The sequence below is a fragment of the Bacillus sp. SD127 genome, assembly GCF_058566445.1.
Map to the genome: position 1 here is coordinate 1268062 of NZ_CP191226.1, position 57671 is coordinate 1325732.

The 57671-nt window shown below is 44.7% G+C and carries 55 protein-coding genes and 1 other annotated feature (2 of these 56 only partly in view); of the genes, 45 read left to right on the forward strand and 10 right to left on the reverse strand.

Annotated features, from left to right (window positions below):
- Positions 1 to 383, forward strand: partial view of a sulfite exporter TauE/SafE family protein gene (locus ACQVGS_RS06520; protein ID WP_024122469.1) — the end only. 520 nt of this gene lie to the left of the window's left edge; only the last 383 of its 903 coding nucleotides appear in the window; its start codon lies off the left edge, out of view; the stop codon is at positions 381 to 383.
- A 207-nt stretch (positions 384 to 590) separates the two neighbouring features.
- Positions 591 to 1910, forward strand: a complete 1320-nt coding sequence (locus ACQVGS_RS06525) for a CBS domain-containing protein (RefSeq protein ID WP_044153858.1) — start codon at positions 591 to 593, stop codon at positions 1908 to 1910.
- A 19-nt stretch (positions 1911 to 1929) separates the two neighbouring features.
- Here the strand turns inward: ACQVGS_RS06525 and ACQVGS_RS06530 are convergent, their stop codons facing one another.
- Positions 1930 to 2232: a YtpI family protein gene (locus tag ACQVGS_RS06530; RefSeq protein ID WP_316961085.1), complete on the reverse strand. Its 303-nt coding sequence runs from the start codon at positions 2230 to 2232 to the stop codon at positions 1930 to 1932.
- 130 nt (positions 2233 to 2362) lie between these two features.
- On the opposite strand from ACQVGS_RS06530, the gene nrnA reads away from it, so the two are divergent.
- Entirely contained in the window at positions 2363 to 3304 is a 942-nt protein-coding gene (gene nrnA / locus ACQVGS_RS06535) for a bifunctional oligoribonuclease/PAP phosphatase NrnA (protein ID WP_024122466.1), read from the forward strand.
- Positions 3305 to 3321: 17 nt separating this feature from the next.
- On the opposite strand, the gene ACQVGS_RS06540 is transcribed toward nrnA, so the two are convergent.
- From ACQVGS_RS06540 to ytrH, 3 genes are all read right to left on the reverse strand, one after another.
- Positions 3322 to 3513 carry a YtzJ family protein gene (locus ACQVGS_RS06540; protein ID WP_010335284.1) on the reverse strand — a complete coding sequence of 64 codons (192 nt, stop codon included), beginning with the start codon at positions 3511 to 3513 and terminating at the stop codon, positions 3322 to 3324.
- Positions 3514 to 3613: 100 nt separating this feature from the next.
- A complete protein-coding gene (gene ytrI, locus ACQVGS_RS06545) occupies positions 3614 to 4117 on the reverse strand; it encodes a sporulation membrane protein YtrI (protein WP_024122465.1) in 504 nt (167 codons plus the stop codon).
- Positions 4114 to 4455, reverse strand: coding sequence for a sporulation membrane protein YtrH (ytrH, locus tag ACQVGS_RS06550; RefSeq protein WP_024122464.1), 342 nt, complete (start codon positions 4453 to 4455; stop codon positions 4114 to 4116). Before ytrH ends, ytrI begins: the two co-directional genes overlap by 4 nt.
- 140 nt (positions 4456 to 4595) lie before the next feature.
- Here ytrH and dnaE point away from each other — a divergent pair, with 140 nt between their 5' ends.
- The 7 genes from dnaE to ACQVGS_RS06585 all read left to right on the forward strand — a co-directional run bounded on the left by dnaE (position 4596) and on the right by ACQVGS_RS06585 (position 14907).
- A complete protein-coding gene (gene dnaE, locus ACQVGS_RS06555; protein WP_440152334.1) occupies positions 4596 to 7943 on the forward strand; it encodes a DNA polymerase III subunit alpha in 3348 nt (1115 codons plus the stop codon).
- A 136-nt stretch (positions 7944 to 8079) separates the two neighbouring features.
- Positions 8080 to 9312, forward strand: coding sequence for an NADP-dependent malic enzyme (gene ystJ / locus ACQVGS_RS06560; protein WP_095714225.1), 1233 nt, complete (start codon positions 8080 to 8082; stop codon positions 9310 to 9312).
- Positions 9313 to 9646: 334 nt separating this feature from the next.
- Complete coding sequence (gene accD / locus ACQVGS_RS06565; RefSeq protein WP_044153863.1) at positions 9647 to 10519, forward strand: acetyl-CoA carboxylase, carboxyltransferase subunit beta; 873 nt, start codon at positions 9647 to 9649, stop codon at positions 10517 to 10519.
- Positions 10504 to 11481 (forward strand): acetyl-CoA carboxylase carboxyl transferase subunit alpha, encoded by a 978-nt coding sequence (gene accA / locus ACQVGS_RS06570; protein ID WP_024122460.1) that lies wholly within the window; start codon positions 10504 to 10506, stop codon positions 11479 to 11481. The genes accD and accA overlap by 16 nt, the downstream gene beginning before the upstream one ends.
- A gap of 185 nt (positions 11482 to 11666) precedes the next feature.
- Positions 11667 to 12626 carry a 6-phosphofructokinase gene (pfkA, locus tag ACQVGS_RS06575; protein ID WP_024122459.1) on the forward strand — a complete coding sequence of 320 codons (960 nt, stop codon included), beginning with the start codon at positions 11667 to 11669 and terminating at the stop codon, positions 12624 to 12626.
- Positions 12627 to 12669: 43 nt separating this feature from the next.
- Complete coding sequence (gene pyk / locus ACQVGS_RS06580; protein WP_024122458.1) at positions 12670 to 14427, forward strand: pyruvate kinase; 1758 nt, start codon at positions 12670 to 12672, stop codon at positions 14425 to 14427.
- A gap of 96 nt (positions 14428 to 14523) precedes the next feature.
- Positions 14524 to 14907: an FxsA family protein gene (locus ACQVGS_RS06585; RefSeq protein ID WP_106020252.1), complete on the forward strand. Its 384-nt coding sequence runs from the start codon at positions 14524 to 14526 to the stop codon at positions 14905 to 14907.
- Between the two features lie 30 nt (positions 14908 to 14937).
- On the opposite strand, the gene ytvI is transcribed toward ACQVGS_RS06585, so the two are convergent.
- Positions 14938 to 16053 (reverse strand): sporulation integral membrane protein YtvI, encoded by a 1116-nt coding sequence (ytvI, locus tag ACQVGS_RS06590; protein ID WP_127696653.1) that lies wholly within the window; start codon positions 16051 to 16053, stop codon positions 14938 to 14940.
- A gap of 95 nt (positions 16054 to 16148) precedes the next feature.
- Here ytvI and ACQVGS_RS06595 point away from each other — a divergent pair, with 95 nt between their 5' ends.
- From ACQVGS_RS06595 to coaE, 10 genes are all read left to right on the forward strand, one after another.
- Positions 16149 to 16613, forward strand: a complete 465-nt coding sequence (locus tag ACQVGS_RS06595; protein WP_010335274.1) for a DUF441 domain-containing protein — start codon at positions 16149 to 16151, stop codon at positions 16611 to 16613.
- A gap of 330 nt (positions 16614 to 16943) precedes the next feature.
- A complete protein-coding gene (gene citZ / locus ACQVGS_RS06600) occupies positions 16944 to 18062 on the forward strand; it encodes a citrate synthase (RefSeq protein ID WP_010335272.1) in 1119 nt (372 codons plus the stop codon).
- Positions 18063 to 18222: 160 nt separating this feature from the next.
- The gene (gene icd, locus ACQVGS_RS06605; protein WP_024122455.1) at positions 18223 to 19494 is read left to right on the forward strand and encodes an NADP-dependent isocitrate dehydrogenase; all 1272 of its coding nucleotides are present in this window, start codon (positions 18223 to 18225) and stop codon (positions 19492 to 19494) included.
- A 43-nt stretch (positions 19495 to 19537) separates the two neighbouring features.
- Positions 19538 to 20476: a malate dehydrogenase gene (gene mdh, locus ACQVGS_RS06610; protein WP_010335270.1), complete on the forward strand. Its 939-nt coding sequence runs from the start codon at positions 19538 to 19540 to the stop codon at positions 20474 to 20476.
- Between the two features lie 226 nt (positions 20477 to 20702).
- Positions 20703 to 21425: a two-component system response regulator PhoP gene (phoP, locus tag ACQVGS_RS06615; RefSeq protein WP_010335269.1), complete on the forward strand. Its 723-nt coding sequence runs from the start codon at positions 20703 to 20705 to the stop codon at positions 21423 to 21425.
- Entirely contained in the window at positions 21418 to 23157 is a 1740-nt protein-coding gene (pnpS, locus tag ACQVGS_RS06620) for a two-component system histidine kinase PnpS (RefSeq protein ID WP_106020250.1), read from the forward strand. The genes phoP and pnpS overlap by 8 nt, the downstream gene beginning before the upstream one ends.
- A 243-nt stretch (positions 23158 to 23400) precedes the next feature.
- Positions 23401 to 26043 (forward strand): DNA polymerase I, encoded by a 2643-nt coding sequence (polA, locus tag ACQVGS_RS06625; protein ID WP_106020249.1) that lies wholly within the window; start codon positions 23401 to 23403, stop codon positions 26041 to 26043.
- Positions 26044 to 26067: 24 nt separating this feature from the next.
- A complete protein-coding gene (gene mutM / locus ACQVGS_RS06630; RefSeq protein ID WP_024122451.1) occupies positions 26068 to 26895 on the forward strand; it encodes a DNA-formamidopyrimidine glycosylase in 828 nt (275 codons plus the stop codon).
- 171 nt (positions 26896 to 27066) lie between these two features.
- Entirely contained in the window at positions 27067 to 27699 is a 633-nt protein-coding gene (ytaF, locus tag ACQVGS_RS06635; RefSeq protein WP_024122449.1) for a sporulation membrane protein YtaF, read from the forward strand.
- Between the two features lie 15 nt (positions 27700 to 27714).
- Positions 27715 to 28308 (forward strand): dephospho-CoA kinase, encoded by a 594-nt coding sequence (coaE, locus tag ACQVGS_RS06640; protein WP_101860140.1) that lies wholly within the window; start codon positions 27715 to 27717, stop codon positions 28306 to 28308.
- A gap of 35 nt (positions 28309 to 28343) precedes the next feature.
- On the opposite strand, the gene ACQVGS_RS06645 is transcribed toward coaE, so the two are convergent.
- A complete protein-coding gene (locus ACQVGS_RS06645) occupies positions 28344 to 29186 on the reverse strand; it encodes an aldo/keto reductase (RefSeq protein WP_400153433.1) in 843 nt (280 codons plus the stop codon).
- Positions 29187 to 29210: 24 nt separating this feature from the next.
- Positions 29211 to 30401 carry an MFS transporter gene (locus tag ACQVGS_RS06650; RefSeq protein ID WP_151174428.1) on the reverse strand — a complete coding sequence of 397 codons (1191 nt, stop codon included), beginning with the start codon at positions 30399 to 30401 and terminating at the stop codon, positions 29211 to 29213.
- Positions 30402 to 30584: 183 nt separating this feature from the next.
- Between ACQVGS_RS06650 and ACQVGS_RS06655 the strand changes: the two genes are divergently transcribed.
- The 9 genes from ACQVGS_RS06655 (at position 30585) to thrS (ending at position 39969) form a co-directional block, all read left to right on the forward strand.
- The gene (locus ACQVGS_RS06655) at positions 30585 to 30965 is read left to right on the forward strand and encodes a winged helix-turn-helix transcriptional regulator (protein ID WP_024122445.1); all 381 of its coding nucleotides are present in this window, start codon (positions 30585 to 30587) and stop codon (positions 30963 to 30965) included.
- 206 nt (positions 30966 to 31171) lie between these two features.
- Complete coding sequence (locus ACQVGS_RS06660; RefSeq protein ID WP_059293437.1) at positions 31172 to 32194, forward strand: glyceraldehyde-3-phosphate dehydrogenase; 1023 nt, start codon at positions 31172 to 31174, stop codon at positions 32192 to 32194.
- A 237-nt stretch (positions 32195 to 32431) separates the two neighbouring features.
- Positions 32432 to 32812, forward strand: a complete 381-nt coding sequence (speD, locus tag ACQVGS_RS06665; RefSeq protein WP_003223584.1) for an adenosylmethionine decarboxylase — start codon at positions 32432 to 32434, stop codon at positions 32810 to 32812.
- Positions 32813 to 33084: 272 nt separating this feature from the next.
- Complete coding sequence (gene nrdR, locus ACQVGS_RS06670) at positions 33085 to 33543, forward strand: transcriptional regulator NrdR (RefSeq protein WP_010335260.1); 459 nt, start codon at positions 33085 to 33087, stop codon at positions 33541 to 33543.
- Positions 33544 to 33656: 113 nt separating this feature from the next.
- Positions 33657 to 35078, forward strand: a complete 1422-nt coding sequence (gene dnaB / locus ACQVGS_RS06675) for a replicative helicase loading/DNA remodeling protein DnaB (protein ID WP_095714233.1) — start codon at positions 33657 to 33659, stop codon at positions 35076 to 35078.
- 27 nt (positions 35079 to 35105) lie between these two features.
- The gene (gene dnaI, locus ACQVGS_RS06680) at positions 35106 to 36038 is read left to right on the forward strand and encodes a primosomal protein DnaI (RefSeq protein WP_024122442.1); all 933 of its coding nucleotides are present in this window, start codon (positions 35106 to 35108) and stop codon (positions 36036 to 36038) included.
- A gap of 36 nt (positions 36039 to 36074) precedes the next feature.
- Positions 36075 to 36716, forward strand: a complete 642-nt coding sequence (locus ACQVGS_RS06685; protein ID WP_106020244.1) for a TVP38/TMEM64 family protein — start codon at positions 36075 to 36077, stop codon at positions 36714 to 36716.
- 78 nt (positions 36717 to 36794) lie between these two features.
- Positions 36795 to 37640 carry a putative sporulation protein YtxC gene (gene ytxC, locus ACQVGS_RS06690; protein WP_400153434.1) on the forward strand — a complete coding sequence of 282 codons (846 nt, stop codon included), beginning with the start codon at positions 36795 to 36797 and terminating at the stop codon, positions 37638 to 37640.
- A gap of 397 nt (positions 37641 to 38037) precedes the next feature.
- Positions 38038 to 39969 (forward strand): threonine--tRNA ligase, encoded by a 1932-nt coding sequence (thrS, locus tag ACQVGS_RS06695; RefSeq protein ID WP_010335257.1) that lies wholly within the window; start codon positions 38038 to 38040, stop codon positions 39967 to 39969.
- 39 nt (positions 39970 to 40008) lie between these two features.
- Here the strand turns inward: thrS and ACQVGS_RS06700 are convergent, their stop codons facing one another.
- On the reverse strand, positions 40009 to 40794 hold the full coding sequence (locus ACQVGS_RS06700; RefSeq protein WP_044153932.1) for an HAD family hydrolase: 786 nt from the start codon (positions 40792 to 40794) through the stop codon (positions 40009 to 40011).
- 172 nt (positions 40795 to 40966) lie between these two features.
- On the opposite strand from ACQVGS_RS06700, the gene lytS reads away from it, so the two are divergent.
- The 4 genes from lytS (at position 40967) to lrgB (ending at position 44742) form a co-directional block, all read left to right on the forward strand.
- Positions 40967 to 42748: a two-component system sensor histidine kinase LytS gene (gene lytS / locus ACQVGS_RS06705; RefSeq protein ID WP_198098524.1), complete on the forward strand. Its 1782-nt coding sequence runs from the start codon at positions 40967 to 40969 to the stop codon at positions 42746 to 42748.
- Positions 42726 to 43451: a LytR/AlgR family response regulator transcription factor gene (locus ACQVGS_RS06710; protein WP_127696659.1), complete on the forward strand. Its 726-nt coding sequence runs from the start codon at positions 42726 to 42728 to the stop codon at positions 43449 to 43451. Before lytS ends, ACQVGS_RS06710 begins: the two co-directional genes overlap by 23 nt.
- Before the next feature lie 133 nt (positions 43452 to 43584).
- On the forward strand, positions 43585 to 44025 hold the full coding sequence (gene lrgA, locus ACQVGS_RS06715; RefSeq protein WP_105990236.1) for an antiholin-like murein hydrolase modulator LrgA: 441 nt from the start codon (positions 43585 to 43587) through the stop codon (positions 44023 to 44025).
- Between the two features lie 21 nt (positions 44026 to 44046).
- Positions 44047 to 44742, forward strand: coding sequence for an antiholin-like protein LrgB (lrgB, locus tag ACQVGS_RS06720; RefSeq protein WP_038954251.1), 696 nt, complete (start codon positions 44047 to 44049; stop codon positions 44740 to 44742).
- A gap of 30 nt (positions 44743 to 44772) precedes the next feature.
- Here lrgB and ACQVGS_RS06725 read toward each other — a convergent pair whose 3' ends face one another.
- Entirely contained in the window at positions 44773 to 45429 is a 657-nt protein-coding gene (locus ACQVGS_RS06725; protein ID WP_316961084.1) for a hypothetical protein, read from the reverse strand.
- A gap of 738 nt (positions 45430 to 46167) precedes the next feature.
- Positions 46168 to 46298 (forward strand) — a sequence feature (ribosomal protein L20 leader region).
- A gap of 57 nt (positions 46299 to 46355) precedes the next feature.
- On the opposite strand from ACQVGS_RS06725, the gene infC reads away from it, so the two are divergent.
- From infC to ACQVGS_RS06745, 4 genes are read left to right on the forward strand one after another with little or no spacing between them, the layout of a single operon-like run.
- Entirely contained in the window at positions 46356 to 46877 is a 522-nt protein-coding gene (gene infC, locus ACQVGS_RS06730; protein WP_071543361.1) for a translation initiation factor IF-3, read from the forward strand.
- Positions 46878 to 46889: 12 nt separating this feature from the next.
- Complete coding sequence (gene rpmI / locus ACQVGS_RS06735; protein ID WP_003222418.1) at positions 46890 to 47090, forward strand: 50S ribosomal protein L35; 201 nt, start codon at positions 46890 to 46892, stop codon at positions 47088 to 47090.
- A 31-nt stretch (positions 47091 to 47121) separates the two neighbouring features.
- Positions 47122 to 47481 carry a 50S ribosomal protein L20 gene (gene rplT, locus ACQVGS_RS06740; RefSeq protein WP_003222420.1) on the forward strand — a complete coding sequence of 120 codons (360 nt, stop codon included), beginning with the start codon at positions 47122 to 47124 and terminating at the stop codon, positions 47479 to 47481.
- 53 nt (positions 47482 to 47534) lie between these two features.
- On the forward strand, positions 47535 to 47804 hold the full coding sequence (locus tag ACQVGS_RS06745; RefSeq protein WP_024122433.1) for a DUF1294 domain-containing protein: 270 nt from the start codon (positions 47535 to 47537) through the stop codon (positions 47802 to 47804).
- Between the two features lie 16 nt (positions 47805 to 47820).
- On the opposite strand, the gene ysdB is transcribed toward ACQVGS_RS06745, so the two are convergent.
- Positions 47821 to 48213 (reverse strand): sigma W pathway protein YsdB, encoded by a 393-nt coding sequence (ysdB, locus tag ACQVGS_RS06750; RefSeq protein ID WP_024122432.1) that lies wholly within the window; start codon positions 48211 to 48213, stop codon positions 47821 to 47823.
- A gap of 187 nt (positions 48214 to 48400) precedes the next feature.
- Between ysdB and ACQVGS_RS06755 the strand changes: the two genes are divergently transcribed.
- The 8 genes from ACQVGS_RS06755 to araN form a co-directional block, all read left to right on the forward strand.
- Positions 48401 to 49486, forward strand: coding sequence for a M42 family metallopeptidase (locus ACQVGS_RS06755; RefSeq protein WP_024122431.1), 1086 nt, complete (start codon positions 48401 to 48403; stop codon positions 49484 to 49486).
- A 197-nt stretch (positions 49487 to 49683) separates the two neighbouring features.
- Positions 49684 to 50655: an arabinan endo-1,5-alpha-L-arabinosidase AbnA gene (gene abnA, locus ACQVGS_RS06760; RefSeq protein WP_101860147.1), complete on the forward strand. Its 972-nt coding sequence runs from the start codon at positions 49684 to 49686 to the stop codon at positions 50653 to 50655.
- A 182-nt stretch (positions 50656 to 50837) separates the two neighbouring features.
- Positions 50838 to 52328: an L-arabinose isomerase gene (araA, locus tag ACQVGS_RS06765; RefSeq protein ID WP_188323203.1), complete on the forward strand. Its 1491-nt coding sequence runs from the start codon at positions 50838 to 50840 to the stop codon at positions 52326 to 52328.
- Positions 52329 to 52343: 15 nt separating this feature from the next.
- Positions 52344 to 54029, forward strand: coding sequence for a ribulokinase (gene araB / locus ACQVGS_RS06770; RefSeq protein ID WP_491831251.1), 1686 nt, complete (start codon positions 52344 to 52346; stop codon positions 54027 to 54029).
- A 12-nt stretch (positions 54030 to 54041) separates the two neighbouring features.
- A complete protein-coding gene (gene araD, locus ACQVGS_RS06775; RefSeq protein ID WP_024122427.1) occupies positions 54042 to 54731 on the forward strand; it encodes an L-ribulose-5-phosphate 4-epimerase in 690 nt (229 codons plus the stop codon).
- Positions 54709 to 55527 carry a sugar-phosphatase AraL gene (gene araL / locus ACQVGS_RS06780; protein ID WP_101860150.1) on the forward strand — a complete coding sequence of 273 codons (819 nt, stop codon included), beginning with the start codon at positions 54709 to 54711 and terminating at the stop codon, positions 55525 to 55527. The genes araD and araL overlap by 23 nt, the downstream gene beginning before the upstream one ends.
- Complete coding sequence (gene egsA, locus ACQVGS_RS06785; protein ID WP_263463209.1) at positions 55524 to 56708, forward strand: sn-glycerol-1-phosphate dehydrogenase; 1185 nt, start codon at positions 55524 to 55526, stop codon at positions 56706 to 56708. The genes araL and egsA overlap by 4 nt, the downstream gene beginning before the upstream one ends.
- A gap of 30 nt (positions 56709 to 56738) precedes the next feature.
- A protein-coding gene (gene araN / locus ACQVGS_RS06790; protein ID WP_127696667.1) for an arabinooligosaccharides ABC transporter substrate-binding protein AraN crosses the window boundary here: on the forward strand, positions 56739 to 57671 show its 5' portion. 369 nt of this gene lie beyond the right edge of the window; only the first 933 of its 1302 coding nucleotides appear in the window; its start codon is at positions 56739 to 56741; its stop codon lies beyond the right edge, outside the window.

The following is a 57671-nucleotide window of genomic DNA, read 5'->3' on the forward strand; positions in this document are numbered from 1 at the left end:
AAGTAGTAGGAACTGTAGATACTAGTGAGTTTGCCATCGCAGTATCTGCAACTGTCGGTTTTCTTGTTTCATTGGGATGGGAGGATGTCAATTGGTTATGGGTGTGTTCGTTAATGGCTGGCGGAATTATCGCGGCCCCTATCGCAGCATGGCTCGTACAGAAATTTCACCCGCAATTGATGGGTGTGCTTGTAGGAGGATTTATTATATTAGTAAATGCGAGAACATTGATAAATGAATGGATTGAAAACACAGCTGTTTATCCATTTATCTATACGGCGATAGGAGCAATATGGCTGTTTGCTGTTTTATTTGTTTTATCTAAAATAGGGAATAAAAAGATTGTAAAAGCAGCAGTTGACATCAATATAAAAGAAAAATAAAGACATTGTTTTTATAGATGTGAAAGGAATCACGAAGGCCAGGAGCTTGCGGGAAGTCTGAATGATGGATTCGTTCTTCAGCACCCAACAGAACACTGCGCTGTAAGAAGCCGGGCAGGCTTCCTTTTTATTTTCCTGCCTCATTGCGAATCAATCATCCGAGCCCTTATAATAAAAGCAGAAGACTGTCCCTTAGAGGTGAAAGGTTTGGCAACTAAGCATGAACAAATTTTAACATATATTGATTCGCTGCCTGTCGGTGAAAAAATTTCTGTGCGGAGAATCGCAAAGGAAATGAAAGTAAGTGAAGGCACGGCGTACAGAGCGATCAAGGAAGCAGAGAATAAAGGCTTTGTCAGTACGATTGAACGTGTCGGAACAATCAGAATTGAACAAAAGAAAAAAGAAAATATCGAAAAGCTTACATATGCAGAGGTTGTAAACGTCATAGACGGACAAGTGCTCGGAGGCCGGGCCGGACTCCATAAGACATTAAATAAATTTGTCATAGGCGCAATGGAGCTGGATGCGATGATGCGGTACACGGCAGCCGGAAATCTTTTGATTGTCGGAAATCGAATCAATGCACACAGACAGGCGCTTGAGGCAGGCGCCGCTGTACTTGTAACGGGCGGATTTAACACAGATGACAGCATCGTGCAGCTGGCAGACGAGCTTGAGCTGCCGATTTTATCCACGAGCTATGACACCTTTACAGTCGCCGCTATGATTAACCGAGCTATTTATGACCAGCTGATCAAAAAAGAAATCGTTCTGGTGGAGGACATTTTAACGCCCGCTGACCGTACGATATATCTTTCACCTAAGGATAAACTTGAAAAATGGTACGAGAAAAATTTTGAAACGGGCCATGGGCGTTTCCCGGTTGTCGACGAACAAATGAAAATCCACGGGATCTTGACTTCGAAAGATATCGCAGGTCACGACCGGAATGCACCCATTGAAAAAGTCATGACAAAAAATCCGGTTACGGTTATTGGAAAAACGTCTGTCGCCTCAGCGGCGCAAATGATGGTATGGGAAGGGATCGAAGTGCTTCCCGTCACTGACGGACACCAAAAACTGATTGGCATGATCAGCCGCCAAGACGTGCTGAAAGCTCTTCAAATGATTCAAAAGCAGCCTCAAGTCGGGGAAAAGCTTGATGATATCGTCTCAAGAGGATTTAAAGATGAGGATGAGGATAAACAGGATCAGACGGTTTATCAGTATGAAGTAACGCCGCAAATGACAAATCAGCTGGGGACGATTTCTTATGGCGTGTTTACGACCATTTTGACGCAAGCAGCCAATCGGTTTTTGCGCTCGAAAAAACGCGGCGAACTAGTGATAGAAAGCATCACCATTTTCTTTTTGAAGCCTGTGCAGATGGAGTCGGTCATCGAAGTCAAGCCGCGCATTTTAGAGGCTGGAAGAAAGTTCGGAAAAATGGAAGTTGAAGTGCACAGCCAAGGCCATATCGTGTCTAAAGCAATGCTGATGGTTCAGCTGATGGAAAGAAGCTAAGGGACGTCTCAGGCGCCCCTTACGCGTGATCTCTTTCAGCTTCTTTGGCGTGAAGGGGATTGTAATGGCTGTAGGCTTTATAACCTGCCCATGCGCTTCCGGCTCCGATGACGATAAAGATGCCGCCGATTACTAACGTTAATACTGAATGGAATAATATCATTTGATTGAGTCCGTAAAACAGCACCAGCGATCCTAATGCCATGCTAGATTTTGCTGAAAAGATTTTTTTTTCCAAAGATTGCTTTGCCCGTACGCCTTTTACTTTATAGTACACATAAAAGCAGGCTGAAAGCCCAATCAAAAAAACAAGAACCAGCATAAATGAAATCCTCCATCGTAAAAGTTTACAAACCCATTCTATACAAAAACGGGCTTGGTTTTGACGTTATTTTTCTTTTCCGTCGGCAGAGAATGTGATTTAATGAAAAAAAACAATAAAGGAGTATCAAATGAAAACTGAATTGATCAGAACCATATCATTATATGACACGATTATCTTACATAGACATGTGCGCCCTGACCCGGATGCCTACGGATCTCAGTGCGGACTTACGGAAATCCTGCGTGAAACGTATCCTGAAAAAAATATTTTTGCGGTCGGCACGCCAGAACCGTCCCTCTCTTTCTTATATACCCTCGATGAGGTGGACGATGAAACATATAAAGGCGCCCTTGTGATCGTCTGCGATACGGCAAATCAGGAAAGAATCGACGATCAGCGTTATTTATCAGGCGCCAAACTAATGAAAATCGACCACCATCCGAACGAAGATCCTTACGGCGATCTTCTGTGGGTCGATACGAATGCAAGCTCAGTAAGTGAAATGATTTACGAGCTGTATTTAGAAGGAAAAGAGCACGGCTGGAAGCTGAATACAAAAGCCGCAAAGCTGATCTATGCCGGCATTGTCAGTGATACCGGACGCTTCTTATTTCCCAATACAACTGAAAAAACATTAAAATATGCAGGCGAGCTTATTAAGTATCCGTTCTCTTCTTCAGAGCTGTTTAATCAATTGTATGAAACAAAACTGAATGTGGTGAAGCTTAACGGCTATATCTTTCAAAATGTGTCTTTGTCTGAAAATGGCGCTGCTTCTGTTTTCATCAAAAAGGATACTCTTGAAAGGTTCGGCACAACGGCTTCTGAAGCGTCGCAGCTTGTCGGGACGCTTGGAAATATCTCAGGTATTCGCGCATGGGTGTTTTTCATAGAAGAAGACGATCAAATCAGAGTCAGATTCCGTTCAAAGGGGCCTGTTATTAACGGACTCGCCCGGAAATATAACGGCGGAGGGCATCCTCTGGCTTCAGGCGCCTCCATTTACAGCTGGGATAAAGCGGAACAGATTTTAGCTGATCTGGAGACGTTATGTAAAGAACACAAGTAGAGGGGAGACCCTCTCTCTTAGTGTTCATCTGTGACGGGGATGAACCAGCAGCCGAACTCAGTAAGGTCCTCGTAGACTTGGAGATTGTGAGATTGAAGTTCTTTTTTGATGAGGGAAGCGAGTGAGTTTGTTTCGGCATATGCAGAAAAACCTTGTCTGAGTCGGGCTGCTTGATCTTTTGCTAACTGACGGTCACTGTAAACCTCCATTTCCCTTCCTCCTCCTTTCGCTATTAAGCCTCATTTATAGTTTATAAAAAAGAATGGGAAAAAGCGACAGGAGTTTGAAAAATTTAAAAAAATTCCATATTTACGTCGCGAATGATATTTCGATTTCTACCGAAAGCCTTGTGTAAATAATTAATTCCTTGACGGCTGCCTCATATTTTTTTTCATTGATCGTATAGACTTTATTTTCAATTGTCCGTTTTAAAAGCTCCTTCGTTTTATAGACGCTTTCTATATCCTTTGTAATGACTTCTGAAATATCATCCTTTACATGCTCCTCGAATTTTGTTTTATCAGGCTGCGAAATTTTATATTTTTCTCCATTCAGCAATTTGACATCGACGCTTTGAATAAGCAGTTTTCTTTTATTGTCTTCATTTAGTTTGTGGAGGTCTTCCTGATAGATGGAAATTTGGTCGTTCAAGTCTTTGACGTGCTCTTTTTGTTTTTCGATGAGGGAAACCTGCTCCTCCTGGAATGTTCCGTATGTAAACAGGAAAAAAAACCAGCTGATCACGGCTCCGCACATCATACCTGCAAAAAAACGCTGCCATCCCGGTTTCTTGTAATGCTGCGGCACTCTCATGAAGAAATATGCTCCTGTGTCAGCCATGAAATAATAAGCCAGCCGCTTTGCGCACCGCCCATGGCCGAGATAATGAGAAGAATCTGCTTGAATAAATCTCTCGTATTGCCTTCAAGAATACCCCGTTCAAAGCTGTATACCGCATCGAATGTACCGCCGATAGCGGCGACCAGCGCCCATATTTTTAATCTGTTCGCAAGCTTTGTAATAACCGTAAGCGGGGCTTCGCCTGCCAAATATGCTCCAAGGCCTCCGATGAGTGCGCCTCCGATCAGCACCCCTAATGCTATAAAATAACTGTTGATAAAATTTACCATAAAACCAGCTTCCTGATCCATCTTGATCACCTCACCTTTTATATCATATTGAGCATTCGGGACAAGTATGATGACGACTCGAAAAAGAACATTTGTTTCTTTTGAAAACCCGACTTATAATGAAGAAAGAAATGGATCGTAATGGAGAAAGAGGTGATAGCATGTCTTTTGTTCACCTGCAAGTGCATAGCGGGTACAGCCTGCTAAACAGCGCCGCGGCTGTGGAAGAGCTCGTCAGTGAAGCTGACAGGCTCGGATATGCGTCTTTGGCGCTGACAGATGATCATGTCATGTACGGAGCTATACAATTTTATAAAGCATGCAAGGCGAGGGGGATCAACCCGATTATCGGCTTGACGGCTTCTGTTTTCACAGATGATGACGAGCTCGAAGCCTACCCTCTCGTCCTGCTGGCAAAATCAAATACAGGCTATCAAAACCTGCTGAAAATCAGCAGCGTCCTGCAATCGAAATCAAAAAACGGCCTGAAGCCAAAATGGCTTAACAGCTATCGCGAAGGCATTATTGCGATCACCCCCGGCGAGAAGGGCTATATTGAAATGCTGCTTGAAGGAGGGCTGTTTGACCAGGCCGCTCAAGCCGCACTTCATTTTCAGTCTATATTCGGAAAAGGCGCTTTTTATTTATCCTTTCAGCTGTTTAAAGAAAATAAATTCTTATCTGAGCAAATCCTCCGGCTGTCTGAAGAAACGGGAATTCCGGTCACGGCGACAGGCGATGTTCATTATATAAGGAAAGAAGATCAGGCTGCCTATCGCTGTTTGAAAGCGATAAAGTCAGGTGAAAAACTCACTGAGGCATCAAACGAAGAGATGCCGGATCTCGACTTGAAATCCATTGATGAAATGCGTGTTATATACCAAGAGCATCCTGAGGCATTGCAAGCATCTGTTGAGATTGCAGAACAATGCCGGGTTGACGTCAGTCTGGGACAGACCCGCCTGCCATCATTTCCGACTCCAGACGGTACATCCGCGGATGATTATTTGACGGATGTTTGTATGACAGGGCTCCGCAGCCGCTTCGATACACCAGATGAACAGTATATTCGACGTCTTCAATATGAACTTGATGTCATCAAGCGGATGAAGTTCAGCGATTATTTTCTGATCGTATGGGATTTTATGAAGCACGCCCATGAAAAAGGGATTGTGACAGGACCGGGAAGGGGTTCTGCGGCGGGATCGCTCGTAGCTTATGTCCTCTATATCACGGACGTTGATCCGATCAAGCATCACCTGCTGTTTGAAAGGTTTTTAAACCCGGAACGAATCAGTATGCCGGATATTGATATCGACTTTCCGGATACGAGAAGGGACGAGGTCATTCAATACGTTCAGCAGAAATACGGCGCAATGCACGTCGCCCAGATTATTACCTTCGGGACGCTGGCGGCAAAAGCGGCGCTTCGGGACGTCGGAAGGGTATTCGGTGTAAGCCCGAAGGAAGCGGATCAGCTTGCGAAGCTCATTCCTTCAAGGCCGGGCATGACCTTGGATGATGCGAGAAAGCAATCGCCGGAGCTGAATAAGCGACTCAGTGAGTCAAGTCTGCTTCAGCAAGTGTTTACGATTGCCAGAAAAATAGAAGGTCTTCCGAGACATACGTCAACCCACGCGGCCGGCGTTGTCTTAAGTGAGGAACCGTTAACTGATGTTGTCCCGCTTCAGGAAGGACATGAAGGGATCTATTTAACGCAATACGCGATGGATCACCTCGAAGATCTGGGCCTTTTGAAAATGGATTTCTTGGGCTTGCGCAACCTGACACTCATCGAGTCCATCACTTCAATGATTGAAAAAGAAAAAAATATTAAAATAGATCTTTCGAGTATTTCTTATCAAGACGAAAAAACATTCTCCCTGCTGTCAAAAGGGGATACGACAGGGATTTTCCAGCTTGAATCCTCAGGAATGAGAAGCGTTTTGAAAAGGCTTAAGCCTTCAGGATTAGAAGATATTGTCGCGGTAAACGCACTGTACCGGCCCGGCCCGATGGAAAATATTCCGTTATTTATCGACCGTAAACACGGGCGCGTGCCGGTTCATTATCCCCACGAAGATTTAAGAGGGATATTGGAAGATACGTATGGTGTCATCGTTTATCAGGAGCAAATTATGGTGATTGCTTCGCGTATGGCAGGATTTTCTTTAGGCGAGGCGGACCTGCTCAGACGTGCAGTCAGCAAAAAAAAGAAAGACATTCTTGACCGAGAGCGAAGCCATTTTGTTGAAGGGTGCTTAAAAAAGGAGTATTCTGTAGACACTGCAAATGAAGTCTACGATTTAATCGTCAAATTCGCAAACTATGGCTTCAACAGAAGCCATGCGGTGGCATACAGCATGATCGGCTGCCAGCTTGCGTATTTGAAGGCTCATTATCCTTTATATTTTATGTGCGGATTGCTTACAAGCGTCATTGGCAATGAGGATAAAATAGCTCAATATCTTTACGAAGCGAAGGGGAGCGGGATTCGTATCCTTCCTCCGTCAGTGAACAAAAGCAGCTATCCGTTTACAGTTGAAGACGGGGCTGTCAGGTACAGCCTCCGTGCGATAAAAAGTGTAGGCGTCTCAGCAGTCAAAGATATATATAAAGCAAGAAAAGAGAAACCATTTGAAGATCTTTTCGATTTCTGCTTTCGCGTGCCGTCAAAAAGCGTAAATCGCAAAACGCTTGAAGCACTCATATTTTCTGGTGCAATGGACGAATTCGATCAAAACCGGGCTACGCTGCTCGCATCGATTGATGTTGCGTTAGAGCATGCCGAGCTATTCGCCGCGGACGATGACCAAATGGGATTGTTTTTAGAAGAATCGTTCTCCATTAAACCGAAGTACGTGGAAACCGAGGAGCTTCCGCTTGTGGATATTCTTGCATTTGAAAAAGAAACGCTCGGTATTTATTTTTCAAATCATCCGCTCTCTGCCTTTCGAAACCAGCTGACAGCGCGAGGAGCGGTACCCATTCAGCAAGCTCAGCAGGCTGTTAAAAAGCAGGTTTCACTCGGTGTCCTGCTGTCGAAAATCAAAACGATTCGGACAAAAACAGGTCAAAACATGGCGTTTTTAACGTTAAGTGATGAGACCGGCGAAATGGAAGCCGTTGTGTTCCCTGAACAATTCAGACAGCTTTCTCCGGTTTTAAGAGAGGGCGCTCTATTGTTCACAGCAGGGAAATGTGAAATCAGGCAGGAAAAAGTCCAGTTTATTATGTCCAGAGCGGAATTGCTGGAAAATATGAATGCTGAAAAAGCGCCATCGGTTTATATGAAAATAGAAAGCAGTCAGCACAGTCAGGAGATCCTGACAAAGATCAAGCGCATTTTGCTGGAGCATAAGGGGGAAACCGGCGTTTATCTCTATTATGAAAGGCAAAAACAGACGATAAAGCTTCCTGAGGCGTTCCATATCGATGCGGATCACCAGGTGTTATACCGCTTAAAAGAGCTGTTAGGTCAAAAAAACGTCGTTTTAAAACAGTGGTAACCATTCGCTTTTTGTTATACAATTGGAGCAATTATGTTACTCTGTTTAAATATTCTGATAGATCTACTCCGCAGAATGCAGCAATCAATGCAGCAGCATACGAATCAAAAAATTCCATTAAGGAGTGTTTAGGAGAATGTCATTAAGAGAAGAAGCATTACATCTGCATAAAGTGAACCAGGGGAAGCTCGAATCCAAATCTAAAGTAGAGGTTAAAAATGCGAAAGATTTAAGCCTTGCTTATTCCCCGGGTGTAGCAGAACCATGTAAGGATATTCATGAAGACATTAACAAAGTATATGATTATACAATGAAGGGGAACATGGTAGCAGTTGTGACAGACGGTACAGCTGTGCTCGGCCTTGGAAATATCGGCCCTGAAGCCGCACTTCCTGTTATGGAAGGTAAAGCCGTTCTTTTCAAAAGCTTTGCCGGCGTAGACGCGTTCCCAATTGCTTTGGGCACAAATGATGTTGATAAAATCATTGAAACCGTTAAATTGCTTGAACCGACATTTGGCGGTGTCAACCTTGAAGATATCGCGGCGCCAAACTGCTTCATCATTGAAGAGCGTCTGAAAAAAGAAACGAACATCCCGGTTTTCCATGACGATCAGCACGGCACAGCGATTGTCACAGTAGCTGGTCTTGTAAACGCGCTGAAATTGTCTGGGAAATCCATGTCTTCCATTAAAGTTGTGGCTAACGGCGCCGGTGCTGCAGGTATTGCGATCATTAAGCTTCTTTACCATTTCGGCGTGCGCGACATCGTGATGTGCGATTCAAAAGGAGCCATTTATGAAGGGCGTCCGAACGGTATGAACGATGTTAAAAACGAAGTGGCGAAATTCACAAACCAAGACCGTAAAGACGGCTCTTTGGAAGATGTGATCGCTGGTGCTGACGTATTTATCGGTGTGTCTGTCGAAGGTGCGCTAACAAAAGAAATGGTACAAAGCATGGCGAAAGATCCAATCATTTTCGCAATGGCAAACCCGAATCCGGAAATTATGCCGGAAGATGCGCGTGAAGCTGGAGCAAGCGTTATCGGAACAGGCCGTTCAGATTTCCCGAACCAAGTAAACAATGTGCTTGCCTTCCCGGGAATTTTCCGTGGAGCGCTTGACGTGCGCGCTACTCACATTAACGAAGAAATGAAGATTGCAGCGGTTGAAGCCATTGCTTCACTAGTATCAGACGATGAGCTTAGCCCAGAGTACGTCATCCCTGCACCGTTTGATAAACGTGTTGCGCCTGCTGTGGCTAAGGCTGTGGCGAAAGCGGCGATGGAAACAGGTGTGGCAAGAATTACTGTAGATCCTGAAGAAGTTGCAGAAAAAACCAGAAAACTTACGATTATTGGCGAATAATTTTAATTCATTCCAAAAATGGCAGCGCGTTGGCGGAGACCGGCGCGCTGTTCTCAAGTTAAACTTGCGGCTGAAATTTTTTTGGGGTCAGGACTTAAAAAAATTTCAGCCGAGTTTAACATGATTTTTGAATACGTTACCAACCTTACTGGTTCAACGATTTATTAGGTTTATCATGAGTCTGTCCGCACGCGTCTGCGGATAAAAAGTTGTCGAATTGAGGATGACAGCGTTTGACAAAAAAAGTACAATAGTTTCGGTAAAGTTATTAGCAAGTCTATCTGTCTGGATGGCATGCGGTGAAGAGAACCCTTCACAAAAGGGAGGTAATCATTTGTTAAAGGATATATTCACTAAAAAGAAAAAGTATGCTTCCGTACCGTCAGATCAAGCGAAGCACGATGTTCCGGAAGGCATTATGACAAAATGTCCTAAGTGTAAAAAAATCATGCTCACTAAAGAGTTGGATAAAAATATGCGGGTATGCATGAACTGCGATTATCATTTCCCAATGAATGCAAAACAGCGTATCGAAAGCTTGATGGATGAACAGTCCTTTGAGGAATTCAATCAGGGGATGTTATCGGAAAACCCGCTCGGTTTCCCGGGATATCTGGAAAAGCTTGAAAAAGATCGCGAGAAAACATCCTTAAACGAGGCTGTTGTCACAGGCAAGGGCACCATCGGGGGATTTCCTGCTGTTGTCGCGGTAATGGATTCTTCATTCCGTATGGGCAGCATGGGCTCTGTCGTCGGCGAGAAAATCACGCTTGCGATTGAAAAAGCAAAAGCGGATAAAGTTCCGTTTATTATTTTTACTGCTTCCGGCGGTGCAAGGATGCAGGAAGGCATATTAAGCCTTATGCAAATGGCAAAGACAAGCTCTGCCTTAAAATTATTCAGTGAGGAACAGGGTCTCATTATCTCAGTCATGACGCATCCGACTACCGGCGGGGTATCGGCAAGCTTTGCTTCTCTTGGCGATTATAATTTTGCGGAGCCTGGCGCGCTGATCGGTTTTGCCGGAAGAAGGATTATCGAACAGACAATAGGCGAAAAACTGCCGGAGGATTTCCAAACGGCGGAATTCTTATTAAAACATGGACAGCTTGATGCGGTTATTCACCGCGACGACATGAAAAAAACGTTAGAGAATCTGCTGGATATGCATCAAACAGGAGGTGACATTGAGTGGCTGCAAGATTAGAATTTGAAAAACCGGTGATTGAACTGCAAACCAAAATCGCCGAATTGAAAAAATTCACCCAGGATTCGGAAATGGATCTGAGTGCAGAAATCGAACGGCTTGAAGACCGTCTAGCTAAGCTTCAGGATGATATTTATAAAAATCTGAAGCCTTGGGACCGTGTTCAAATCGCACGTCTGCCGGACCGTCCGACAACACTTGATTATATTCATTACCTGTTTACAGACTTTTTTGAATGTCACGGCGACAGAGCGTACGGAGACGATGAAGCCATTGTCGGCGGTATTGCCAAGTTCCACGGCCTGCCTGTGACAGTTATCGGTCATCAGCGCGGAAAAGACACGAAGGAAAACCTGGTCCGCAACTTTGGAATGCCTCATCCTGAGGGCTATCGTAAAGCGCTTCGTCTGATGAAACAGGCTGATAAATTTAACAGACCGATTATCTGTTTTATTGACACGAAGGGGGCATACCCTGGACGAGCAGCTGAAGAAAGAGGACAAAGCGAAGCAATCGCCAAAAACCTGTTTGAAATGGCCGGCCTTAGAGTGCCTGTTGTTTGTATCGTCATCGGCGAAGGCGGAAGCGGCGGAGCTCTAGGTTTAGGTGTGGGCAACCACTTGCATATGCTGGAAAACTCTACTTATTCTGTTATTTCTCCGGAAGGTGCTGCGGCACTCTTATGGAAGGACTCCAGTCTTGCCAAAAAAGCGGCGGAAACAATGAAAATCACTGCGCCTGACTTAAAAGAATTAGGTATTATAGATCATATGATAAAAGAAGTAAAAGGCGGAGCGCACCACGATATTAAGCTGCAGGCAAGCTACATGGATGAAACCCTTAAACAATCGTTAAAGACTTTGCTGAAGCTGAATGAAGAAGAATTAATTCAGCAGCGCTATGAAAAATACAAAGCAATTGGGAAAGTATCGATTGAAGATCAATATATCGGGGTAAACTAAATAAACGTGAAGCCTTTGGCTCACGTTTATTTTTTGTGACATTCCTTAAATTTTATTTAAAAACAATTTATTTAATTGTATAATAGGTAAGGTTTCATAGGGAGGATGGAGATCCCTTTTCATTGTTTTTAGGGCAATGATCATGTTATGTTTTAATCATATATGTTTGCTGAGGTGAATGGAGAATGAAACGTATAGGGGTATTGACGAGCGGCGGGGATTCCCCGGGAATGAATGCAGCAGTTCGCGCAGTTGTCAGAAAAGCGATTTATCATGACGTTGAAGTTTACGGCATTTATAACGGATACTCAGGATTGATCAGCGGAAAGATTGAAAAGCTAGAGCTCGGTTCTGTAGGTGATATTATTCATCGCGGAGGAACAAAGCTTTATACAGCAAGATGTCCTGAATTCAAAACGGTTGAAGGCCGTGAAAAAGGGATCGAAAACTTGAAGAAGCTGGGTATCGAAGGGCTTGTCGTTATCGGCGGAGACGGCTCATACATGGGTGCGAAGAAATTAACGGAGCACGGGTTTCCATGTGTAGGTGTACCGGGTACAATTGATAATGACATTCCGGGTACTGATTTTACAATCGGTTTCGACACAGCTTTAAATACAGTAATTGACGCAATTGATAAGATTCGTGATACAGCGACTTCTCATGAACGTACATATGTGATCGAAGTGATGGGCCGCCACGCCGGCGATATTGCATTATGGGCCGGACTTGCAGGCGGTGCGGAATCAATCTTAATCCCTGAGGCTGATTACGACATGCACGAAATCATTGCCCGGCTAAAACGCGGTCATGAGCGCGGGAAGAAACACAGTATTATTATCGTTGCCGAAGGGGTAGGCAGCGGTGTTGAATTCGGGAAACGCATTGAAGAAGAAACAAATCTTGAAACTAGGGTATCTGTATTAGGCCATATTCAGCGCGGCGGTTCCCCAAGTGCTGCTGACCGTGTTCTGGCAAGCCGACTTGGCGCGTATGCGGTTGAACTGCTGCTTGAAGGAAAAGGCGGACGCTGTGTAGGTATACAAAACAATAAGCTTGTAGACCATGATATTATAGAAATACTGGATCAAAAACACACAGTTGAGCAAAACATGTATCAGCTTTCAAAAGAACTGTCTATTTAAGAATGCAGCAGAAGGCTGAAGATTTCAGAAGGAAGTGAACGAATTGAGAAAAACAAAAATTGTTTGTACCATCGGTCCGGCAAGTGAAAGTATTGAAATGCTTACGAAATTAATGGAGTCAGGAATGAATGTGGCTCGTTTAAATTTTTCTCACGGAGATTTTGAGGAGCACGGAGCACGTATTAAAAATATCCGCGAAGCGAGCAAAAAGCTCGGCAAAAACGTCGGAATCCTGCTTGATACAAAAGGCCCTGAAATCCGTACACATACTATGGAAAATGGTGCTATTGAGCTTGAAACAGGCAAAGAGCTTATCGTTTCAATGGACGAGGTAGTTGGAACAACTGATAAGATTTCAGTAACATATGAAGGTTTAGTAGAGGACGTTGAAAAAGGCTCAACGATTCTTTTAGATGACGGGCTTATCGGTCTTGAAGTACTTGAAGTGAATGCCGCTAAACGCGAAATCAAAACAAAAGTACTAAACAACGGAACACTGAAAAACAAAAAAGGCGTTAACGTGCCGGGTGTCAGCGTCAACCTTCCTGGTATTACTGAGAAAGACGCGAGAGATATCGTTTTCGGTATTGAGCAAGGGGTAGATTTCATCGCTGCGTCTTTTGTACGCCGTTCTACTGACGTGCTTGAAATCCGTGAACTTCTTGAGGAGCATAATGCTCAGGATATTCAAATTATCCCTAAAATTGAAAACCAAGAAGGCGTAGACAACATCGATTCTATTCTCGAAGTGTCTGACGGCTTAATGGTTGCGCGCGGAGACTTAGGTGTGGAAATCCCGGCTGAAGAAGTGCCGCTCGTGCAAAAAGACCTGATTAAAAAATGCAACGCACTGGGCAAACCGGTTATTACAGCGACACAAATGCTTGACAGCATGCAGCGCAACCCGCGTCCGACTCGTGCGGAAGCGAGTGACGTCGCAAACGCAATTTTCGACGGCACAGATGCGATCATGCTTTCTGGTGAAACAGCTGCCGGAAACTACCCGGTTGAAGCGGTTCAAACGATGCACAACATCGCATCCCGTTCTGAAGAGGCGCTGAATTACAAAGAGATTCTTTCAAAGCGCAGAGACCAAGTAGGCATGACGATTACTGATGCAATCGGCCAATCTGTTGCACATACAGCCATTAACTTGAATGCTACTGCGATTGTAACGCCGACTGAAAGCGGCCATACAGCGCGTATGATTGCAAAATACCGCCCGCAGGCACCGATTGTCGCTGTGACTGTAAATGATTCTGTTTCCAGAAAACTCGCTCTTGTATCCGGCGTTTTCGCAGAAAGCGGTCAAAATGCAAGCTCAACTGATGAGATGCTGGAAGACGCTGTGCAAAAATCATTACACAGCGGAATTGTAAAAAATGGTGACCTGATCGTCATTACAGCAGGCACTGTCGGCGAGTCAGGAACAACGAATTTGATGAAAGTTCATACTGTTGGCAATATCATTGCTAAAGGCCAAGGTATCGGCCGCAAATCAGCTTACGGTCCGGTTGTCATTGCGCAAAACGCGAAAGAAGCCGAACAAAAAATGACTGACGGCGCGGTTTTGGTTACAACTAGCACTGACCGTGACATGATCGCGTCTCTTGAAAAAGCGTCTGCTCTTATTACAGAAGAGGGCGGCTTGACAAGCCATGCTGCAGTAGTCGGATTAAGCCTCGGCATTCCGGTTATTGTTGGTTTGGAAAATGCGACATCCATTTTGACAGAAGGCCAGGATATTACGGTTGACGCTTCTAGAGGGGCAGTCTACCAAGGCCGTGCAAGTGTACTTTAATCACATCTGAAAATGGGAAGGGAGCGTATTCCCTTCCTTTTCTCTATTTGTCACTATTTTTGAACGAAGGCGTTTTACACATGTGGGGGGCTGGAGATGAGGTTTTTATTTTTGCTTTTTATTGTGTTTCCGGCAATTGAAATCGGCATATTTCTATTTACGGGCAAGCTGATCGGTATTCTTCCGACGGTTCTTTTGATGATTCTGACCGGGATCATTGGGGCAGCAGCTGCCAAAAAACAAGGAACTGAAGTTTACTTCAAGGTTCAGCGTGACCTTCAATACGGAAAGATGCCTGGTGAAGCGATTGCTGACGGCCTGTGCATCTTTATTGGCGGCCTTTTGCTGATGCTGCCAGGCTTTTTATCAGACCTGGCCGGCGCATGCCTGCTTATCCCGTTCACCCGCAGCTGGTGTAAGCCGATCCTGTTCAAATGGCTGAGAGGCATGTCGAAGAACAAGCGGATCATTATAAAATAAAAACGGCAGCCTGCATTATGGGCTGCTGTTTTATTTTTGCTGGACAGTGATGTAGGACCATATTTCCTTTAAGGCACCTGTTGTAATAAAAGCCTGGATGACGACGAGAACGGCAGGACCGGCAATCAGTCCTAAAAATCCGAACAATTTAAAGCCGGCAAAGAGGGCAATGAGTGTTGCCAGCGGATCGATTCCGATTGATTTACTTAATATTTTCGGCTCTGTCAGCTGCCGCTGAACGAGTACGATAAGGTACAGCACACCAATTCCAATTGCTTGAGGAAGCTGGCCTGTAATCGATAAATACAAAATCCACGGCACGAAGACGGATCCTGCTCCTAAATAAGGGAGAAGGTCGACTAGCCCGATTAAAAAAGCAATCGTTGCTGCATGCTCAACCTTTAAGAGAGAAAGACCGATGAATACAATGACCATCGTAAGGAATACAAGAACAGCCTGCGCTTTAATGAAACCGGTCATTGCTTTTTTTAACTCGCTGCTGATCGCCTTTCCGTTTGCTGTTATTCGATCCGGCAGCACTGAAACGAGCATCGCTTTCAGCTTGTGCCAATCCTTTGTCATGAAAAATGTAGCAAGAAGTGAAAATATCAAAACAGCCGCGGTATTCGGAAGCAGCGCGAAAAACTTCGGGATCATTTCAAGAATGTGAGACAGCAGCAGTCCTGCGTTTTTGGCAGCGGAATCTCCAAGTGTCTGAATGTGAGTGACGATGGAAGCCTGCTGGTTGGTCTCCAATTCATGAAATAAAACGGTCAGTTCGTGATAGAGCGGCTGGATATGAGTGGTAAACAGTTTTTCACAATAAGAGATAAATGTGCTGATATGCGGGGGAAGGGTTTTTGCAAGATATGCAGTCCCTGTTACGATTTCTGCTATCACAATGGTCAGCACACCGAACGCCGCGAGCAGAAAAAAGGCAAGCACGCCGATGACATTTAAAGTTCGCGGGAATCCGGTCACCTTGTCCAAGTAGTCTACAACAGGGTGAATCGCTGTTGAAAGAATAAGGGCAATGAGGAACGGATATGTTAACGGAAACGAATAATAAACAGCGGCTGCTGATCCGGCTGTAAGCGACACGACAAAGAGGGTTCGTAAAAAAATAGTGATATAGGATTGATTCACAAAAACGCTCCTCCTCTCGTCAGCATGTCCTATTGTTATGTTTATTCACGGTACGGCTGTATATGAATACATTCATCTTAAAGGAGGGATGACGCGTGTTTACACAAGCGAATTTATTTTTAATATTACTCTTGGCTATTGCACTTATCGCAAAAAATCAATCGCTGCTTTTTGCTGTATCCGTCCTTTTGATCATTAAAATCGTGGGACTTGACCAAAAATTTTTCCCGACTATCCAGTCAAAAGGTATCAACTGGGGCGTGACCGTCATCACAATTGCTGTTCTTGTTCCAATCGCCACAGGAGAGATTGGATTTAAACAGCTTGGTGAGGCAATGCGTTCTTCTTACGCATGGATTGCATTGGGGGCGGGAATTGCCGTTGCGCTGATTGCCAAAAATGGCCTGACCCTGCTGGAAAACGATCCTCACATCACCACTGCTCTTGTCATCGGTACCATTCTCGCTGTCGCGCTTTTCGGCGGAGTCGCAGTGGGTCCGCTGATCGGAGCGGGGATTGCTTATATCGCGATGCAGCTCGTAAAACTGTTCACTTCATAAAAAAAGCGGCTTGCTGCCGCTTTTTTTTTAATGCCAAAACCCGCAAATAAAGGCGTTTTTTAGGGAAAATCATAGAATGAAAAAAAAAATTATAGGTAAACATTTAACAAATGTCTGATTATTGTTTATAATAGGAATAGGCACAAACTTAAAAAAGCTTATAAGAATTTGTTATGTTCTTTCATAAGCAAAGGGTTTCAGCACCAGCAGGCAGTAAAATGTAAGCATTTTCTTTTGGGGGGAGAAATACTTACAACGTGCTTTTTAAGTTAGCCTCATGTTTTTACAACACTCTTAAAGGGGAAATTTATTGAAAAGGAGATGTTATATATGACAGCGACACGCGGTCTTGAAGGGGTTGTAGCAACAACATCATCTGTTAGTTCGATTATTGATGATACCCTTACATATGTGGGGTATGATATCGATGATTTGACAGAGAATGCGAGCTTTGAAGAAATCATTTACTTGCTTTGGCACTTAAGGCTGCCAAACAAAAAAGAGCTTGATGAGTTAAAACAGCAGTTAGCAAAAGAAGCTGCCGTTCCGCAAGAAATTATTGAGCACTTCAAATCTTATTCCCTCGAAAATGTTCATCCCATGGCTGCTCTTCGGACAGCGATTTCTTTACTAGGCCTGCTTGACAGCGAGGCTGATACCATGAACCCGGAAGCCAACTACAGAAAGGCGATCCGCCTTCAGGCAAAGGTGCCTGGTCTGGTTGCAGCGTTTTCCAGAATCCGCAAGGGTCTTGAACCCGTTGAGCCAAGAGAAGACTACGGCATTGCCGAGAATTTTCTCTACACATTAAATGGAGAAGAGCCTTCGCCGATTGAGGTTGAAGCCTTCAACAAAGCACTGATTTTACATGCCGATCACGAGCTGAACGCGTCAACGTTTACAGCGAGGGTCTGTGTCGCAACACTTTCGGATATCTACTCAGGAATCACTGCAGCGATCGGCGCACTGAAGGGCCCGCTTCACGGCGGTGCAAACGAAGGCGTCATGAAAATGCTGACAGAGATCGGCGAAGTGGAGAATGTCGAGCCTTTCGTTCGCGCCAAGATGGAAAAGAAAGAAAAAATAATGGGATTCGGCCATCGCGTTTATAAGCATGGCGATCCGCGCGCCAAACATTTAAAAGAAATGAGCAAACGTCTGACCAACCTGACCGGCGAAAGCAAATGGTATGACATGTCGATTCGCATCGAAGAAATCGTGACATCAGAAAAAAAGCTTCCGCCTAACGTTGATTTCTATTCCGCTTCTGTTTATCACAGCCTCGGAATAGACCATGACCTGTTCACACCGATTTTTGCTGTAAGCAGAATGTCAGGCTGGCTCGCTCATATCCTTGAGCAGTATGACAATAACCGCCTGATCCGCCCGCGTGCAGATTACACAGGCCCTGACAAACAAACTTTTGTTCCGATTGAAGAAAGAGCCTAAAGAACCATGGGAGGCTGGCTTATGTTAATGAAGTTAGCCTCTTGTTCAGAACATCAAAGATGGTTTACACTTTAGAATGTTAAGAAAAATCATTTTGTTTTCTATATAAGAAAAATAAAATGTTTTCTAAATATGAATTACATACTGGGAGGTTTTTATTGTGGCACAAGGTGAAAAAATTACAGTCTCTAATGGAGTATTAAACGTACCAAACAACCCGATTATCCCGTTTATTGAAGGAGACGGAACCGGTCCTGATATTTGGAATGCGGCTTCAAAAGTTTTGGAAGCCGCAGTAGAAAAAGCATATAAAGGTGAAAAGAAAATTACGTGGAAAGAAGTTTATGCCGGTGAAAAGGCTTATAATAAAACAGGTGAGTGGCTTCCTGCTGAAACATTAGATGTCATCCGCGAATATTTCATCGCGATTAAAGGCCCGTTAACGACACCTGTCGGCGGAGGTATCCGTTCTTTGAACGTAGCGCTCAGACAAGAGCTTGACCTATTCGTTTGCTTGAGACCGGTAAGATATTTTACTGGAGTGCCGTCACCTGTAAAACGCCCTGAGGATACTGACATGGTCATCTTCCGTGAAAATACAGAAGATATTTACGCAGGCATCGAGTACGCAAAAGGCTCTGAAGAAGTGCAAAAGCTTATCAGCTTCCTGCAAAATGAATTGAATGTCAACAAAATCCGTTTCCCTGAAACATCAGGTATCGGCATTAAGCCTGTTTCTGAAGAAGGAACAAGCCGTCTGGTCAGAGCGGCAATTGAATATGCGATTGAGCACGGCCGCAAGTCTGTAACGCTTGTACACAAAGGAAACATCATGAAGTTCACGGAAGGCGCCTTCAAAAACTGGGGCTATGAGCTTGCAGAGAGAGAATACGGCGAAAAAGTCTTCACATGGGCTGAATATGACCGCATTGCTGAAAAAGACGGAAAAGACGCCGCTAATAAAGCGCAAAGCGAAGCAGAAGCAGCAGGCAAAATCATTATCAAAGACAGCATTGCTGATATTTTCCTTCAGCAGATTCTGACACGTCCAAGCGAATTTGATGTTGTTGCAACAATGAACCTTAACGGAGACTATATTTCTGACGCTCTTGCGGCGCAAGTAGGCGGAATCGGTATTGCTCCTGGGGCGAACATCAACTACGAAACAGGACATGCGATTTTCGAGGCGACACACGGAACGGCTCCTAAATACGCCGGACTTGATAAAGTAAACCCATCTTCAGTTATTCTTTCAGGTGTGCTGCTGCTTGAGCATTTAGGATGGAATGAAGCGGCTGATTTAATCATTAAATCTATGGAAAAAACAATCGCTTCTAAAGTCGTAACTTACGATTTTGCCAGATTAATGGACGGCGCGACTGAAGTTAAATGTTCAGAGTTCGGAGAAGAACTGATTAAAAACATGGACTAAGCAAGGAAACAGCCTAAAATTAGCCATAAAGGAGAAGAGAGACATGGGAAATACTCGTAAAAAAGTTTCTGTTATCGGAGCAGGTTTTACCGGAGCGACAACAGCTTTCTTAACCGCTCAAAAAGAGCTGGCGGACGTTGTTCTCGTTGATATCCCGCAATTGGAGAACCCTACGAAAGGAAAAGCCCTTGATATGCTGGAAGCCAGCCCGGTTCAAGGCTTTGACGCGAAAATTACGGGTACATCTAATTATGAGGATACGGCGGGCTCTGACATTGTTGTCATTACAGCCGGTATTGCAAGAAAACCTGGTATGAGCAGGGATGATCTAGTCTCTACAAACGAAAAAATTATGAGAAGCGTCACACGAGAAATCGTGAAATATTCTCCTGACTCTATCATTGTGGTTTTGACAAACCCTGTTGATGCAATGACATACGCAGTATACAAAGAGTCTGGCTTCCCGAAAGAGCGCGTGATCGGCCAATCAGGTGTGCTTGATACGGCAAGATTCAGAACGTTTGTGGCGGAGGAATTAAACTTGTCAGTGAAAGATGTGACTGGTTTTGTTCTCGGCGGACACGGTGACGATATGGTGCCGCTTGTACGTTATTCTTATGCTGGTGGTATCCCGCTTGAAACCCTCATTCCAAAAGACCGGATTGACGCGATTGTGGAGCGCACAAGAAAAGGCGGCGGCGAGATCGTGAATCTCTTAGGAAACGGAAGCGCGTATTATGCGCCTGCGGCTTCACTGACAGAAATGATCGAAGCAATCTTAAAAGATCAGCGCCGCGTCCTTCCTACAATTGCTTATCTTGAAGGAGAATACGGCTATGAAGGCATCTACCTTGGTGTTCCTACAATTGTCGGCGGAAACGGGCTTGAACAAATCATTGAGCTTGAATTGACAGAATACGAGAAAGAACAGCTGAATAAATCAGTTGAATCTGTCAAAAATGTGATGAAAGTATTATCCTAAAATAAAAAGAGAAAGGCTGGTTTAATCGAAGCCTTTCTCTTTTTATTACAAAATGAAAGCGTTTCCTCATATTCCTCAGCTGCCTCTTGTATTTTTCTTTTAAAATGATGTAAAAGGCGAATTGTCGGAATGTCCGGCTTTCGTTAAAATAAAATCATGAAACATGGTAAGATGACATAAAATAGAGAAATAGGATGTCGGGGAATTAAGATACTGGAGGCACAGCATGAACAAGAAAATTTTAGTTGTGGATGATGAAGAATCTATCGTTACACTTTTGCAGTACAATTTGGAGCGATCAGGCTATGAGGTTATTACTGCTTCGGATGGAGAAGAAGCACTCAAAAGGGCGGAAACAGAAAATCCTGATTTAATTGTGCTTGATGTGATGCTTCCAAAGCTGGATGGAATTGAAGTATGCAAGCAGCTGAGACAGCAAAAACTCATGTTTCCTATTTTGATGCTGACAGCGAAGGATGAAGAATTTGACAAAGTATTAGGGCTTGAGCTTGGTGCTGATGATTATATGACCAAGCCGTTCAGCCCTCGAGAAGTCAATGCAAGAGTAAAAGCTATTTTAAGGCGTTCTGAAATGGCTGCGCCCTCTAATGATATGAAAAACGAGGAAACAGAAGGACAAATTGTTATCGGCGATTTGAAGATTCTGCCCGATCATTATGAAGCTTATTTTAAAGAAAATCAGCTTGAGCTGACACCGAAAGAATTTGAGCTGCTTTTGTATTTAGGCAGACATAAAGGCAGAGTGCTGACGAGAGATTTGCTTTTAAGTGCTGTCTGGAACTACGATTTTGCCGGAGATACGAGAATTGTTGATGTGCATATCAGTCATCTTCGAGACAAAATTGAAACGAATACAAAAAAACCGATCTATATTAAAACCATTAGGGGATTGGGGTATAAATTGGAGGAGCCAAAAATGAATGATTAAATATCGTGTGCGCCTTTTTTCTGTGCTCGTTGTCTGTATGATTGTGGTGTTTAGTGTACTCGGGCTGTTTTTACAGCAGCTCTTTGAATCTTCTGATCAAAAAAAATCGGAGGAACACATTGAAAAGGAAGCCAAATACATGGCTTCGCTGCTTGATGCCGGCAATCTGAATGACCAGGCAAATGAGAAAGTCATTAAAGATGCAGGCAGTGCGCTTGATGTAGAAGCGTCCGTGATCGATACAGAAGGAAAGGTGCTGTACGGGTCTGACGGCAGCGCGGCGGATTCTTCACAGATTCAGGCGCTTGTCTCCGGTCATGAGGGAGTTCTCGCGAAAGAGGAGAACATGCTTTATTATGGGCTTTCGCTTAGGAGCAAAGGCGAAAAAACGGGGTATGTGCTGCTTACTTCCCGTGAAGAAAGCTCGGGTCTGAATGGCGAGATGTGGGGCATGCTGACGGCCAGTCTTTGTACCGCTTTTATTATTATTGTTTTCTTTTATTCTAATATGACCTCTCGCTACAAAAGATCTATTGAAGCAGCCACAAACATGGCAACAGAGCTGTCCAAGGGGAATTACGATGCCCGTACATACGGCGGTTATATCAGGCGTTCTGACAAGCTTGGCCGGGCCATGAACAGCCTTGCCGTTGATCTGATGGAAATGACGAGGACGCAGGAAATGCAGCGCGACCGCCTGCTGACTGTCATTGAAAACATCGGCTCCGGGCTGATTATGATTGATGGAAGAGGCTTTATCAATCTCGTCAACAGGTCTTACGCGAAGCAGTTTCATGTCAATCCGAATCAGATGCTGCGCCGTCTTTACCATGATGCATTTGAACATGAAGAAGTGATCCAGCTTGTCGAAGAGATTTTTATGACTGAGACGAAGAAATGCAAGCTATTAAGGCTTCCAATCAAAATTGAAAGGCGTTATTTTGAAGTGGACGGCGTTCCTATTATGGGGCCGGATGATGAATGGAAAGGGATTGTGCTCGTTTTTCATGACATGACAGAAACGAAAAAATTAGAGCAGATGAGAAAAGATTTTGTGGCCAATGTTTCCCACGAGCTGAAAACGCCGATTACATCGATCAAAGGGTTTACGGAAACGCTATTAGACGGGGCAATGGAGGATAAAGAGGCGCTTTCAGAATTTCTCTCGATTATTTTAAAGGAAAGCAAAAGGCTTCAGTCATTGGTGCAGGATTTGCTTGATCTTTCTAAGATTGAGCAGCAAAACTTTACGCTCAGCATCGAAACGTTCGATGCAGCAAAAATGCTGGCTGATATTGAAACGCTGCTTAAGCATAAAGCGACGGAGAGAGGTATCTCTTTACAGCTGAACGTTCCGAAAGACCCTCTCTATGTAGCGGGCGACCCGCACCGGCTGAAACAGGTGTTTTTGAATCTCGTAAACAATGCATTAACCTATACACCGGAGAAGGGTTCGGTAGCTATCAATGTCAAACCGGGAGAAACAGAGATTCAAATTGAAGTTTCCGATACCGGGATTGGCATCCAGAAAGAAGAAATTTCCCGCATCTTTGAACGGTTTTACCGCGTTGATAAAGACAGAAGCAGAAACTCAGGCGGGACCGGTCTCGGTCTTGCGATTGTAAAGCATTTAATAGAGGCTCATGAAGGCAAAATCGATGTGACAAGCGAGCCGGGCAGAGGCACTGTGTTTACAGTGACGCTGAAGCGGGCTGCTGAAAAGCCTGTTTAATGTTTACAAAGCTTTAACAATATCTTCATGCACTGTTAAACCTATGCTGGTAGGATGTAGTAGAACCCCTTCATCCAAGGAGCCAATTTTGACGGCGGGAACCTTTTTGTGTTCCCGTCCTTTTTTGTGTGTTCTCATCGGTTCGCGTATTTTCCTTTCAAATTGAACTTTGTTAAAATAAGAGAAGCTAAAGACTATTATTATGAGATGAATGGAAGCTGCTGCTTCTTAGGAGGATATTGAATGACGGAACGAAAAAAATTAGTGCTTGTAGACGGAAACAGTCTGGCTTACCGGGCGTTTTTCGCATTGCCGCTGTTAAGCAATGATAAAGGAATTCATACAAATGCGGTTTACGGTTTTGCGATGATTTTGATGAAAATGCTTGAGGATGAAAAGCCGACGCATATGCTGGTTGCGTTTGATGCCGGGAAAACGACGTTTCGTCACGGCACATTTAAAGAGTATAAAGGCGGAAGACAGAAAACCCCGCCTGAGCTTTCAGAACAAATGCCGTTTATCCGCGAGCTGCTTGATGCCTATCAAATCAGCCGTTACGAACTGGAACAATACGAAGCTGACGACATTATCGGCACACTCGCCAAATCGGCTGAAAAAGACGGCTTTGAGGTAAAGGTTTTCTCGGGCGATAAGGATTTAACACAGCTGGCAACAGATCAGACGACGGTTGCCATTACGAGAAAAGGAATTACCGATGTTGAGTTTTACACACCAGAGCATGTCCAGGAGAAATACGGGCTCACGCCTGACCAAATTATTGATATGAAGGGTTTAATGGGGGATTCTTCTGACAACATCCCGGGTGTGCCTGGTGTCGGGGAAAAAACCGCGATTAAGCTGTTAAAGCAATTCCATTCTGTTGAAAAGCTGCTCGAATCAATTGATGAGGTAAGCGGAAAAAAACTCAAGGAAAAGCTGGAAGAATTTAAGGATCAGGCTTTGATGAGCAAGGAATTGGCGACGATTATGACCGATGCGCCGATTGAGGTGTCCGTTTCGGGTCTGGAATATCAAGGCTTTAATCGTGAACAGGTCATTGCCATCTTTAAGGACCTTGGGTTCAATACGCTTCTTGAACGGCTCGGGGAAGACGGTGTAGAGGCGGAGCAGGATCAGTCGTTAGAAGAAATTGATGTCAAAACAGTCACCGACGTGACTAGCGATATATTGGTTTCTCCATCTGCATTTGTCGTTGAACAGATTGGTGATAATTATCATGAAGTGCCGATTCTCGGTTTTTCGATAGTGAACGAAACGGGAGCCTACTTTATTCCAAAAGACGTTGCTGTCGAGTCTGCTGTGTTTAAAGAATGGGTGGAAAATGACGATCAGAAAAAATGGGTCTTTGACAGCAAGCGGGCTGTCGTGGCTTTGCGCTGGCAGGGCATTGAGCTGAAAGGTGCGGAGTTTGATACGCTTCTTGCCGCTTATATCATTAATCCGGGCAATTCGTATGACGACGTTGCCAGTGTGGCTAAGGATTACGGCTTGCATATCGTTTCAAGCGATGAATCAGTTTACGGCAAGGGAGCAAAACGCGCAGTGCCGGCAGAAGTCGAACTGTCTGAGCATCTCGTCAGAAAGGCTTTAGCCATTCAAAGCCTCCGGGAAAAGCTCGTTCAGGAGCTGGAGAACAACGATCAGCTTGAATTGTTTGAGGAGCTGGAAATGCCGCTGGCGCTTATTCTCGGAGAAATGGAGTCAACCGGCGTAAAGGTTGATGTTGACCGCTTAAAACGAATGGGAGAAGAACTGGGCGCCAAGCTGAAGGAATATGAAGAAAAAATTCATGATATTGCGGGAGAGTCGTTTAATATCAATTCTCCTAAACAGCTCGGCGTCATCCTGTTTGAAAAGATCGGCCTGCCAGTTGTGAAGAAAACGAAAACAGGCTATTCAACGTCTGCTGATGTGCTTGAAAAGCTGGCTGACAAACATGATATTGTTGACTATATTTTGCAGTACAGACAAATCGGGAAGCTGCAATCGACATACATCGAAGGGCTTTTAAAGGTGACAAGAAAAGATACACACAAGGTGCATACGCGCTTTAACCAAGCCTTAACGCAAACAGGGCGCCTCAGCTCGACCGATCCGAACCTGCAAAACATACCGATCAGGCTTGAGGAAGGGCGCAAGATCCGCCAGGCCTTTGTTCCGTCTGAAAAAGACTGGCTCATTTTTGCGGCTGATTACTCGCAAATCGAGCTGCGGGTGCTTGCTCACATTTCAAAGGATGAAAATTTGATCGAAGCCTTTACAAACGACATGGATATTCATACAAAAACAGCAATGGATGTGTTCCATGTCGCTGAGGATGAAGTGACATCGGCGATGAGACGCCAGGCGAAAGCGGTCAACTTCGGAATCGTATACGGCATCAGTGATTACGGGCTTTCACAGAATCTCGGCATTACGCGGAAAGAAGCCGGGGCATTCATCGACCGATATTTGCAAAGCTTCCAGGGCGTCAAAGCGTATATGGAGGACTCGGTGCAGGACGCGAAGCAAAAAGGCTACGTAACCACGCTGCTGCATCGCCGCCGCTACATCCCTGAATTGACGAGCCGAAACTTTAATATCCGCAGCTTTGCGGAGCGGACGGCAATGAATACGCCAATTCAAGGAAGTGCCGCGGATATTATTAAAAAAGCCATGATTGATATGGCAGCCAAGCTGAAAGAAAAGCAGCTGAAGACTAGATTGCTGCTGCAAGTACACGATGAATTGATTTTTGAAGCACCGAAGGAAGAAATTGAAATACTTGAAAAGCTTGTTCCAGAAGTGATGGAGCATGCGCTAGCATTAGATGTGCCGTTAAAAGTGGACTTTGCTTCAGGCCCATCCTGGTACGATGCGAAATAAACAGAGAAAAAGGAAGTGATGGATGTGCCGGAATTACCAGAGGTTGAAACCGTCCGGCGCACTCTGACCGGGCTTGTAAGAGGAAAAACAATCAAATCGGTAGAGATCAGATGGCCGAATATCATCAAACGGCCTGCCGAACCGGAGGAATTTGCGCGAAACTTAGCAGGAGAAACCATCCAGTCCATCGGAAGACGGGGAAAGTTTTTACTGTTTAACTTGGATCATTATGTCATGGTCTCCCACCTTCGTATGGAAGGAAAGTACGGGCTTCACCAAGAGGAGGAGCCGGACGATAAACACGTGCATGTCATATTTACGATGACGGACGGAACCCAGCTGCGTTACAGGGACGTTCGGAAATTCGGAACCATGCATTTATTTAAACCGGGAGAGGAAGCAGGAGAGCTGCCGCTTTCTCAGCTCGGACCCGAACCGGATGCAGAAGAATTTACGAGTGCGTATTTGAAAGCACGGCTCGCGAAAACAAACCGAGCTGTCAAAACCGCTCTTCTGGATCAGAAAACGGTCGTCGGACTCGGGAACATTTATGTGGACGAGGCTCTGTTCAGAGCGGGCGTCCATCCCGAGACAAAGGCAAACCAGCTATCAGATAAAAAAATCAAAAAACTTCATGCTGAAATTAAAAATACCCTTCAGGAAGCGATTGATGCCGGTGGAAGCACTGTCCGGTCGTATATCAATTCCCAAGGAGAAATCGGAATGTTTCAGCTGCAGCATTTTGTGTACGGGAAAAAAGATGAGCCCTGCAAAAATTGCGGCACCATGATTACCAAAATTGTCGTCGGAGGCAGAGGCACACATTTTTGCGCCAAGTGCCAGAAAAAATAGAGGAATGCTTCATCGTCCAAGCTGTCGGTGCATATATCAGTAACTCTGTAATAGAGGAAGTGCCGTTTTTCGGAAACACGGATTTTTCACTTTTCCATATACATGATTGTGATGAATCTCCGGGCATTTAACATCTGATACAAGAGCACCAACAGAAAGGAAGAAACGGATATGCAAATGGTTTCTATACTGCTGCTGGCGTTAGCTGTCAGCTTGGACAGTTTTTCAGTCGGATTTACGTATGGATTGCGAAAAATGAAGATACCGCTAAAAGCCATAATTGTCATTGCCTTCTGTTCCGGCACTGTTATGTTTATATCCATGCTGATCGGAAGCTTTCTCACCAAGTTTTTTCCCGTGTATGTGACTGAGAAGCTCGGCGGGTTAATATTGGTTGGAATCGGCGTGTGGGTTTTATATCAATTTTTCAGGCCGGCAAAAGACAAAGACTACTTATTGCATGAAAAAACGCTGCTTAATTTAGAGGTTCGGTCATTGGGCATTGTGATCCACATTTTGAGAAAACCGATGAGTGCGGATATCGACAAATCTGGTGTGATTAATGGGATTGAAGCGGTGTTATTGGGATTCGCCCTGTCGATTGATGCCTTCGGAGCAGGTATGGGAGCTGCCATTCTCGGTTTTTCTCCCATTGCGATGAGCATAACCGTCGCGATTATGAGTTCGCTGTTTGTGTCAGTCGGCATCAATGCCGGCCATATTCTGTCTAAATGGAGATGGATCGATAAAATGGCGTTTTTGCCGGGGCTTCTGCTGATCACGATCGGGCTCTGGAAATTGTAAAAAGGAGTGGATCTCTTGACCTTAGTCATTGGTTTAACGGGAGGAATAGCAAGCGGCAAAAGTACGGTTGCCAATATGCTGATAGATAAAGGAATCACTGTCATAGATGCGGATATCATTGCAAAACAAGCGGTAGAAAAAGGGATGCCGGCCTACCGGCAGATCATTGACGAATTTGGTGAAGACATTCTGCTCGAAAATGGTGATATAGACAGAAGAAAGCTTGGGGCGCTGGTCTTTACAAATGAACAGAAGCGTCTTGCTTTGAATTCAATTGTTCATCCTGCGGTCAGAGAGGAAATGCTCAAGCGGCGTAATGAGTCCATTGCAAATCAGGAGACATTTGTAGTATTAGATATCCCGCTTTTGTTCGAAAGCAAATTGGAGTCTTTAGTGGATAAAATTATTGTGGTCAGTGTGACAAAAGAGCTTCAGCTTGAACGCCTGACCAAGCGCAACCAATTAACGGAGGAAGAAGCGCTTAGCCGGATCCGCTCCCAAATTCCATTAGAGGAAAAAGTGTCAAGAGCGGATAACGTAATAGACAATAGCGGCACACTCGAAGAGACAAAACAGCAGCTTGAGGAAATTCTCAGCTGCTGGGCATAACAAAACACCGTTCATTATGAACGGTGTTTTTGTGATTAAAAATCAAAATTGTCCGGATCAGGACCGACGCGCAGATTTTCATTTAACGCATCAATTCGGTTCATGTCATCCTGTGATAATTCAAAATCAAATATGTTCGCGTTCGCTTTAATTCGATGTTCCTTTGTTGATTTAGGAATGGTGATGACACCGTGCTGTAAATCCCAGCGTAAAATGATTTGCGCGACTGATTTGTTATATGATTTTGCAATGTCTGTCAGTTCGGGATGATCAAGCAATTGTCCCTGCATTAAAGGTGACCATGCTTCCATTTGAATGCCTTGCTTCTTGCAATAAGCCATCAGCTCTTTTTGCGTGAGGCGCGGGTGGAATTCCACTTGGTTGATCATAGGCTTCATTTCAGCATCCTTCAGCAGATCCTTCAGGTGGTGGATTTGGAAATTGCTCACTCCGATCGCTTTGACACGGCCTTCTTTATACAGTGTTTCAAGTGCTCTCCAAGCTTCTTTATATTTGCCTTCCACAGGCCAGTGAATGAGGTATAGATCTAAATAGTCCAAACCGAGTTTTGACAGGCTTGTTTCAAATGCCGCCAATGTTTCCTCATACCCTAAATCCGCATTCCACACTTTTGATGTGACAAATAGATCCTCTCTGGAGATGCCGGCTTCTTCAATTCCTTGCCGCAAGCCTTCCCCGACTCCCGCTTCATTTCCGTAGATTGCGGCCGTATCAATACTGCGGTAACCTTGAACAATGGCGGTTTTCACCGCATTGACGAGTTCTGATCCTTCTTCCACTTGGAATACACCGAGGCCGAACCGCGGCATTTTCACCCCGTTATGAAGTGTTGCAGCTGCTTGTAAATGTGTTGTCATGTTTGTTTCCTCCTTATTGAAATGTTAGGCTGCCTGCCGATCCTGTTTTTCCAGAAGGCGGCTCCAGCCTGTTAAGATGACGGCTCCTGCTACCATTAAAGCTCCAATCCACGCGGTATGAATCAGCCCGATGGAATCGGTAATCACGCCTCCCAAAAAAGATCCTAGGGCAATTCCTGCGTTAAATGCTGCAATATTAATCGCGGATGCTACGTCTACTGCGCTCGGTACAAAACGTTCAGCCAGCATGACGACATATACTTGCAGGCCGGGCACATTCATAAAGGCCAGCAAGCCCATAAAGAGAATCGTAATGAGGCCAGCAATTTTATAAGGAGCCGTAAATGTTAACGTAAACAGGACAAGCGCCTGTACGATAAACATATAAAACAGCGCGGCGATCGGATTTCGATTGGACAGTTTCCCGCCAATCATATTGCCGATGGCAATGGCAATTCCGTATACGAGCAGGATAATGGCTACAGTGCCGGCCTTAAAGCCCGTCACTTCCTGAAGCAGGGGAGACAGGTAAGTGAACACAACAAATGTTCCTCCGTATCCTAAAGCTGTTATGACAAATAAAAGCAGTAAACGGCCGTTTGTCACAAGCTTCAATTGATCCCGCATCGTTGTTTTCGTCCCTTTTCGTAAATTGGAAGGGACAAGAATGCCATTTGCAATGACAGCGATAATGCCGACGGCGATAATAACCATAAAGGCAAACCGCCAGCCGAGCTGTTGGCCGATAAACGTGCCGAAAGGAACTCCGGTTACTGTTGCGACGGTGAGTCCTGTAAACATAATGGAAATCGCACTCGCCCTTTTATTTTCAGGGACAAGATCAGCTGCGATCGTCGAGCCGATCGACATAAACACACCGTGTGAAAAAGCGGATATCACACGTGCTGCTAAAAGAATCCCGATGCTTGAGGCCGACGTGGCCATCGTATTCCCGGCGATAAAAATGATCATGATCCAAAGCAATAGCGTCTTTCGTGACATGCTTGAGGTTAATGACGTTAAAATAGGCGCGCCGAACGTAACACCCAGTGCGTATAGCGAAACGGTCAATCCCGCTGTTGTTACAGGAATGTGTAAATCATCAGATATTAACGGCAAAAGGCCGACGCTGATAAATTCGGTTGTCCCTATGGCGAATGCACTAATGGCGAGAGCCAGAAGTGCAGGAATGCTGCTTTTATTGGCTGAAGTCATTCAAGTTCCTCCTTTTCTGTTATGTGTTGTATGATTGAAATTCTGCCGAACAAGCTATATAAATAAAAGAGCAGATTCAATTCAGCCGGCAAATGTGATTATGAAAGATATCATCAAAAAAGAAAAGTACGTACTTTTAAGTGCTATAGTCACTTTTTGGTGCCTGTAAGGAGAGTGAACCGCATGGAGAAGAAAAAATATAACATTTCAGTTGAAGCGACTCTTGAAGTAATAGGCGGGAAATGGAAATGCGTGATTTTATGCCACCTGACACACGGAAAAAAACGAACAAGTGAGTTAAAGCGTTTAATGCCGAATATCACTCAAAAAATGCTGACCCAGCAGCTGCGTGAGCTGGAAGCTGACGGTGTCATTAACCGTATCGTGTACAATCAGGTTCCTCCTAAAGTGGAATACGAACTGAGTGAATACGGCCGCAGCTTAGAAGGCATTTTAGATATGCTCTGCGATTGGGGAGCGAATCATATAAACAAGGTATACGGCGATACTTTCTCTGTATTAGAAGAAAGTGTGCTCAATGATAAATTGAAACAGGAATCATAAGAAAATAAAGCAGGCAGTGCGCAGCGCTGGCTGCTTTTTTGATTCTTTATCCTCATATTGTGTGCAAGAAAACGTATGATACATCATAAATTAGCGTTATAATCGTTGATTTTTATCAATATGTACTGGCGAATTCTTTTTAATGTGTTATACTAATTTCAGATGACAACAATTTAGAATGACATAATTGATGAGGGGTGACCAACGTGAAGGTAAAAGTAGCGATAAACGGGTTTGGAAGAATCGGAAGAATGGTCTTTAGAAAAGCAATGTTGGACGATCAAATTCAAGTAGTGGCTATTAACGCCAGCTATTCGGCTGAAACGCTGGCTCATTTAATAAAGTATGACACAAATCACGGACGGTACGACAAAGAGGTTGAGGCTGGAGAAGACAGTCTGATTGTGAATGGAAAAAAAGTACTCTTGTTAAATAGCCGTGATCCGCAACAGCTGCCTTGGCGGGAATATGATATTGACATTGTCGTTGAAGCAACAGGGAAGTTTAATTCAAAAGAAAAAGCGATGGGACATATTGAAGCGGGCGCGAAAAAAGTCATTCTGACCGCTCCGGGGAAAAATGAAGACGTTACCATTGTGATGGGTGTTAATGAAGACCAATTTGATGCTGAACGCCACGTCATTATTTCAAACGCGTCATGCACGACAAATTGCCTTGCACCGGTTGTGAAAGTGCTTGATGATGAATTTGGCATTGAGAGCGGTCTAATGACGACAGTGCACGCTTATACGAACGATCAAAAAAATATTGATAATCCGCACAAAGATTTGCGCCGCGCCCGGGCATGCGGTGAATCCATCATTCCGACGACAACAGGAGCGGCAAAGGCGCTTTCGCTTGTTCTGCCTCACCTGAAAGGAAAACTTCACGGTCTCGCATTGCGTGTCCCTGTACCGAACGTCTCATTAGTTGATCTTGTTGTCGACTTGAAAACGGATGTAACGGCAGAAGAGGTAAACGAAGCATTCAAACAGGCTGCCAAAACGTCAATGTACGGAGTGCTTGATTATTCGGATGAACCGCTCGTGTCGACAGATTATAATACGAATCCGCATTCGGCGGTTATTGACGGGCTTACGACAATGGTGATGGAAGACAGAAAAGTAAAGGTTCTCGCATGGTATGACAATGAATGGGGCTACTCATGCAGAGTAGTTGATCTCATCCGCCATGTGGCGGCACGAATGAAACATCCATCTGCTGTATAGAATAAGGTCATGGACACAATTTAAGAAAAAACCCTTAACAGCATATTTCTGAAAAAACGCTTCTTGCAAATTAGACTTAAACACAGTATACTATTTTTCGTGAACTTCTTGCTTGAGACTGTTTCGGGATTACTTAAAGGGTTAGGACCTCTCCGGACTAACTTTCCCCCGTGGTAAATAGCCGACCCAGTTGTTGGAACTTCACTTTTTAATTCTTGTTAAGGGGGGTCCATGACTATGGAAACAATGGGGCGTCACGTTATCTCCGAGCTATGGGGATGCGATTTTGATAAGCTGAATGACATGGATTTTATTGAAAAAACGTTTGTAAATGCTGCTTTAAAATCAGGAGCTGAGGTGCGCGAGGTTGCATTTCACAAATTTGCACCGCAGGGCGTAAGCGGAGTCGTTATTATTTCTGAATCACATTTAACGATTCACAGTTTTCCTGAGCACGGATATGCAAGCATTGATGTTTATACTTGTGGAGACTTAGATCCTAATGTCGCTGCTGACTACATTGCAGAGGCATTACATGCTGATACAAGAGAAAACATTGAAATACCAAGAGGAATGGGGCCTGTGCAGATTAAACAGGCGCAAGCGAAAGTACTATAAAGTAAACACGAACACAAAGGGAGCTGGAGCTAGAAAGCCGTTACGCGCTTTTTAGCTTATGCTCCTTTTATTTTTATGAACAAACAGGGGCGGCTAGCTTTTTCTTTTACCGTTTTTTTTGTAAAATAAGAAAGAGATATGTCATAAACCGCCTGATGCTGTTAGACACAGCCTAAACAACGGCTCTCCCGACAGATGCCTGTCACATCACTTATAGCCGGAGGCTGCCGAATATACATTGCAGGGTACGAAATAGTTGGGAGCTGATTTTATTGAAATGTCCTTCATGCCAGCATAACGGAACGCGAGTCCTCGATTCACGGCCTGTGGATGACGGAAAATCCATTCGCAGAAGACGGGAATGCGAAGCCTGCCATTACCGCTTTACTACCTTTGAGAAAGTGGAGGAAACCCCGCTCATCGTTGTTAAAAAAGAAGGTGTGCGAGAGGAATTCAGCAGGGAAAAAATGCTGCGCGGCCTTATTAAAGCATGTGAAAAAAGGCCTGTTTCACTCAAAACGCTGGAAGATATGTGTTTTGACATTGAAAAAGAACTGCGCAATCAAGGCTGTTCCGAAGTGAAAAGCGAGTTCGTCGGAGAAATGGTCATGGATCGCCTGGCTAAGGTTGATGAAGTCGCATACGTGCGGTTCGCGTCCGTCTATAGGCAGTTTAAAGATATTAATGTCTTTATCGATGAATTAAAAGATTTAATAAAGAAAGAGCGTTAAAGAGCTAAAAGGATTCTTCTAGCTCTTTTCTCATGTGCAAAATTGGCATTTGATAGATATTCGAAACGGTGTAAAATGAGAGGTAGAAACATAATCGGAAGGTTTGAGAATGTATGGCTGACTATTGGAAAGATGTACTGCCTGTAGACCCTTATGTGGTGAAGAGCAAATCAATGCTGCAGGATATTGACAGACAAATTATTACACAACTGTACCAGCCCTTAATCGGCCCTGTTGCATTCTCTCTTTATATGACATTGTGGGGAGAACTTGAACAAAACCGTCTGTGGGGCGGAGAATCCACACATAGACAGCTGATGGGAATGACCCAGTCCAATTTGAAAACGATCCATCAGGAACAGGGGAAGCTCGAGGGCATCGGATTGCTAAAAGTATATATGAAAGAATCCGAGCGGCAGGAGCGCCTCTTTATATATGAACTGCTGCCGCCGCTGCGGCCGAATGAATTTTTCGAAGACGGCATGCTGAACGTTTTCCTGTATAACAGAGTCGGAAAAACAAAATATCAGCAGTTAAAACAATTTTTTACGCATCCGGCGATTTCAGAAGACGCCAAAGAAATTACAAGGCCGTTTAATCATGCGTTTGAATCACTGCAGCCGAGTGAATGGAAGCTCACATCCGATATGGAGGAAACGGTGAGACTTGCGACGGGAAGGGAGTATACAACTGTCGGACAGGCTCCGTCCTATACCGTTACAGAGGATGTGTTCGATTTTGATTTGTTTTTAGCGGGGCTTTCGGAGACGATGATTCCAAGAAAAGCAATGACACAGCAGGTGCGGGAAACGATTAAAAAGCTTTCTTATTTGTACGGCATTGATCCTTTGCAGATGCAAAATGTCGTCATGAGCGCGATCGATGAGCATGAAGTGATTACCACCGAAGCTTTAAGAAAAGCAGCAAGTGACTGGTACCAAATCGAGAGGAACGGACAGCTGCCGGACTTAGTGGAGAAAACACAGCCGGTACATCTGCGTGAAGGCGGAAAAGCGGCAGAAGAGGATTCGCTGGATAGTGAGCTGATCGCATTGCTGGAGGTCATCTCACCGAAAAAGCTTCTTCAGGATATCGCGGACGGAACCGAACCGTCAAAAGCAGATCTAAAAATTATAGAAGAAATTATGTTTGAACAGAAGCTGGAGCCAGGCGTCACAAATGTATTGATTTATTACGTCATGCTGAAAACCGACATGAAGCTGTCGAAAAATTATATACAAAAAATTGCCTCCCATTGGGCGCGCAAAAAAGTCAAAACGGTCAGAGAAGCGATGAAGCTTGCCATAGAAGAAAACCGCCAGTATCTCGAATGGGCTGAAGGGAAAACGAGCCAATCTTCTAAACGAAATCAAAAAGTGATTCGCGAAGAAAAACTTCCTGACTGGATGAAAGAAAAGAAAACGGCTTCCGATTCTGAAACCGGACAGCAAATGCTGCATGAACAGGACTTGGAAGAACAGAAGAAAAAGATGATGGAAGAAATGAAAAAACTGAAAAAATACTCTGCCTATTAAGAGCAGAGATGCGGGGTGAAGTAATACATGGAACCAATCAGCCGTTCCCTGCAGGGCGTAACCGGCAGACCGGATTTCCAAAAGCGTCTTGAACAAATGAAGGAAAAAGTGATGAAGGATCAAGACGTTCAGGCATTTTTAAAGGAAAATGAAGACGTCATCGATCAAAAAATGATTGAAAGAAGCTTAAATAAGCTTTATGAATATATTGGACAGAGCAAGCACTGCTCTTATTGTTCAGAAGACGAAAACAGCAATAATCTGTTGGAGGGCTACCATCCGAAGCTTGTGATGACCGGCCGCTCTATTGATATCGAGTATTACGAATGTCCGGTCAAACGAAAGCTCGATCAGCAGAAAAAACAGAAGTCTCTCATGAAAAGCATGTATATTCAGCAGGATCTTCTCGGAGCGACGTTCCAGCAGGTTGATATTAATGATCCGAGCAGACTTGCAATGTTCCAGCATGTCACGGATTTTCTGAAAAGCTATAATGAGACGGGAAAAGGGAAAGGATTATATTTGTACGGCAAGTTCGGTGTAGGAAAAACCTTTATGCTAGCCGCTATTGCCAATGAGCTGGCGGAAAAAGAGTATTCCTCCATGATCGTCTATGTGCCCGAATTTGTCAGAGAGCTGAAAAATTCGCTTCAAGATCATTCGTTGGAAGAAAAGCTGAACATGGTAAAAACCACGCCTGTATTGATGCTCGACGACATCGGAGCAGAATCGATGACGAGCTGGGTCAGGGATGAAGTTATCGGAACAGTGCTTCAGCACAGAATGTCCCAGCAGCTGCCGACTTTCTTCTCTTCTAATTTCTCGCCTGATGAGCTGAAACATCATTTTACGTATTCGCAAAGGGGAGAAAAGGAAGAAGTGAAAGCGGCAAGATTAATGGAGCGGATTTTATATCTGGCTGCTCCTATCCGTCTTGACGGAGAAAACCGCCGCCATTAATAACCGCTGCGGTTCAAAGGGGAAGGAACTGAGGGTATGAAACTTAAAACGGCTGTTAAATGGCTGGCAGTGCTTGCGGGAGCAGGCTTGATTTTTTGGGCAAATAAAAGGTATTTAAATCTATCTCCGAAAGAAATCCGGATATGGGTTTTATCATTTGGCATCTTTGCGCCGCTTATCTTTATCGGGATATCGATCGTCAGACCGCTTGTATTATTTCCGGTATCAGTTATTTCTATTGCGGGCGGTCTGGCCTTTGGCCCGATTCTCGGCACGCTTTACACACTATTCGGGTCGATGTGCGCTTCGGCTGTCTCATTTTTTGCAGCCGGTCTGTTGGCGGCAAAAACCAACAGCCATCACGAAAGGCTGGAAAATATCCAGAAACAGATGGAAGAAAACGGTTTTTTCTATATCTTTCTTCTGCGGATTCTTCCGATTAATTTTGACTTCGTCAGCTATGCGGCAGGGCTTTCTAATGTCAAGCCGCTCCCATATTTTACGGCGACGGCTGCGGGAATCATCCCTGGGACCGTTGCGCTGAACGTGCTGGGAGCAAGCTTTTTCACGGGCAATTTGCCCGCCTTCTTTCTCGTCCTCGGATTTTATATCATTTTTATGACGCTGCCATTTATCTTCAGAAAGAAAATGCAAAGCTTGTTTCAAGAATCAAATTAAGATTTGCCGGTGACCTTTACGTCTATTTTAAAAACATCCCCCATATACTTGTAACAGATGCCGTAAGGGGGGACAAACATGCTTGAAATAATCTTTGAAGATGACCATGATACAGCCGCTTTTTTACATCTCATTCAGCATTCGGACGATCGGAAAAACATCATTGTCCGTGAAGGCATACGAAAAATCGGGATTGAAAAAGCTGAGCCGGCTTTCTCTATTCAGGGTTTTATGGAGCCGATTCTGGTCAAGTTTTTTTTAGATTGCAAAGAAGACGAGCATATGCTGTCGTTGATTGAAGAGACGTATTGTTTCACGGACCAGGATGAGCAGCAGCAAATCCTTCAGCTCGCACACAGTATTATAGAAGGAGAAGCTGATGTTCTTCCGTTTGAACCGATGAAGCCGCCGCGCAAGCAGTGTATTTTAGATGAGCTCCAAACGATTTGTTTAGAGGACGGGGTATTTTCAATTCGTTCCTTTCAGACCTTTCGCCTCGGACAGTACTACGAACAGCTTAGAGAAACTGTGGAAGCGGCAATAGACGAATATAAGATGGAGCAGGAGTACCAAAACTTTATTCAGACACTCAGAGATTATGTAATGGCTAAACCGCCGCGAATCAAAAAGGTGCACATTGTCCATGATGGTTCATTTACACTGTGGGAGATGCGCTATGTGCCGGAACGGGAAAAAATGAAATACATAGACAGGCGATTTGTCCGGGATCATCCCATGTACATTGACTCCCATTTGCTTGCACCGCTGGTCTCCATCGCGCCTGATGAGGTGATTCTCTATACAGACCAGCCCGAGCATATGATGGTAAGGACGATTCAAAACGTATTTCAAGAGCGTGTGCAAATGCTTCCGCTTCACGCGTTTTCAAACGCTGAAACACCGGTCAAGCACTCAGAGGGATAAGTGCCGGCAGCCTGTAAACTTAAGGCTGCCGCTTGAAAAAAAGGAAATACAATCGTGTTGATTTTTTGGAACGAACAATTTATAATACATAGGAGATTAAGATTGACACACGTACTGATAAGGACATGAAGGAATGATACCGGCTTAAAGAGAGGGAAGTCACGGCTGCAAGCTTCCCAGCTAAGGACCATTCGCTTTACCGCCTTTGAACCTCAGCTGTGAACCCCCTTTATAAGGAACAGTAATAGCTGACGGGAACTCCCGTTACAGAGTTTAGAGCCGCAGATGCCGGTGTATTGGCTTGCGGAAAAAAGGGTGGAACCACGATTCCGTTTATTCAACCTCGTCCCTTTCATAGGGGGCGGGGTTTTTATATGCAAAAAAAGGAGTGACAATGATGTCAGATATGGTAAAAATCACATTTCCTGATGGAGCAGTCAAGGAGTTTGCGAAAGGAACAACAACAGAAGATATCGCGGCATCCATCAGTCCGGGATTAAAAAAGAAATCATTAGCCGGAAAACTGAACGGAAAAGAAATCGATTTGAAAACGCCGATCAACGAAGACGGCACTGTGGAAATCATTACTGAAGGATCAGAAGAGGGTCTTGAGATTATGCGCCACAGTACGGCTCACTTGCTGGCACAAGCGATTAAACGCATTTACAAAGACGTGAAATTCGGTGTCGGTCCGGTTATCGAAAACGGTTTTTACTATGATGTAGAAATGGAAGAAGCGATTACGCCGGAGGATCTGCCGAAAATCGAGAAAGAAATGAAAAAAATCGTCAATGCGAACCTTCCGATCGTTCGAAAAGAAGTCAGCCGTGAAGAAGCGAAAGCCCGCTTTGCAGAAATCGGCGATGACCTGAAGCTTGAACTGCTGGATGCGATTCCTGAGGGAGAAACCGTATCGATTTACGAGCAGGGCGAATTCTTTGACCTGTGCCGCGGCGTACACGTTCCATCAACAGGAAAAATTAAAGAGTTTAAGCTGTTAAGCCTTGCAGGTGCATATTGGCGCGGTGACAGCAATAATCAAATGCTTCAGCGTGTATACGGAACAGCTTTCTTCAAAAAAGCTGATCTTGACGAGCATCTTCGCATGCTTGAAGAAGCAAAAGAGCGTGACCACAGAAAACTTGGCAAAGAATTAAAGCTGTTTGCGAATTCTCAAAAAGTCGGACAAGGTCTGCCGCTTTGGCTGCCAAAAGGCGCGACAATCCGCCGCACGATCGAGCGCTATATTGTCGATAAAGAAATCAGCCTCGGCTATGAACACGTCTATACACCAGTGCTTGGAAGCAAAGAGCTGTATGAAACATCAGGACACTGGGATCATTATCAAGAAGGTATGTTCCCTCCGATGGAAATGGATAATGAAACACTTGTGCTCCGTCCGATGAACTGCCCGCACCATATGATGATTTATAAAAACGATATTCATAGCTACCGTGAGCTTCCGATTCGTATCGCTGAACTCGGCACAATGCACCGCTACGAAATGTCAGGTGCGCTGTCAGGTCTTCAGCGGGTGCGCGGCATGACACTGAATGATGCCCACATCTTTGTCCGCCCGGATCAGATTAAGGATGAGTTTATCCGGACAGTTCGTTTGATTCAGGACGTATATGAAGATTTCGGCTTGCACGATTACACATTCCGTCTGTCTTATCGTGATCCGGAAGACACAGAGAAATACTTTGATGACGATGAAATGTGGAACAAAGCGCAATCTATGCTGAAAGCGGCAATGGACGAAATTGGCCATGACTATTACGAAGCAGAAGGCGAAGCTGCATTCTACGGCCCTAAACTTGATGTTCAGGTGAAAACAGCGATCGGCAAGGAAGAAACATTGTCTACTGTTCAGCTGGACTTCTTGCTGCCTGAACGCTTCGATCTGACATATATCGGTGAAGACGGCAAGCAGCATCGTCCGGTTGTTATTCACAGAGGTGTGGTATCAACAATGGAACGCTTTGTTGCATTCCTAATCGAAGAGCATAAAGGCGCACTTCCAACATGGCTTGCACCGGTTCAGTTCCAAGTCATCCCGGTTTCTCCGGCTGTGCATTTGGATTATGCGAAGCAAGTACAAGAGCGCCTGCAGCGTGAAGGCCTGCGTGTAGAAGTCGACAGCCGTGATGAAAAAATTGGCTACAAAATTCGCGAAGCGCAAATGCAAAAAATTCCGTACATGCTTGTGGTCGGTGACCAAGAAGCAGAAAACGGTGCGGTAAACGTCCGTAAATACGGAGAGCAGAAGTCTGAAACCATTTCACTTGATGATTTTGTGAAAAAGGCTGTAGCTGAAGCGAAGAAATAATACAAAAAAGCATGATCTCATGTAAGAGATCATGCTTTTTTATTTATGTTCTAAAATAGGAAACAAATCATGAAGGCTGCTGATGATGTGATCAGGCGTCACTTCTGTTTCATTTTTCTTATCCGTCCGGTTGATCCATACGGTTTTGATACCGGCTCTGGAAGCGCCTAAAATGTCTGTATTCAGGTTATCGCCGACCATGATGGCATCCTCTTTCTGGATCTTCATCAGCTGCAGGCAATGCTCGAAAATAGAAGCATCAGGTTTCCCTTTGCCAAAAGCGCCTGAGATGACAATTTCATTGAAATAAGGGGCGAGCTCAGGCACGCCGGCGAGCTTCTCCTTTTGCAGACTCGGATCGCCGTTAGTCAAAAGCAACAACTCGTACTTTCCTTTTAATTGATCAAGCACATCAAATGTTTCATCGTAAACAAACGGGCGTTTTCGGCGTTCCGCTGCAAAAAACTCTCCCAAATATTCACCATATGCCGGATCGTCGACACCAAGCGCTTTCAGGCCGTTTGTCCATGCGTTTCGTCTGTACTCCGGCACAATCTTATTCAGCTTCTGAAACCCTTCACTGATCGGCTCGGAGAAATTCGACCACAGCCCTTCAAATGGGTTAATGCCGATCATCACCGTATAAGGGTATGTCTCGTAAGACATGTACAATTCTCTCGCCGCTTCCCGAACAGCTGCTTCGAATTCCTCAGGGTCAAGACCATATTTTTTCTCGGCCTGTAAACATGTTTCTGCAAATGTTGTTCTGACGCTTTTCTCATCCCAAAGTAGTGTATCGTCTAAATCAAAAAATACGGCTTTCATGATCTTCTCCTCTGCTTCAGATTCAATTCTTTCTGCCAAAAGGCTCATGTTTATTCTACAATAGATAAAAGTCTTGTGAAATATGTTTTCAGACGATTTTAAAAAAACAGTCAGCCATAAAACGGTTTGCCGAAAAATGATAAAATGAAATGGGAAAGAACAGGTGACACAGATGATTCAATTAATGATCATGATGCTGGAAAGGGTAGGGATTATCGTTATATTGGGATTTATTCTGGCCCACACTAAACTTTTCAGACAGGCTCTTCAAAATCCGGAGGGCTACAAAGGAAAAGTCGTATTGATTTCTATTTTTTCTCTTTTCAGCATCATCAGCAATTACACCGGCATCGAAATTCAAAAACATATGATTGTGAATAATGATTGGGTGTTTACAATAGATCCGTCGGGCTCTATTGCCAATACCCGTATTTTGGGCGTTGAAATAGGCGGGCTTTTGGGCGGGCCGTTTGTAGGAGCGGGAATCGGTTTATTAGCAGGCCTTCATCGTTTTTCGCTCGGCGGCAGCACGGCTTTAAGCTGTGCGGTCTCATCCGTTTTAGCAGGGTTTCTTGCGGGGTGGATCGGCAGGTATTTTACGAAGCGCTATCGAATGCCGACACCGCGTATCGCAGCCCTCGTCGGGATCGGTATGGAGACCTTGCAAATGGTCATTATTTTGCTGATGGCAAAGCCGTTCAATGATGCTTGGGAGCTTGTCAGCATGATCGGGATTCCGATGATCCTCATTAACGGAACAGGCAGCTTTATTTTCCTGTCGATTATTCAAGCCATTATTCGCAAGGAAGAACAGGCAAGGGCGCTTGAAACGCACAGGGTGCTGACCATTGCCGATCAGACGCTTCCTTTTTTCCGTCAAGGGTTAAATGAAAGCTCTTGTAAAAGTGTAGCGGCCATCATCCATAAGATGACCGGAACGGATGCGGTATCTCTGACGGACAATGAGAAAATACTTGCGCATGTCGGCGCGGGAATGGACCATCATATCCCATCTAAAAGCCTGATCACAGGCCTGTCTAAAAAGGTAATTAAAACAGGGCGTATCATGAAGGCTACTTCACAGGAAGAGATTGAATGCACCCATTCGGAATGCCCTTTGCACGCGGCGATTGTACTGCCTTTGACATCAAACGGCAACACAATCGGAACGTTAAAAATGTATTTTAAAAGCCCGGCCGGCCTCAGTCAGGTAGAGGAAGAGCTTGCCGAGGGGCTGGCCATGCTGTTTTCGACACAGCTTGAGCTCGGTGAAGCCGAGCTGCAAAGCAAGCTTCTGAAGGATGCGGAAATCAAAGCGCTTCAAGCACAGGTTAACCCGCATTTTTTATTTAATGCCATCAATACGATTTCTGCTTTATGCCGGACAGATGTTGAAAAAACCCGTAAGCTTTTGCTGCAGCTTAGCGTGTACTTTCGTTCTAATCTCCAGGGAGCAAGACAGCTGCTGATCCCGCTTTCAAAGGAGCTGAACCATCTTCAAGCCTATCTGTCATTAGAACAGGCGCGTTTTCCCGGGAAATATAAGATTGAGCTTGATATTGACAGCAGGCTGGAACAAATTGAGATTCCTCCGTTTGTCTTGCAGGTGCTTGTTGAAAACGCATTACGGCACGCATTTCCAAAAAAACAAGACATGTGCAAGGTAACGGTTTGTGTCTTATCTGACGAGTCATCCGTCTATATGAAGGTCACGGACAATGGGCGCGGAATTCCGCCGGACGTCTTGCCGGAATTGGGGAATAAACCGCTGCCTTCTAAGGAAGGAACAGGGACTGCGCTTTATAATCTGAATCAGCGGCTGATCGGTTTATTCGGGCAGCAGGCTGCATTACATATCAAGAGTGAGGTACATAAAGGGACAGAGGTTTCCTTTCAAGTACCTATGCAACAAATGAAAGAGGGAGAAGAACATGCTCAGGGTGTTAATAGTTGATGATGAGATTCTGGCAAGAGATGAACTGGCCTATTTGCTTAAAAGGACAAATGAGGAATTGGAAATCAATGAAGCGGAAAATATTGAATCAGCGTTTGACCAAATGATGGATGAAAAGCCTGATTTGCTGTTTTTAGACGTTGACTTATCCGGTGAGAATGGCTTTGATATCGCAAAACGATTGAAGAATATGAAGCATCCACCGGCGGTTGTGTTCGCGACGGCCTATGACCAGTATGCACTTAAAGCTTTTGAAGTGGACGCTCTCGATTACTTAACCAAACCTTTCGATGAAGAAAGGGTTCGGCAAACAATGAAAAAGTATAAAAAGGTAAAGCGGGAGATTGCTGAACCAGAACAGACCAGCCATGCCAGCCAGCATAAATTAGCCTTATCTGTCGGTGAATCGATTGTGATTGTGGATACGAAGGATATAATCTTTGCGGGAACCGAAGGTGGCCATGTCAATGTAAAAACCTTTGATGCTTCTTATTCTGTCAATGATACGCTCGTTGTCATTGAAAAAAAGCTTCCGGAACCTGATTTTCTCCGCGTCCATCGAAGCTTTGTCGTTAATACTGAGTACATCAAAGAGATACAGCCTTGGTTTAATTCCACCTATAACCTGATCATGAAAGACGGATCGAAAATACCGGTCAGCCGGACATATGCCAAGGAATTAAAAAAGCTGCTCCATATTTGACGGGCGGCTTTTTGTATTTCATCCTTTTTATGCTGCAACTCACCTTAAATATTCGGCAAGTTATCATGTAAGCGCTTAATAGAGAGAAATTCTTATTTATAATGAGGGTACAAAAGAGAAAGAGGTGAAGAAAATGAGTGCTAAAAAAGTGTACGGATTTTTAACACAAGCATTTATTTTTGCCGTCATTATGATGGTTTCCAATATGATTGCCGCTTTTGTCCCAATTCCTATACCGGCGTCAGTTGTAGGTTTGGTCTTATTATTTCTCCTATTATGTTTGAAAGTGATTAAACTGGAACAAGTAGAAACGCTCGGAGCGTCTTTAACCTCATTGATTGGATTTTTATTTGTTCCATCAGGTATATCTGTTATGAATTCTCTTGGTGTGATGCAGCAATACGGCCTGCAAATCGTCCTTGTCATTCTTCTCGCAACGATTATTTTATTGGGGGCAACAGGATTGTTTTCTCAGCTTATTCTTACATTGAGCGGAAAACGCAAGACTGCCGATGACATAAAAGCAAAAACAGTGCAGCCGCCGCAGAAGAAAAACGAACTTGTTCATCATTAAAAGAAACAGGAGGTTCATGAAATGGAAAGCACAATGAGTCCTTATTTCGGAATTGTCGTATCACTGGCCGCTTTCGGCATCGGCACCTTTTTATTTAAAAAAACAAAAGGGTTCTTCCTTTTCACTCCATTGTTTGTTGCGATGGTGCTTGGAATTGCATTCTTGAAAATCGGCGGTTTCTCTTACGCTGACTATAATAACGGGGGAGAAATCATTAAGTTTTTCTTGGAACCCGCGACGATTGCCTTTGCCATTCCATTGTACAAACAAAGAGATAAACTGAAAAAATACTGGTGGCAAATTATGTCCTCCATTATCGTAGGCTCTATCTGCTCTGTCACGATTGTCTATTTGCTTGCAAAAGGGATTCACCTTGATGAGGCTGTTATGAAAAGTATGCTTCCGCAGGCGGCAACAACGGCGATTGCGCTTCCTTTATCAAAAGATATTGGCGGCATCAGCGATATCACAGCTTTTGCTGTTATCTTTAACGCCGTCATTGTGTATGCGCTCGGCGCTTTGTTCTTAAAAGTATTTAAAGTGAAGAATCCCATTTCGAAAGGGTTGGCTCTCGGAACGTCCGGACACGCACTCGGTGTAGCTGTCGGGATCGAGATGGGTGAAGTCGAAGCCGCGATGGCAAGTATCGCTGTTGTCGTTGTCGGGGTCGTAACGGTTCTGGTCATTCCTGTGTTCGTGCAGCTGATCGGAGGTTAAGCCAAGGCTGAACCCTTGGCTTTTTCTATTTTATGGTGCGTCTTCCGGATCGATATATCCCTGTTTAATGCCCCATTCCACTTGATCGTCATGCCACTTTTTTCGTTCTTCATAACCATAGCCGTCGTCATCAGGAAGCTCTGAAGCCGGCTGTTGAATGGCATCATCTGTCTGGCTCGGTGAAGATGGCGCATTTTGGCTGTTAGATGAGGATGCCTCATTCTGCTGACGCTGTGCCTGCGCTTGCCGTTTTTTTTCGGCGTTCGCTTCCTGCTGTTTTTGGAGTGCTGCCTGACGCTGCCTTTCAAGCTCAGCTTGCCTTTCTGCTTCCGCTAATCGCTGTCTCTCTGCTGCAGCCCGTGCCAATCGTTGCCGTTCCGCTTCTTCCTCCTGTTGTTTCTTTCGTTTCGCTCTCTGCTCTTTTTCACGTTTTTTCGCTGCAGCGATTTGCCTTTGTTTCTCTGCTTCTTCCTTCGCCTTCACCTTTCCTAATTCAGTTGCGAGCGGATTCACCATTTTCAATGAAACGGGTTTTAGGTTTTTCAGCTCTTTCTCCAGCTTGTTTTCATGAAACGCTGCGGCTGTGATAACAGTCTCTTCTTTTGGCTCTGAAGATATGCTGTTGCTATTGGAGCAGCCGGTTACTATCAATGTTAAAAATAGAGTAAGCTGTATCAGTTTGTTCATGTGTCAGACTCCCTTCTCGTTCTTATATCGGCTTTTTTAGTGTGAGGTTCACTTTGTTTTGCATTTTTTCCTATATGTGGTTTTTGGTAAACTGCGAAATAAGGAGAAGGATGGGGTAGTATATTGATCTTCATATAACAGAATCTGGTGCAGAGCATCCGCAACTCCTGATTTTTATTTATGGCGGGGGTGTCAGCGGCTGGATGCGGGAAGATCAAATCAGCCATTTTCAACATTTGTGGCGCCGTTTTGATCTTTTCCAGACTCAGACAAAAATGCTTTATCTTCATGCCAGCCGATTCGAAACATACTATAAAGTAAGCAGTCAAATGAGTGCAGGTACGCTTTATCAAATACTAATATGACATGTACGATACCCGATTCGCTCAGACAAACCAGTGCCAGCCTGCTGGTGCCAGTCGGGGAAAAAGAAAGAAAAGTGATGAAAGGAAAGCATCGGCAGCTAAAATCGCAAAGATGAATGAAAATTCGAGAACCGTTATGTTTCCAGGGATCGGCATGGAGCGCCGCTGGCTGGCTCAGCCGATGCTGTTTTAACAAAATCCTTCATGATTGGCTGGAGGGTTCAGAACCTTGCATTCTGGATAAGAATAAAAGATTTTCTTTTTCTCTCTTGCACTCATAAATAACCCATGTTACAATGAGAAAGTTGTTCCGGATAAGTCATCCTTGACTAAACATCCGGCATTGTGTAGAATAGTTATTGAATTGAATATAAATCACAAGCAGAAGCACCCGCTTCTCACCTGATTGACACATTCATGTAGTTGGCAGGTTGACCGTACATTTTTATTGATACAGATGTTCGTAGTGTGGGTGTTTTATAATGCCCGCACTTTTTGTTTGCCTGCAGAATGCAGTCAAAAGAGTTGTGAATCAATTCGAAGAAACTATGGAGGTGGCTCATTATTAGCAAAGATCAATTGGTTAATGAGGGTATCCGTGCACGTGAGGTCCGCTTAATCGGACAAAATGGCGACCAGCTTGGAATCAAGTCCCGTCAGGAAGCACTTGAAATAGCCGGCCGCGCAAATCTTGACCTTGTGTTAGTTGCAGCAAATGCAAAACCGCCTGTCTGCCGCATCATGGACTACGGAAAGTTCAGATTCGAGCAGCAGAAAAAGGACAAAGAAGCACGCAAAAATCAAAAAATCATTAACTTAAAAGAAGTTAGATTAAGCCCGACAATCGATGAGCACGACTTTAACACGAAGTTGCGCAATGCGATTAAATTTCTTGAAAAAGGCGATAAAGTGAAAGCTTCTATCCGCTTTAAAGGACGCGCAATCACTCATAAAGAAATCGGCCAGCGTGTACTAGACCGTTTTTCTGAAGCATGTGCTGAGGTTGCGACAGTCGAAACAAAACCAAAAATGGACGGCCGCAGCATGTTCTTAATGCTCGCGCCGAAAAACGAAAAGCAATAAGGAGGAAATCCCATGCCAAAAATGAAAACTCACCGCGGATCTGCTAAACGTTTTAAAAAGACAGGTTCTGGGAAGTTAAAACGTTCTCATGCATACACAAGTCACTTATTCGCCAACAAATCTCAAAAGCAAAAGCGTAAGCTTCGCAAGAGTGCTGTTGTAAGCGCAGGAGACTTCAAACGTATCAAACAAATGCTTGCTAACATCAAGTAATCGGACAAGGAACAATTAGGAGGGAAATTTAATGCCAAGAGTAAAAGGCGGAACTGTTACACGTAAGCGTCGTAAAAAGGTTCTTAAATTAGCAAAAGGTTATTTCGGTTCAAAACATACATTATACAAAGTAGCTAACCAGCAGGTCATGAAATCTGGAAACTATGCTTTCCGTGACCGTCGTCAGAAAAAACGTGATTTCCGTAAGCTTTGGATCACTCGTATCAACGCAGCTGCTCGCATGAACGGTCTTTCTTACAGCCGTTTAATGCACGGTCTTAAGCTTTCTGGTATCGAAGTAAACCGTAAAATGCTTGCTGATCTTGCTGTAAACGATCTTACTGCATTCAATCAGCTTGCTGATGCTGCTAAAGCTCAATTAAACAAATAATGATATAGAGCCGCTCTTAGAGAGCGGCTTTTTTATATAAAGGATGAGGCAACATGATAATTGCTGTATATCTAGTTCTGATCAATCTGTGCGGTTTTTGGGTGATGGGCGCAGATAAACGAAGAGCGCAGCGCCACAAATGGAGAATTTCTGAAAACCGGCTGTGGCTGATCGCCATCGTGTTTGGAGCGCTTGGTGTCTGGCTCGGCATGCAGACCTTCAGACATAAAACGAAGCACGCATCATTTCAATACGGTGTGCCGTTTCTCTTGGTGATTGAAGCGGTGTTGATCGGCATCTATTACAGTCCGTTTGATTTATAAAAAAGCAGAAAAGCGTTTACCGCTCTTCTGCTTTTTTTGCAAGTTTAATGGGCAGATCCCAGTCAATTTTACAATCCGGATATCGTTCCAGTACTTTTTCTTCAATATTCTCAAAATCTTTTGCGGAAAAGTTTTTTAGCTTCTCAGGAGACTCCGTCCATACAAAGATGGTGTGGATGAACAACGGATGATCCTTGGAAGGAATATGCTTTTCTCCTTCAAAAAGCACGCCTTTATACGTCAATTGAAAGTTCTTTCGGGTATTGTTCTGTTCATCGATAATATAAAAAAGTTCTTTTGATTGGGCCAGCTTCAGTCTTCTCTTTGGATTTGCGACATATTTGACCAAGGCATAAATACAGTAAGCAAATAGAGCAAGCAATAAAATCCGGAGAACCATGATAAACATTGTGTGAAGGCACCTCCCTCATTGTGATGATCTGATGTAATACGTAGAGCATAGAAAAAGGTTTCACTTTTTCTAAAAGAAGTTTGTTAAAAAAGATATACCCGCTTTTTAAGTGAAATAGTCGTATGGTTACCGTCAGGTTTTGTATAATAATAATGCAGGACAGATGAAGGAGGTTTTTGGAATCATGGCAAAATTGGATGAAACGTTAACCATGCTGAAGGAATTAACTGATGCAAAAGGCATTCCGGGAAATGAAAGAGAAGTAAGGCAAGTGATGAAATCATACATAGAACCATTTGCTGATGAAGTGACAACTGACCGGCTTGGCAGTTTAATTGCGAAAAAAACAGGTGCGGAAAACGGCCCGAAAATTATGATTGCCGGGCATTTGGACGAAGTCGGCTTTATGGTGACACAAATCACCGATAAAGGCTTTATCCGTTTTCAAACTGTCGGCGGCTGGTGGTCTCAAGTCATGCTGGCTCAGCGTGTCACCATCGTGACGAAAAAGGGAGAGGTCACAGGTGTTATCGGATCTAAGCCACCGCACATTTTATCTGCTGAAGCGAGAAAAAAACCGGTCGATATCAAAGAGATGTTCGTTGATATCGGAGCTTCAAGCCGTGAGGAAGCATTGGAATGGGGCGTACTCCCAGGTGATATGATCGTTCCGCATTTTGAATTCACGGTCATGAACAATGAAAAATTTCTTTTAGCAAAGGCGTGGGACAACCGTATCGGCTGTGCGATCGCCATTGATGTTTTGAGGAATTTAAAAGACACAGATCATCCAAACGTTGTGTATGGTGTTGGAACTGTACAGGAAGAGGTCGGCCTAAGAGGAGCGAAGACTTCTGCGCACACGATACAGCCTGATATTGCTTTCGGTGTGGATGTAGGAATAGCCGGAGATACACCAGGGATTTCTGAGAAGGAAGCGCAAAGCAAAATGGGAGAAGGGCCGCAGATTATTCTGTACGATGCATCTATGGTCTCCCACAAAGGGCTTCGTGACTTAGTTGTCAATACAGCAGAAGAAGCAGGCATTCCATATCAATTTGATGCGATCGCCGGCGGAGGAACTGATTCCGGGTCCATTCATTTGACGGCAAACGGTGTTCCGGCGCTGTCCATTACCATTGCAACACGATACATTCATACGCACGCTGCCATGCTGCATCGTGACGATTATGAAAACGCGGTAAAATTAATCACCGAAGTCATTAAGAAGTTAGACCGGCAAACGGTTGACGATATTACGTACCAATAAAGATACGGAAGAATCCGCCTCACAAGGCGGATTCTATTTTTTTGTCTGTACAAATTTTGGCGGAGTGACTACAATAAAGGAGATACCGAAAAATTCCTGAATCTGATCACGTACGAGAAGCAGCTCATTTGTAAGGAAAGGAGGATTCAATTTCACAATTTGTAAGCGCTTTCTAAAATAAGGGAGGTTTGAAAAAATTGAAAAAGAAAAAAGCATGGAAACGGTTCTTTCACTTTTCGAGTGCTGCTCTGACGGCGGGTTTGTTATTGACTTCCGCTTCTCCGGCATCCGCTGCATTTTGGGGAGCATCTAATGAACTGCTTCATGATCCAACGATGATCAAAGAGGGAAGCTCGTGGTACGCGTTTGGAACAGGCCTTACGGAAGAAAGGGGATTGCGGGTTCTCAAATCGTCGGATGCTAAAAATTGGACCGTGCAAAAATCGATTTTCAGCACACCTTTATCATGGTGGTCCACTTATGTGCCGAATTACGGCCAAAACCAGTGGGCACCGGACATTCAATATTATAACGGAAAGTACTGGCTGTATTATTCAGTTTCTTCTTTCGGAAAAAATGTCTCTGCCATAGGCCTTGCTTCTTCAACAAGCATCAGCTCGGGAAGCTGGAAAGACGAAGGCCTGGTGATCCGGTCGACGAGCTCCGATAATTATAACGCCATCGACCCGGAACTCACCTTTGACAAGGATGGCAATCCGTGGCTTGCGTTCGGCTCATTTTGGAGCGGAATCAAGTTGACCAAGCTGGATAAGAACACGATGAAGCCTACCGGATCGCTTTATTCCATTGCGTCGAGACCGAGTAATAGCGGAGCGCTGGAGGCTCCTACCCTCACGTATCAAAATGGTTACTACTATTTAATGGTTTCATTTGATAAATGCTGTGACGGGGTAAATAGTACGTACAAAATTGCTTATGGGAGATCTAAAAGCATAACAGGGCCTTATCTTGATAAAAGCGGAAAAAGCATGCTGGAAGGAGGGGGCACCATCTTAGATTCCGGCAATGATCAATGGAAAGGGCCTGGAGGTCAGGATATTGTAAATGGAAACATACTTGTGCGCCATGCCTATGACGCGAAAGATAACGGCATTCCCAAGCTACTAATCAATGATTTGAATTGGAGTTCGGGCTGGCCGTCCTATTAAACTGATAAGCCGGGTGAATACCTGGCTTTTTTTAAAAAGAAAAGATTGACAGTATCCTACTGAATTACTATAATGAAGTTGTTCGTACAAATTAATGATAATTCACTAGTTTTTGTTTATTAGTACGTATCTATCAATTTAGAATTGGAAGCGTTTTATTTTATAAGAAAGGGGCAGTTAACATGCTTCAGACAAGAGATTATGAATTCTGGTTTGTAACAGGAAGCCAGCATCTATACGGAGAAGAAACGCTGCAGCTGGTAGACCAGCATGCAAAAAGCATTTGTGAGGGGCTTAGCGGCATTTCTTCCAGATATAAAATTAAGCATAAACCTGTTGTAACTTCCTCGGAAACCATCAGACAGCTGTTAAGAGAAGCGGAGTACAGTGAGACATGCGCCGGTATTATTACATGGATGCACACATTTTCTCCTGCAAAAATGTGGATAGAAGGCCTTTCCTCTTATCAAAAACCGCTTATGCATCTGCATACTCAATATAATCGCGATATTCCATGGGGTACGATTGACATGGATTTTATGAACAGCAACCAATCCGCACATGGCGACCGCGAGTACGGGTACATCAATTCCCGTATGGGGCTGAGCCGTAAAGTTGTCGCGGGCTATTGGGATGATGAAGAGGTAAAGAAAGAAATTTCTCAGTGGATGAATACGGCGGCTGCGTTAAATGAAAGCAGACATATCAAGGTTGCCAGATTCGGAGATAACATGCGCCATGTTGCAGTAACGGACGGAGACAAGGTGGGAGCGCATATCCAGTTCGGCTGGCAGGTTGACGGCTATGGCATCGGGGATCTTGTCGAAGTGATGAATGGAATTTCTGACGATGAGGTCGAAACACTTTATGCAGAGTATGACAAGCTTTATGTCATCAGCGAGGAAACGAAACGAGACGAAGCAAAGATAGCGTCCATTAAAGAACAGGCGAAAATTGAACTTGGTCTAACCGCTTTTCTTGAACAAGGCGGATACACGGCTTTTACGACTTCATTTGAAGTGCTGCACGGAATGAAACAGCTGCCTGGGCTGGCCGTTCAGAGGCTGATGGAAAAAGGCTACGGGTTCGCCGGAGAAGGTGATTGGAAGACGGCTGCTCTCGTCCGGATGATGAAAATCATGGCTGAAGGTAAAAGAACGTCCTTCATGGAAGACTATACGTACCATTTTGAACCTGAAAATGAAATGATTCTTGGCTCACACATGCTTGAGGTGTGCCCGACAGTTGCTTTGGATCAGCCGAAAATTGAAGTACATCCGCTGTCTATCGGAGGCAAAGGTGACCCGGCGCGGTTTGTATTCAATGGCATCAGCGGATCAGCCATTCAAGCGAGTCTGGTTGATATCGGAGGGCGTTTCCGTCTCGTGCTCAATGAGGTAAACGGACAGGAAATCGAGAAAGATATGCCGAATCTGCCTGTCGCCCGCGTTCTCTGGAAGCCTGAGCCTTCATTAAAAACAGCGGCAGAGGCATGGATTTTAGCCGGCGGCGCACACCATACCTGCTTGTCTTACGAATTGACAGCGGAGCAATTGATGGATTGGGCGGAAATGGCGGGGGTTGAAAGTATCTTGATTTCTCACGATACATCGATTCACAAGCTGAAACATGAATTGAAATGGAACGAGGCGCTTTACAGGCTTCAAAAGTAGAGAGGAGGATGTCACTTGGCTTACACAATAGGTGTTGATTTCGGAACATTATCAGGAAGAGCGGTGCTCGTTCACGTCAAAACTGGAGAAGAGCTGGCGGCGGCTGTCAAAGAATATCCACACGCCGTCATTGATACCGTCCTTCCCAAAACGGGTCAAAAGCTGCCGCGGGACTGGGCGCTTCAGCATCCGGCAGATTATCTGGAAGTCTTGGAAACAACGATTCCATCATTACTTGAACAGACTGGTGTTGATCCAAAAGAGATCATCGGGATCGGAATTGATTTTACGGCATGTACGATCTTGCCTGTCGACAGTGAAGGACAGCCATTATGTATGCTGCCGGAATTTGAAGAGGAGCCGCACAGCTATGTGAAGCTTTGGAAGCATCATGCCGCCCAAAAGCATGCTGATCGGCTCAATCAAATCGCCGAAGAAGAAGGAGAAGCTTTTTTACAGCGCTACGGAGGAAAGATTTCATCAGAATGGATGATTCCGAAGGTGATGCAGATTGCCGAAGAAGCGCCGCACATTTATGAAGCAGCTGATCGGATGATCGAAGCAGCTGACTGGATCGTGTATCAGCTGTGCGGCTCGCTGAAGCGAAGCAACTGCACAGCTGGTTATAAAGCGATTTGGAGTGAAAAAGCGGGATATCCTTCAGAGAATTTCTTTGAAAAACTTCACCCTGCAATGAAAACGATTACAAAAGATAAGTTAGCGGGATCGATTCACTCAGTAGGGGAAAAAGCAGGCGGGCTGACGGAAAAAATGGCACAGCTGACCGGTCTCCTTCCGGGCACAGCAGTTGCTGTTGCGAATGTTGACGCTCATGTTTCTGTTCCGGCTGTCGGTATCACAGAACCAGGAAAAATGCTGATGATTATGGGAACCTCAACATGCCACGTACTCTTAGGAGACGAGGTAAACATTGTGCCCGGCATGTGCGGGGTTGTGGACAACGGCATCCTTCCGGGATTTGCGGGGTATGAAGCCGGACAGTCCTGTGTGGGCGATCATTTTGAATGGTTCGTGAAAACGTGTGTCCCGCAAGCCTATAAAGACGAAGCGGAGAAAAAAAATGTCAGCATTCACGAGCTGCTGAGCGAGAAGGCAAACATGCAAGCACCGGGGGAGAGCGGCCTCCTTGCCCTGGATTGGTGGAATGGAAACCGTTCAACCCTTGTTGATGCTGATCTAACGGGGATGCTGCTTGGCATGACGCTGCTGACGAAACCCGAAGAGCTTTACCGTGCGTTAGTTGAAGCAACAGCATACGGCACAAGGATGATTATTGAAACATTTAGAGAAAGCGGAGTGCCAATTGAAGAACTTTACGCAGCTGGCGGTATTGCTGAGAAAAACCCGTTTGTCATGCAGATTTATGCGGATGTCACAAACATGGATATTAAAATCTCAGGTTCACCGCAAGCCCCTGCCTTAGGATCTGCCATTTTCGGCGCGCTTGCGGCCGGTAAAGAAAACGGCGGCTATGATGATGTCACAGAGGCAGCGGCGTACATGGGGAAACTGAAAGATAATTCATATACGCCAAATGCTGAGCATGCCTCCGTATATGAAAAGCTATACGCTGAATATAAAGAGCTTGTTCAATATTTCGGAAAAGAGAATCATGTCATGAAGCGTCTGAAAACGATAAAAAATCTTCAATTTTCATCTGCCGCACAAAAGAATTCATAAAGGGTGATGAGCATGCTTGAAACGTTAAAAAAAGAGGTGCTGGCTGCCAACCTGAAGCTTCAAGAGCATCAGCTGGTGACCTTTACGTGGGGAAATGTGAGCGGTATTGACCGTGAAAAAGAGTTAATCGTCATTAAACCGAGCGGAGTCGAATACAGCGAGCTGACAGCCGATGACTTGGTTGTTTTGAATTTGGAAGGTGAGGTCGTAGAAGGCTCGCTCAAACCTTCTTCTGATACACCCACTCATGTTTATTTGTATAACGCGTTTCCAAATATCGGCGGGATTGTCCATACCCATTCTCAATGGGCGACAAGCTGGGCGCAAGCCGGAAGGGACATACCCCCTTTAGGCACGACACATGCCGATTATTTCGACAGTGCGATTCCGTGTACACGTGAAATGTACGATGAAGAAATCATTCATGACTACGAACTGAATACAGGCAAAGTGATCGCGGAGACCTTTCAGCATCATAAATACGAGCAGGTGCCGGGCGTGCTCGTTAATAACCACGGCCCGTTCTGCTGGGGCACAGATGCCTTAAACGCCATTCATAACGCGGTGGTGTTAGAAACGGTTGCGGAAATGGCGTATCACTCTATGATGCTGAACAAGAATGTCAACCCGATCAATACTGTTCTCCACGAAAAGCACTTTTATCGAAAACACGGAGCAAATGCGTATTATGGCCAGTCATAATCCCGCAGTATCACCGGCCGGTTTTCTGATTGACTTGGACGGTACCGTATTCAGAGGAAACGAACTGATCGATGGAGCAAGAGAAGCCATCAGTACACTTCGAAATATGGGAAAGAAAATCGTCTTTTTGAGCAACCGGGGAAATATCTCCCGTGCCATGTGCAGAAAAAAACTGCTTGGTGCCGGAATAGATGCAGATGTAAACGAAATTGTCCTGTCATCAAGTGTGACAGCAGCCTTTTTAAAAAGGAACTATCGTTTTTCAAAGGTATGGGTGCTTGGAGAACAGGGCTTGATTGACGAACTGAGGCTGGCAGGCGTCCAGACAGCAGATGAACCGAAGGAGGCGGATTGGCTTGTCATCTCGCTTCATGAAACACTCACCTACGAAGACTTGAATCAAGCCTTTAAAGCGGCCGCCGCAGGCGCTCGTATAATTGCCACGAACAAAGACCGCTATTTTCCTAATGAGGACGGGAATGCCATCGACGTCGCTGGAATGATTGGGGCGATAGAAGCTTCTGCTCAGGCGAAGACGGAGCTTGTCGTCGGAAAGCCGTCGTGGCTGATGGCGGAGGCTGCCTGTACTGCGCTGGGGCTTTCTGCACATGAATGTATGATTATAGGGGACAGCATTGAATCTGATATCGCAACGGGAAAGCTGTATGGCATGAAGAGCGCTTTAGTGCTGACTGGTTCAGCGAAACCGGGTGAACAGCGTTTGTATACGCCGGATTATGTACTGGAGTCGATTAAGGATGTAACCAAACTGGCTGAGGAGGGGATTCTGCTATGAATCATATCGCAGCTGACGTTCAGCGTGCTTTTGAACACGCGGGGGAGATGACATTTCCTGTAGAAGTAGAAGAAATTATTCTAGAAAAACAAGCAGCCGATCGGTTGTTGGATTATGTAAAAAGAAAGAATGATCAGCGTATCGTCCTTGTCTGTGATCGGAATACGCACCGTATAGCGGGGATCGAGTTAGAAGATCGCTTGATAAAGGAAGGGCTTCAGGCGGAGTGTCTGATCATTCCGGAAAATGAAGCGGGAGATGTGGCGGCAGATGAACGGTCACTCATTCATGTGCTGGTCCATACGAAAAAATCAACAGATATCATGATCGCAGTCGGTTCGGGGACTATCCATGATATTGTGCGTTTTGCCGCCTTCCAGAGGGGGCTGCCGTTTATTTCTTATCCGACCGCCCCATCCGTTGACGGATTTACATCAGCCGGTGCGCCCATTATTTTATACGGTACGAAAACCACCATCCAAACGAAGGCCCCGTCCGCGCTGTTCGCTGATCTTGACATCTTAAAATCGGCGCCGCAGCCTATGGTGGCGGCTGGATTTGGGGATATGCTAGGCAAAATGACGTCTCTGGCTGATTGGAACATTTCTCATCATCTCGCTGGTGAGCCATATTCATCAACAGGCGCAAAGCTCGTACAAGAAGCACTTGATGCCTGTATCGAACATGCTGAAGACATTGCGATGAAAACGGAAACGGGCATCCGGGTCCTGATGGAGTCCTTGATTGTATCAGGACTTGTCATGCTGGCTTTGGATCATTCCCGTCCTGCTTCAGGAGGGGAGCATCATATTTCCCATTGGATTGAGATGGAATTAATGGAGAAAAAACGGCCTCAGATTCTCCATGGGGCAAAAGTGGGCTGTGCGGCCGTTTTATTGACTGACACGTACAGAAAGCTGATCCAAGCCGAAGGGCTGAACGAATTTTCTCCGCGTCAGCGGGAAGTCATTCAATCGGCTTATGAAACGCTGCCGGAAGGAAAAAAGCTGGCCGGCTGGCTGAAATCTGCCGGAGGCCCCGCGTATTTTGACGAAATCGGTGTCGGGCAGGATTCCGTCAAAAATGCCTTCAGACACGCACACACCTTAAGAGACCGCTGCACCGGATTAAGACTCATCAATGAAAACAAAACGCTTGTCAATCATGGTCTTTATGAATAGCCCGCACCTCGAATGGAAGGGGTAACATAGATGAAAAAGATGACTGTCTGTTTTCTTGCGCTCATGATGGTTTTGACATTATTTATCGCTGGGTGTTCAGCGGAACGGTCATCCGGTAAACCGGGTGAAACGGAGCTGACTTTTTGGACATTTAACGGACTTCATGAGCAGTTTTATGTGGAAATGGTGAAAGAGTGGAACAAGAAATATCCTGACCGTCAAATTAAACTGAATACGGTCGTCTATCCGTATGGCCAAATGCACGATAATCTGTCGATTTCCTTAATCGCCGGGGAAGGCGTGCCTGACATTGCAGATGTAGAATTGGCCCGGTTTTCAAACTTTCTGAAGGGCACCGATGTACCGCTTGCCGATTTGTCCCCGCTTATTGAAAAAGACCGGGATAAATTCGTAGAGGCGCGTCTTACGCTGTACAGCAAAAACGGCAAGCTATACGGACTGGATACTCATGTAGGAACGACAGTTATGTTCTATAACATGGATATTATGAAAAAAGCCGGCATCAACCCGGATGATATGAAAACATGGGATGATTACCGCAAAGCCGGACAGAAAGTGCGCAAAGCGACCGGAAAGCCAATGGGAACAGTGGAAACAAATGATTCAGCAACATTTTTATCTATGATTTCACAGCAAAACTCAGGGTATTTTGATAAAAACGGAAAGCTGATCCTGAATAATGACACCAACGTAAAAACGCTTCAGTATTTAAAAGACCTGATTAATGATAAAACAATGATCGCTGCACCAGGCGGCGGGCATCACAGTGAAGAATATTACGGTTTTATGAACCAAGGCGGAGCGGCTTCTGTTCTGATGCCGATTTGGTATATGGGAAGATTCATAGATTATATGCCTGATCTGAAAGGGAAGATTGCCATTCGGCCGCTTCCGGCATGGAAAGAAGGAGGCGACCGTTCAGCAGGTTTGGGCGGCACAGCC

Coding starts and splice junctions, on each gene's coding strand:
- dnaI (WP_024122442.1), top strand. CDS start 35,106: ATGGAACCAATCAGCCGTTCCCTGCAGGGCGTAACCGGCAGACCGGAT.
- araL (WP_101860150.1), top strand. CDS start 54,709: ATGCGTATTATGGCCAGTCATAATCCCGCAGTATCACCGGCCGGTTTT.
- dnaB (WP_095714233.1), top strand. CDS start 33,657: ATGGCTGACTATTGGAAAGATGTACTGCCTGTAGACCCTTATGTGGTG.
- egsA (WP_263463209.1), top strand. CDS start 55,524: ATGAATCATATCGCAGCTGACGTTCAGCGTGCTTTTGAACACGCGGGG.
- araA (WP_188323203.1), top strand. CDS start 50,838: ATGCTTCAGACAAGAGATTATGAATTCTGGTTTGTAACAGGAAGCCAG.
- ACQVGS_RS06700 (WP_044153932.1), bottom strand. CDS start 40,794: ATGAAAGCCGTATTTTTTGATTTAGACGATACACTACTTTGGGATGAG.
- pfkA (WP_024122459.1), top strand. CDS start 11,667: ATGAAACGTATAGGGGTATTGACGAGCGGCGGGGATTCCCCGGGAATG.
- ACQVGS_RS06585 (WP_106020252.1), top strand. CDS start 14,524: ATGAGGTTTTTATTTTTGCTTTTTATTGTGTTTCCGGCAATTGAAATC.
- dnaE (WP_440152334.1), top strand. CDS start 4,596: ATGTCTTTTGTTCACCTGCAAGTGCATAGCGGGTACAGCCTGCTAAAC.
- ytrI (WP_024122465.1), bottom strand. CDS start 4,117: ATGAGAGTGCCGCAGCATTACAAGAAACCGGGATGGCAGCGTTTTTTT.
- ytaF (WP_024122449.1), top strand. CDS start 27,067: ATGCAAATGGTTTCTATACTGCTGCTGGCGTTAGCTGTCAGCTTGGAC.
- citZ (WP_010335272.1), top strand. CDS start 16,944: ATGACAGCGACACGCGGTCTTGAAGGGGTTGTAGCAACAACATCATCT.
- rplT (WP_003222420.1), top strand. CDS start 47,122: ATGCCAAGAGTAAAAGGCGGAACTGTTACACGTAAGCGTCGTAAAAAG.
- ACQVGS_RS06540 (WP_010335284.1), bottom strand. CDS start 3,513: ATGGAGGTTTACAGTGACCGTCAGTTAGCAAAAGATCAAGCAGCCCGA.
- ACQVGS_RS06650 (WP_151174428.1), bottom strand. CDS start 30,401: ATGACTTCAGCCAATAAAAGCAGCATTCCTGCACTTCTGGCTCTCGCC.
- ACQVGS_RS06755 (WP_024122431.1), top strand. CDS start 48,401: ATGGCAAAATTGGATGAAACGTTAACCATGCTGAAGGAATTAACTGAT.
- ytrH (WP_024122464.1), bottom strand. CDS start 4,455: ATGGATCAGGAAGCTGGTTTTATGGTAAATTTTATCAACAGTTATTTT.
- pnpS (WP_106020250.1), top strand. CDS start 21,418: ATGATTAAATATCGTGTGCGCCTTTTTTCTGTGCTCGTTGTCTGTATG.
- lytS (WP_198098524.1), top strand. CDS start 40,967: ATGATTCAATTAATGATCATGATGCTGGAAAGGGTAGGGATTATCGTT.
- ystJ (WP_095714225.1), top strand. CDS start 8,080: ATGTCATTAAGAGAAGAAGCATTACATCTGCATAAAGTGAACCAGGGG.
- ACQVGS_RS06745 (WP_024122433.1), top strand. CDS start 47,535: ATGATAATTGCTGTATATCTAGTTCTGATCAATCTGTGCGGTTTTTGG.
- rpmI (WP_003222418.1), top strand. CDS start 46,890: ATGCCAAAAATGAAAACTCACCGCGGATCTGCTAAACGTTTTAAAAAG.
- ACQVGS_RS06655 (WP_024122445.1), top strand. CDS start 30,585: ATGGAGAAGAAAAAATATAACATTTCAGTTGAAGCGACTCTTGAAGTA.
- ACQVGS_RS06645 (WP_400153433.1), bottom strand. CDS start 29,186: ATGACAACACATTTACAAGCAGCTGCAACACTTCATAACGGGGTGAAA.
- speD (WP_003223584.1), top strand. CDS start 32,432: ATGGAAACAATGGGGCGTCACGTTATCTCCGAGCTATGGGGATGCGAT.
- ACQVGS_RS06710 (WP_127696659.1), top strand. CDS start 42,726: ATGCTCAGGGTGTTAATAGTTGATGATGAGATTCTGGCAAGAGATGAA.
- phoP (WP_010335269.1), top strand. CDS start 20,703: ATGAACAAGAAAATTTTAGTTGTGGATGATGAAGAATCTATCGTTACA.
- thrS (WP_010335257.1), top strand. CDS start 38,038: ATGTCAGATATGGTAAAAATCACATTTCCTGATGGAGCAGTCAAGGAG.
- lrgA (WP_105990236.1), top strand. CDS start 43,585: ATGAGTGCTAAAAAAGTGTACGGATTTTTAACACAAGCATTTATTTTT.
- ACQVGS_RS06725 (WP_316961084.1), bottom strand. CDS start 45,429: ATGAACAAACTGATACAGCTTACTCTATTTTTAACATTGATAGTAACC.
- ysdB (WP_024122432.1), bottom strand. CDS start 48,213: ATGTTTATCATGGTTCTCCGGATTTTATTGCTTGCTCTATTTGCTTAC.
- lrgB (WP_038954251.1), top strand. CDS start 44,047: ATGGAAAGCACAATGAGTCCTTATTTCGGAATTGTCGTATCACTGGCC.
- ACQVGS_RS06530 (WP_316961085.1), bottom strand. CDS start 2,232: ATGCTGGTTCTTGTTTTTTTGATTGGGCTTTCAGCCTGCTTTTATGTG.
- nrnA (WP_024122466.1), top strand. CDS start 2,363: ATGAAAACTGAATTGATCAGAACCATATCATTATATGACACGATTATC.
- araD (WP_024122427.1), top strand. CDS start 54,042: ATGCTTGAAACGTTAAAAAAAGAGGTGCTGGCTGCCAACCTGAAGCTT.
- ACQVGS_RS06685 (WP_106020244.1), top strand. CDS start 36,075: ATGAAACTTAAAACGGCTGTTAAATGGCTGGCAGTGCTTGCGGGAGCA.
- polA (WP_106020249.1), top strand. CDS start 23,401: ATGACGGAACGAAAAAAATTAGTGCTTGTAGACGGAAACAGTCTGGCT.
- ytxC (WP_400153434.1), top strand. CDS start 36,795: ATGCTTGAAATAATCTTTGAAGATGACCATGATACAGCCGCTTTTTTA.
- mdh (WP_010335270.1), top strand. CDS start 19,538: ATGGGAAATACTCGTAAAAAAGTTTCTGTTATCGGAGCAGGTTTTACC.